This is a genomic window from Agaribacter flavus (assembly GCF_042646125.1).
Taxonomy (GTDB): domain Bacteria; phylum Pseudomonadota; class Gammaproteobacteria; order Enterobacterales; family Alteromonadaceae; genus Glaciecola; species Glaciecola flavus.
In genome coordinates, this window is record NZ_JBHRSW010000049.1 from 1 (window position 1) to 57,671 (window position 57,671).

The 57,671-nt window shown below is 42.9% G+C and carries 51 protein-coding genes, 1 tRNA gene and 1 CRISPR repeat array; of the genes, 20 read left to right on the forward strand and 32 right to left on the reverse strand.

Going from position 1 to position 57,671, the window contains the following annotated elements; translation table 11 throughout:
- The first annotated feature begins 219 nt into the window (after window positions 1-219).
- Window positions 220-4,088: a CRISPR direct-repeat array (repeat unit 28 nt; unit sequence TTTCTAAGCTGCGTGTGTAGCAGCGAAC).
- Window positions 4,089-4,246: 158 nt separating this feature from the next.
- The 10 genes from cas6f to putA all read right to left on the reverse strand — a co-directional run bounded on the left by cas6f (window position 4,247) and on the right by putA (window position 18,161).
- Complete coding sequence (cas6f, locus tag ACFOHL_RS16800) at window positions 4,247-4,885, reverse strand: type I-F CRISPR-associated endoribonuclease Cas6/Csy4 (RefSeq protein ID WP_376921403.1); 639 nt, start codon at window positions 4,883-4,885, stop codon at window positions 4,247-4,249.
- An 8-nt stretch (window positions 4,886-4,893) separates the two neighbouring features.
- A complete protein-coding gene (csy3, locus tag ACFOHL_RS16805) occupies window positions 4,894-5,940 on the reverse strand; it encodes a type I-F CRISPR-associated protein Csy3 (RefSeq protein ID WP_376921404.1) in 1,047 nt (348 codons plus the stop codon).
- A gap of 32 nt (window positions 5,941-5,972) precedes the next feature.
- Window positions 5,973-6,920, reverse strand: coding sequence for a type I-F CRISPR-associated protein Csy2 (gene csy2 / locus ACFOHL_RS16810; RefSeq protein ID WP_376921405.1), 948 nt, complete (start codon window positions 6,918-6,920; stop codon window positions 5,973-5,975).
- Window positions 6,920-8,212 (reverse strand): type I-F CRISPR-associated protein Csy1, encoded by a 1,293-nt coding sequence (gene csy1 / locus ACFOHL_RS16815; RefSeq protein ID WP_376921406.1) that lies wholly within the window; start codon window positions 8,210-8,212, stop codon window positions 6,920-6,922. Before csy1 ends, csy2 begins: the two co-directional genes overlap by 1 nt.
- Window positions 8,184-8,399: a hypothetical protein gene (locus ACFOHL_RS16820; RefSeq protein ID WP_376921407.1), complete on the reverse strand. Its 216-nt coding sequence runs from the start codon at window positions 8,397-8,399 to the stop codon at window positions 8,184-8,186. Before ACFOHL_RS16820 ends, csy1 begins: the two co-directional genes overlap by 29 nt.
- Window positions 8,400-8,619: 220 nt before the next feature.
- Complete coding sequence (gene cas3f / locus ACFOHL_RS16825; protein ID WP_376921408.1) at window positions 8,620-12,066, reverse strand: type I-F CRISPR-associated helicase Cas3f; 3,447 nt, start codon at window positions 12,064-12,066, stop codon at window positions 8,620-8,622.
- The gene (gene cas1f, locus ACFOHL_RS16830) at window positions 12,063-13,043 is read right to left on the reverse strand and encodes a type I-F CRISPR-associated endonuclease Cas1f (RefSeq protein ID WP_376921409.1); all 981 of its coding nucleotides are present in this window, start codon (window positions 13,041-13,043) and stop codon (window positions 12,063-12,065) included. The genes cas3f and cas1f overlap by 4 nt, the downstream gene beginning before the upstream one ends.
- 613 nt (window positions 13,044-13,656) lie before the next feature.
- Complete coding sequence (locus ACFOHL_RS16835; RefSeq protein ID WP_376921410.1) at window positions 13,657-13,863, reverse strand: hypothetical protein; 207 nt, start codon at window positions 13,861-13,863, stop codon at window positions 13,657-13,659.
- A gap of 4 nt (window positions 13,864-13,867) precedes the next feature.
- Window positions 13,868-14,047, reverse strand: coding sequence for a hypothetical protein (locus tag ACFOHL_RS16840; protein WP_376921411.1), 180 nt, complete (start codon window positions 14,045-14,047; stop codon window positions 13,868-13,870).
- A 313-nt stretch (window positions 14,048-14,360) separates the two neighbouring features.
- The gene (putA, locus tag ACFOHL_RS16845; protein ID WP_376921478.1) at window positions 14,361-18,161 is read right to left on the reverse strand and encodes a bifunctional proline dehydrogenase/L-glutamate gamma-semialdehyde dehydrogenase PutA; all 3,801 of its coding nucleotides are present in this window, start codon (window positions 18,159-18,161) and stop codon (window positions 14,361-14,363) included.
- A 194-nt stretch (window positions 18,162-18,355) separates the two neighbouring features.
- On the opposite strand from putA, the gene ACFOHL_RS16850 reads away from it, so the two are divergent.
- From ACFOHL_RS16850 to ACFOHL_RS16900, 11 genes are all read left to right on the forward strand, one after another.
- Window positions 18,356-20,083, forward strand: a complete 1,728-nt coding sequence (locus ACFOHL_RS16850) for a TIGR03545 family protein (RefSeq protein ID WP_376921412.1) — start codon at window positions 18,356-18,358, stop codon at window positions 20,081-20,083.
- Window positions 20,084-20,381: 298 nt separating this feature from the next.
- On the forward strand, window positions 20,382-20,666 hold the full coding sequence (ftsB, locus tag ACFOHL_RS16855; protein WP_376921413.1) for a cell division protein FtsB: 285 nt from the start codon (window positions 20,382-20,384) through the stop codon (window positions 20,664-20,666).
- A 2-nt stretch (window positions 20,667-20,668) separates the two neighbouring features.
- Entirely contained in the window at window positions 20,669-21,388 is a 720-nt protein-coding gene (gene ispD, locus ACFOHL_RS16860) for a 2-C-methyl-D-erythritol 4-phosphate cytidylyltransferase (RefSeq protein ID WP_376921414.1), read from the forward strand.
- 26 nt (window positions 21,389-21,414) lie between these two features.
- A complete protein-coding gene (gene ispF, locus ACFOHL_RS16865) occupies window positions 21,415-21,891 on the forward strand; it encodes a 2-C-methyl-D-erythritol 2,4-cyclodiphosphate synthase (protein WP_376921415.1) in 477 nt (158 codons plus the stop codon).
- Complete coding sequence (gene truD, locus ACFOHL_RS16870; protein ID WP_376921416.1) at window positions 21,888-22,958, forward strand: tRNA pseudouridine(13) synthase TruD; 1,071 nt, start codon at window positions 21,888-21,890, stop codon at window positions 22,956-22,958. Before ispF ends, truD begins: the two co-directional genes overlap by 4 nt.
- 36 nt (window positions 22,959-22,994) lie before the next feature.
- The gene (gene surE / locus ACFOHL_RS16875) at window positions 22,995-23,738 is read left to right on the forward strand and encodes a 5'/3'-nucleotidase SurE (RefSeq protein WP_376921417.1); all 744 of its coding nucleotides are present in this window, start codon (window positions 22,995-22,997) and stop codon (window positions 23,736-23,738) included.
- Window positions 23,739-23,764: 26 nt separating this feature from the next.
- Complete coding sequence (locus ACFOHL_RS16880) at window positions 23,765-24,406, forward strand: protein-L-isoaspartate(D-aspartate) O-methyltransferase (RefSeq protein ID WP_376921418.1); 642 nt, start codon at window positions 23,765-23,767, stop codon at window positions 24,404-24,406.
- A complete protein-coding gene (locus ACFOHL_RS16885; RefSeq protein WP_376921419.1) occupies window positions 24,403-24,981 on the forward strand; it encodes a YqaA family protein in 579 nt (192 codons plus the stop codon). The genes ACFOHL_RS16880 and ACFOHL_RS16885 overlap by 4 nt, the downstream gene beginning before the upstream one ends.
- Window positions 24,982-25,134: 153 nt before the next feature.
- Complete coding sequence (locus ACFOHL_RS16890) at window positions 25,135-25,797, forward strand: peptidoglycan DD-metalloendopeptidase family protein (RefSeq protein ID WP_376921420.1); 663 nt, start codon at window positions 25,135-25,137, stop codon at window positions 25,795-25,797.
- Between the two features lie 40 nt (window positions 25,798-25,837).
- Window positions 25,838-26,815, forward strand: a complete 978-nt coding sequence (gene rpoS, locus ACFOHL_RS16895; protein ID WP_376921421.1) for an RNA polymerase sigma factor RpoS — start codon at window positions 25,838-25,840, stop codon at window positions 26,813-26,815.
- A gap of 11 nt (window positions 26,816-26,826) precedes the next feature.
- On the forward strand, window positions 26,827-27,348 hold the full coding sequence (locus ACFOHL_RS16900) for a hypothetical protein (protein ID WP_376921422.1): 522 nt from the start codon (window positions 26,827-26,829) through the stop codon (window positions 27,346-27,348).
- Here the strand turns inward: ACFOHL_RS16900 and folA are convergent.
- The 5 genes from folA to rplU all read right to left on the reverse strand — a co-directional run bounded on the left by folA (window position 27,315) and on the right by rplU (window position 30,418).
- Window positions 27,315-27,812 carry a type 3 dihydrofolate reductase gene (folA, locus tag ACFOHL_RS16905; protein WP_376921423.1) on the reverse strand — a complete coding sequence of 166 codons (498 nt, stop codon included), beginning with the start codon at window positions 27,810-27,812 and terminating at the stop codon, window positions 27,315-27,317. The genes ACFOHL_RS16900 and folA overlap by 34 nt on opposite strands.
- A 115-nt stretch (window positions 27,813-27,927) precedes the next feature.
- The gene (locus ACFOHL_RS16910) at window positions 27,928-28,380 is read right to left on the reverse strand and encodes a GNAT family N-acetyltransferase (protein WP_376921424.1); all 453 of its coding nucleotides are present in this window, start codon (window positions 28,378-28,380) and stop codon (window positions 27,928-27,930) included.
- Window positions 28,377-29,537: an Obg family GTPase CgtA gene (cgtA, locus tag ACFOHL_RS16915; protein WP_376921425.1), complete on the reverse strand. Its 1,161-nt coding sequence runs from the start codon at window positions 29,535-29,537 to the stop codon at window positions 28,377-28,379. The genes ACFOHL_RS16910 and cgtA overlap by 4 nt, the downstream gene beginning before the upstream one ends.
- 292 nt (window positions 29,538-29,829) lie before the next feature.
- The gene (gene rpmA / locus ACFOHL_RS16920; RefSeq protein WP_376921426.1) at window positions 29,830-30,087 is read right to left on the reverse strand and encodes a 50S ribosomal protein L27; all 258 of its coding nucleotides are present in this window, start codon (window positions 30,085-30,087) and stop codon (window positions 29,830-29,832) included.
- Window positions 30,088-30,106: 19 nt separating this feature from the next.
- The gene (gene rplU / locus ACFOHL_RS16925; RefSeq protein WP_376921427.1) at window positions 30,107-30,418 is read right to left on the reverse strand and encodes a 50S ribosomal protein L21; all 312 of its coding nucleotides are present in this window, start codon (window positions 30,416-30,418) and stop codon (window positions 30,107-30,109) included.
- Window positions 30,419-30,618: 200 nt separating this feature from the next.
- Here rplU and ispB point away from each other — a divergent pair, with 200 nt between their 5' ends.
- Both ispB and ACFOHL_RS16935 read left to right on the forward strand, forming a co-directional pair.
- Window positions 30,619-31,590: an octaprenyl diphosphate synthase gene (gene ispB / locus ACFOHL_RS16930; protein ID WP_376921428.1), complete on the forward strand. Its 972-nt coding sequence runs from the start codon at window positions 30,619-30,621 to the stop codon at window positions 31,588-31,590.
- 21 nt (window positions 31,591-31,611) lie between these two features.
- A complete protein-coding gene (locus ACFOHL_RS16935) occupies window positions 31,612-32,133 on the forward strand; it encodes a retropepsin-like aspartic protease family protein (protein ID WP_376921429.1) in 522 nt (173 codons plus the stop codon).
- A gap of 27 nt (window positions 32,134-32,160) precedes the next feature.
- On the opposite strand, the gene ACFOHL_RS16940 is transcribed toward ACFOHL_RS16935, so the two are convergent.
- From ACFOHL_RS16940 to ACFOHL_RS16950, 3 genes are read right to left on the reverse strand one after another with little or no spacing between them, the layout of a single operon-like run.
- On the reverse strand, window positions 32,161-33,186 hold the full coding sequence (locus ACFOHL_RS16940; RefSeq protein WP_376921430.1) for an isoaspartyl peptidase/L-asparaginase family protein: 1,026 nt from the start codon (window positions 33,184-33,186) through the stop codon (window positions 32,161-32,163).
- Window positions 33,187-33,211: 25 nt separating this feature from the next.
- The gene (gene pepQ / locus ACFOHL_RS16945; protein ID WP_376921431.1) at window positions 33,212-34,546 is read right to left on the reverse strand and encodes a Xaa-Pro dipeptidase; all 1,335 of its coding nucleotides are present in this window, start codon (window positions 34,544-34,546) and stop codon (window positions 33,212-33,214) included.
- Window positions 34,547-34,569: 23 nt separating this feature from the next.
- On the reverse strand, window positions 34,570-36,570 hold the full coding sequence (locus ACFOHL_RS16950) for a lytic transglycosylase domain-containing protein (protein WP_376921432.1): 2,001 nt from the start codon (window positions 36,568-36,570) through the stop codon (window positions 34,570-34,572).
- Between the two features lie 315 nt (window positions 36,571-36,885).
- On the opposite strand from ACFOHL_RS16950, the gene fadB reads away from it, so the two are divergent.
- A complete protein-coding gene (gene fadB / locus ACFOHL_RS16955) occupies window positions 36,886-39,036 on the forward strand; it encodes a fatty acid oxidation complex subunit alpha FadB (protein WP_376921433.1) in 2,151 nt (716 codons plus the stop codon).
- Window positions 39,037-39,053: 17 nt separating this feature from the next.
- Complete coding sequence (gene fadA / locus ACFOHL_RS16960) at window positions 39,054-40,217, forward strand: acetyl-CoA C-acyltransferase FadA (RefSeq protein WP_376921434.1); 1,164 nt, start codon at window positions 39,054-39,056, stop codon at window positions 40,215-40,217.
- A 60-nt stretch (window positions 40,218-40,277) separates the two neighbouring features.
- Here the strand turns inward: fadA and cspE are convergent, their stop codons facing one another.
- The 7 genes from cspE to ACFOHL_RS16995 all read right to left on the reverse strand — a co-directional run bounded on the left by cspE (window position 40,278) and on the right by ACFOHL_RS16995 (window position 46,243).
- Window positions 40,278-40,487 (reverse strand): transcription antiterminator/RNA stability regulator CspE, encoded by a 210-nt coding sequence (gene cspE, locus ACFOHL_RS16965; RefSeq protein WP_376921435.1) that lies wholly within the window; start codon window positions 40,485-40,487, stop codon window positions 40,278-40,280.
- A gap of 294 nt (window positions 40,488-40,781) precedes the next feature.
- Window positions 40,782-41,279, reverse strand: coding sequence for an acetolactate synthase small subunit (ilvN, locus tag ACFOHL_RS16970; protein WP_376921436.1), 498 nt, complete (start codon window positions 41,277-41,279; stop codon window positions 40,782-40,784).
- Window positions 41,279-42,997 carry an acetolactate synthase 3 large subunit gene (locus ACFOHL_RS16975; RefSeq protein ID WP_376921437.1) on the reverse strand — a complete coding sequence of 573 codons (1,719 nt, stop codon included), beginning with the start codon at window positions 42,995-42,997 and terminating at the stop codon, window positions 41,279-41,281. The genes ilvN and ACFOHL_RS16975 overlap by 1 nt, the downstream gene beginning before the upstream one ends.
- Window positions 42,998-43,281: 284 nt before the next feature.
- Window positions 43,282-43,653 carry a DUF413 domain-containing protein gene (maoP, locus tag ACFOHL_RS16980; protein ID WP_376921438.1) on the reverse strand — a complete coding sequence of 124 codons (372 nt, stop codon included), beginning with the start codon at window positions 43,651-43,653 and terminating at the stop codon, window positions 43,282-43,284.
- A 295-nt stretch (window positions 43,654-43,948) separates the two neighbouring features.
- A complete protein-coding gene (locus tag ACFOHL_RS16985) occupies window positions 43,949-45,079 on the reverse strand; it encodes a trypsin-like serine protease (RefSeq protein WP_376921439.1) in 1,131 nt (376 codons plus the stop codon).
- Window positions 45,080-45,598: 519 nt separating this feature from the next.
- Complete coding sequence (locus ACFOHL_RS16990) at window positions 45,599-46,096, reverse strand: DUF4442 domain-containing protein (protein WP_376921440.1); 498 nt, start codon at window positions 46,094-46,096, stop codon at window positions 45,599-45,601.
- 71 nt (window positions 46,097-46,167) lie between these two features.
- Window positions 46,168-46,243: transfer RNA gene (locus ACFOHL_RS16995), tRNA-Gly, on the reverse strand.
- A gap of 423 nt (window positions 46,244-46,666) precedes the next feature.
- On the opposite strand from ACFOHL_RS16995, the gene ACFOHL_RS17000 reads away from it, so the two are divergent.
- Window positions 46,667-47,914, forward strand: a complete 1,248-nt coding sequence (locus ACFOHL_RS17000) for a GGDEF domain-containing response regulator (RefSeq protein WP_376921441.1) — start codon at window positions 46,667-46,669, stop codon at window positions 47,912-47,914.
- Window positions 47,915-47,994: 80 nt separating this feature from the next.
- Here ACFOHL_RS17000 and ACFOHL_RS17005 read toward each other — a convergent pair whose 3' ends face one another.
- From ACFOHL_RS17005 to orn, 4 genes are all read right to left on the reverse strand, one after another.
- Window positions 47,995-49,098, reverse strand: a complete 1,104-nt coding sequence (locus ACFOHL_RS17005; RefSeq protein WP_376921442.1) for a hypothetical protein — start codon at window positions 49,096-49,098, stop codon at window positions 47,995-47,997.
- Complete coding sequence (locus ACFOHL_RS17010; protein ID WP_376921443.1) at window positions 49,082-49,924, reverse strand: hypothetical protein; 843 nt, start codon at window positions 49,922-49,924, stop codon at window positions 49,082-49,084. Before ACFOHL_RS17010 ends, ACFOHL_RS17005 begins: the two co-directional genes overlap by 17 nt.
- Before the next feature lie 138 nt (window positions 49,925-50,062).
- Window positions 50,063-50,551: a hypothetical protein gene (locus tag ACFOHL_RS17015; RefSeq protein ID WP_376921444.1), complete on the reverse strand. Its 489-nt coding sequence runs from the start codon at window positions 50,549-50,551 to the stop codon at window positions 50,063-50,065.
- A 104-nt stretch (window positions 50,552-50,655) separates the two neighbouring features.
- The gene (gene orn / locus ACFOHL_RS17020; RefSeq protein WP_376921445.1) at window positions 50,656-51,201 is read right to left on the reverse strand and encodes an oligoribonuclease; all 546 of its coding nucleotides are present in this window, start codon (window positions 51,199-51,201) and stop codon (window positions 50,656-50,658) included.
- 86 nt (window positions 51,202-51,287) lie between these two features.
- Here orn and rsgA point away from each other — a divergent pair, with 86 nt between their 5' ends.
- From rsgA to ACFOHL_RS17040, 4 genes are all read left to right on the forward strand, one after another.
- Entirely contained in the window at window positions 51,288-52,319 is a 1,032-nt protein-coding gene (gene rsgA, locus ACFOHL_RS17025) for a small ribosomal subunit biogenesis GTPase RsgA (protein ID WP_376921446.1), read from the forward strand.
- 78 nt (window positions 52,320-52,397) lie between these two features.
- Window positions 52,398-53,270 carry an archaetidylserine decarboxylase gene (asd, locus tag ACFOHL_RS17030; protein WP_376921447.1) on the forward strand — a complete coding sequence of 291 codons (873 nt, stop codon included), beginning with the start codon at window positions 52,398-52,400 and terminating at the stop codon, window positions 53,268-53,270.
- A gap of 42 nt (window positions 53,271-53,312) precedes the next feature.
- Window positions 53,313-54,182, forward strand: coding sequence for a DMT family transporter (locus ACFOHL_RS17035; RefSeq protein ID WP_376921448.1), 870 nt, complete (start codon window positions 53,313-53,315; stop codon window positions 54,180-54,182).
- A gap of 2 nt (window positions 54,183-54,184) precedes the next feature.
- Window positions 54,185-54,889, forward strand: a complete 705-nt coding sequence (locus tag ACFOHL_RS17040; protein WP_376921449.1) for a glycerophosphodiester phosphodiesterase — start codon at window positions 54,185-54,187, stop codon at window positions 54,887-54,889.
- A gap of 13 nt (window positions 54,890-54,902) precedes the next feature.
- Here ACFOHL_RS17040 and ACFOHL_RS17045 read toward each other — a convergent pair whose 3' ends face one another.
- The 3 genes from ACFOHL_RS17045 to ACFOHL_RS17055 all read right to left on the reverse strand — a co-directional run bounded on the left by ACFOHL_RS17045 (window position 54,903) and on the right by ACFOHL_RS17055 (window position 57,590).
- Window positions 54,903-55,313, reverse strand: a complete 411-nt coding sequence (locus tag ACFOHL_RS17045; RefSeq protein ID WP_376921479.1) for a MerC domain-containing protein — start codon at window positions 55,311-55,313, stop codon at window positions 54,903-54,905.
- 240 nt (window positions 55,314-55,553) lie between these two features.
- Window positions 55,554-56,291: a divergent polysaccharide deacetylase family protein gene (locus ACFOHL_RS17050; RefSeq protein ID WP_376921450.1), complete on the reverse strand. Its 738-nt coding sequence runs from the start codon at window positions 56,289-56,291 to the stop codon at window positions 55,554-55,556.
- Window positions 56,292-56,462: 171 nt separating this feature from the next.
- Window positions 56,463-57,590: a MalY/PatB family protein gene (locus ACFOHL_RS17055; protein WP_376921451.1), complete on the reverse strand. Its 1,128-nt coding sequence runs from the start codon at window positions 57,588-57,590 to the stop codon at window positions 56,463-56,465.
- Between the last annotated feature and the right edge of the window lie 81 nt (window positions 57,591-57,671).

The following is a 57,671-nucleotide window of genomic DNA, read 5'->3' on the forward strand; positions in this document are numbered from 1 at the left end:
TATGCGCGTGACAAAACTGGGCGATGGTCATATCGCTAGCTTCTTGTGCGTCGATGAGTTGCTGCTATTCTTGAGGGTTACGTCTAGTCATTGATATTTTCTCCTATCTTAATCAATGACCTCATTTTAGGGGCTCAACTTAGTAAAAGAAGAACGGTCTATTTTGATCGCTTACGTAGCAGCGAACTCGTAAGGAAGTTAAGTGCAAGAAACGATAACTTTCTAAGCTGCGTGTGTAGCAGCGAACAGCCTTTTAGCTTTATTTGTGTCGTCCCTGCTTTTCTAAGCTGCGTGTGTAGCAGCGAACGCGGGAAACTTGTGGTCCATTGTTAAAATGCTTTTCTAAGCTGCGTGTGTAGCAGCGAACGTTACCGGTTCAATTACATGTATTTCAATCGATTTCTAAGCTGCGTGTGTAGCAGCGAACTAACACCATGGACTCGCAAAGTTTCAGTGATTTTTCTAAGCTGCGTGTGTAGCAGCGAACAAAATTACTTACGAAGAAGTGCTCGAAGAACCTTTCTAAGCTGCGTGTGTAGCAGCGAACCTTAATTGAAGACTACCCACTTCGAGCGAGCATTTCTAAGCTGCGTGTGTAGCAGCGAACACAAAGAACGCTGCTTAGTGTTTCCAGTCGCATTTCTAAGCTGCGTGTGTAGCAGCGAACAACGGGTCGAACAAGTTATCCACGATTCCATTTTTCTAAGCTGCGTGTGTAGCAGCGAACCGTGACGCTGATAAGACCGCCACGCCCTATAGTTTCTAAGCTGCGTGTGTAGCAGCGAACCTAACATTCAAGAGCTGGCCTGGCCGCGTGTTTTTCTAAGCTGCGTGTGTAGCAGCGAACGAGCATGTAATTACCGTCTACGAGAGGTACTATTTCTAAGCTGCGTGTGTAGCAGCGAACGCAATTTCCCGCGCTCGATATTGCCAATGCCCTTTCTAAGCTGCGTGTGTAGCAGCGAACGTCTGTGAAGAAAACCCAGAAGTCACTGTCTCTTTCTAAGCTGCGTGTGTAGCAGCGAACCTACAAAGGAACGAAAAAATGACAAGAAACGGTTTCTAAGCTGCGTGTGTAGCAGCGAACCGGCGCTACTCGCAGGTAGGCGCACACGACAATTTCTAAGCTGCGTGTGTAGCAGCGAACTGGGGCATGAGAGTCTAACAACGACTCAATTGTTTCTAAGCTGCGTGTGTAGCAGCGAACTCGATACGTCTTGACCAAGACATCGATAACTCTTTCTAAGCTGCGTGTGTAGCAGCGAACGTATTAAAGTTATTAATAAACAAAGGGTTATCTTTCTAAGCTGCGTGTGTAGCAGCGAACGTCAATCTGGTTGCGGCACTTACTCATTTGACTTTCTAAGCTGCGTGTGTAGCAGCGAACAGTGCACTTAGTGAAACGCGGCAAGCCAAGTTTTTCTAAGCTGCGTGTGTAGCAGCGAACTTATGTTTTTTTGCATAGCCATAGGCCTGTCTTTTCTAAGCTGCGTGTGTAGCAGCGAACAAATGCTTTAGTGCAACCGGCGTTAATTGCTGTTTCTAAGCTGCGTGTGTAGCAGCGAACGGGAATGGCTCGGTATTGCGTCATTTAAAGCCTTTCTAAGCTGCGTGTGTAGCAGCGAACGTGTTGCCCTGACCAAGGACTGTCGGCGCTAATTTCTAAGCTGCGTGTGTAGCAGCGAACTGCACTACTGAAATTGCAGTCGGATAAATGGTTTTCTAAGCTGCGTGTGTAGCAGCGAACTCGCTTCATACAGCCGCGCCTCACGCGCGTCTTTTCTAAGCTGCGTGTGTAGCAGCGAACGGTCAGTCCGTTGGCAATAAACGACATGTTCGTTTCTAAGCTGCGTGTGTAGCAGCGAACATGTTAACGATAGACGATACCCGTTCTTTATTTTTCTAAGCTGCGTGTGTAGCAGCGAACCTCAAGGGCACATGCTGCATTGCCCTGTAGCCTTTCTAAGCTGCGTGTGTAGCAGCGAACCGTCGAAAGCTGCCGACTGATATTTGCCTCAATTTCTAAGCTGCGTGTGTAGCAGCGAACGCACAAGGAATAATTAAGCGCTTAACCTAATATTTCTAAGCTGCGTGTGTAGCAGCGAACTCATTAATGAGATAAGGCACGACAAGGCACAATTTCTAAGCTGCGTGTGTAGCAGCGAACGCCATCTAAGACCGTGACATCGCCGCGCACCCTTTCTAAGCTGCGTGTGTAGCAGCGAACTTTTGCTAAATTTGCAATGTGCTTATCAGTGGTTTCTAAGCTGCGTGTGTAGCAGCGAACACTCACCATCACGCCAAATGGCAGCACCATAATTTCTAAGCTGCGTGTGTAGCAGCGAACTATGGGTTTGCTAACTTATTCACTTCGCCAGTTTTCTAAGCTGCGTGTGTAGCAGCGAACTCCCGCGTCATGGATCATGTCGAATTTCACACTTTCTAAGCTGCGTGTGTAGCAGCGAACGGGTGGCGCTTGCCGTTAAACGTGCTTTTCTATTTCTAAGCTGCGTGTGTAGCAGCGAACGCTTCGAATATTACGTGCGCGACCAATGGACATTTCTAAGCTGCGTGTGTAGCAGCGAACTGCACGTAGTGCAAATAATTTACACATAGCACTTTCTAAGCTGCGTGTGTAGCAGCGAACACGGTCTCGCCTATTACTTCCCTGCCTATACATTTCTAAGCTGCGTGTGTAGCAGCGAACAATTGCACTCAAACACGCTTGAGTATTCGAAGTTTCTAAGCTGCGTGTGTAGCAGCGAACCATAACACTGACTACATTATGCGAAGTATTGTTTTCTAAGCTGCGTGTGTAGCAGCGAACGTGCCATTATCCATTGAGCCAGTTGCACGTGATTTCTAAGCTGCGTGTGTAGCAGCGAACGGTGATAACGCCATCTTCGGTATACTTATCAATTTCTAAGCTGCGTGTGTAGCAGCGAACATGTATTGAGTTCTAGCGATATTTCCCATCTTTTTCTAAGCTGCGTGTGTAGCAGCGAACAGTAGCGCATGGCAATACATACACTACAAGCCTTTCTAAGCTGCGTGTGTAGCAGCGAACTCAAGCACAATTTTGTTGTGCTGTAAGTCCATTTTCTAAGCTGCGTGTGTAGCAGCGAACAATGCTAGGTTTAGTGATTTATTACGACTGTCTTTCTAAGCTGCGTGTGTAGCAGCGAACTTGAAGGCGTCACTTACTCGCCGCCTGAAAAGTTTCTAAGCTGCGTGTGTAGCAGCGAACCGTATGCAAACGAGGAATGGAATTTCGGTAACTTTCTAAGCTGCGTGTGTAGCAGCGAACGCGCTCATCAGCCAGAGCAGAGGTTTTTTTTATTTCTAAGCTGCGTGTGTAGCAGCGAACGTAAACCACCAAGTAAGAGAAAGCTAACACCTTTTCTAAGCTGCGTGTGTAGCAGCGAACTTTATATAATCCACATTGTTTAAGCTACGGCATTTCTAAGCTGCGTGTGTAGCAGCGAACCTTACCCCATACACCTGGTAACCAGCCTTGTCTTTCTAAGCTGCGTGTGTAGCAGCGAACAGAATGTTCAGAGGCAGCAGCTAGGGTTTGGTTTTCTAAGCTGCGTGTGTAGCAGCGAACCAGTATTTACTAAAACTCTCCGAAGATCCCCATTTTCTAAGCTGCGTGTGTAGCAGCGAACTATTCGTTGGCCTTGGTGTTATTTCTACTGATTTTCTAAGCTGCGTGTGTAGCAGCGAACCTTACGCAACACGAAGCTGCGGTTTTACTAGTTTTCTAAGCTGCGTGTGTAGCAGCGAACATTGCAAAGCTTTTGCTGGTGTAACAATTCATTTTCTAAGCTGCGTGTGTAGCAGCGAACTTGCAACCTTCGCCAGTGATCTGAAAATAAACTTTCTAAGCTGCGTGTGTAGCAGCGAACCCAGATTTCTCCTCGCTATACTCACCCTCATATTTCTAAGCTGCGTGTGTAGCAGCGAACGTGCTGTTTTGGGAGCTGCGTTTAGTAACGATTTTCTAAGCTGCGTGTGTAGCAGCGAACCCAAGGCTCAGACCCCGCAAACGCAAGTGATTTTTCTAAGCTGCGTGTGTAGCAGCGAACCAATAAAATAATAGCAAAAAAATAAGTTACAACAACTAATTAGGAAAATATTTTCATTTTTACCTATATTTTTTAGCGGATTATAACTTATTGTTTATTAATCAAATTTTTAAAGAACTAAAATTTAGGTATTTTTAACGCCAATCTTCGACCCGCTATTACTCGAACCATGGCACAGTTGTTTCACGTTCTACGCCTTTTGGACAAAAGCCGTAACAGTTAAACAATCCAAGTTGAGGTTTAGCTACCAACTTCATTTCAATAAATAATGGGAAAGTACTGTTTGAGCTCCCACCTGACACACTTTTGGTATTGATATAAGGTAATGTTAAATCCATTGAGGGTGCCAATTTTGTGTACTCCTCAAACCATTTATCAAACGATTCTCCCGTTTCTTTTGATTTAAATTCAGCCATTTGCCTAGTTTTAGCTTCAATTCTCTTTTTTCCCTGAAAATGCTTGCGCTTAAACACGGCATATTGGCTGCATTTGGGAACCGGCTTAATTGTTTTTATTTGAGCATAATCCTCTAGACGACTAAGCCACTTGATTAGATCTAACTGTTTTAGTGCATCCTCAGAATTTGCGAAGACTCTGAGTTTGTCACCCAGTGGAAACTGTCTTTTGTTAGGCGTAGGTAAAACGTATCCTGGGATAGAAATCCCAACTTCAGATTGATTATCGCCCATTTTATTCTCTACTAGTGCTATGTGTACTTGCTGAAAAACCTTATGCCAGAGAAAACCTAGGTTTGCTTCTGCGTCTGGTAAAAGTCTTATTTCTTGGTAGTAGTCCATGTCAAAACCTATTTATCGCTCTCGCCAAATACACCACCTCTTATCAGCACAGCCATAACGAAATGCTCGTCTTCAATACAGTCAAGCTGTTCACCTCTAGCCCATTTATCAAAAAAACTGTAAAAGTCTTTTTTAGCTTTTGGTGTGCGATAAGCCTTACCCAAATTAGTAACCGCTCCATACGGCTCAACAGCTATTGGGCCAGCACTTGTCTCTGGATCACTAAATTCAGGATACCAAGTATCTATACTACGCAATGCATTCCCCAGCTTTTGAGAATGCATGGCGGCGATACCATTCACGTCGTACAAAACCTTACTCTTATCTCCCTTACCTTTATCCAGTACTAATTCTTCACTAGGGTATACGTCTTGAGCTTTGCCAATCTGAACAAAACACTGGATGTCCAAGGTTAAAAAGCCATCTTCACTTGATAAAGCGGCCGCAGTTTTTGCCGCAAGCTCATTTATTTGAGGGTCTTCATAGTCAAAATGGCGTGTGCTGAACTGAGTCGCATCGAAACACCACACCGATTGCTCGCTTTTTTCTTCTTGATTTCCACTTAGCGCTGTAACCTTAACCTCTATGTTTTCAGCGCCTACCCTGTTACGCCATAAAAAACGAGCATTGGCAAGGTTACTAGCATAACGACGGGCTAATTCTTTGAACCCTTCTTTAGCGACATATTCGTTTACCGCTTTTGCATAACTCTGTTTAAACACTGAATTATTACACGCTGACGGTTGTTGAACACCACCGAGTATTTTCAAGGTAAACTCGAGTTTTAAAGTATCTTGCTCAGGCAACAATGAGCACGCATCAACTTTTTGCAAATTCGCTTTCTCAACTTCAGCGTTAAGTTTAGCTGGGTCATTCTGAACTGCTTTTTTCAATCGATTTGATATTGTTCCTCTCACAGATTTAGGCTTAAGCTTCAATGGAGCTGCTTTACTATCCTCTCTATGCAGCCAGCTTGTGCCGTACATGTAACCATCTGAAGGTACTAACTTTTTTTCAAAAGCAAGTACTGAAACCGCGTTTTCATTCTTAGCCATAATAAATATCCCTTTAGTTGTATAATTTGTTGTTAGTTAAATTCGGAGTCAATAGATTCATCTTCTGCTTCTGACATCAGTGGCATCTGATGAATCCGTTGTCTACAGAGATAGAGGTCACCTTCAATCGCATAGCGCCACAACATGGCGTCAATGCTCTGCAAGCGATGAGGCATTTTAAATTCACCTAAGGTCACGACACTCTCTGCAAAACGGTGCGGTGTATTTGGATCACGCTGGTTTTTTGCTTGTCCTAGCTCCGAAATTCCTTGAAAACCGGTTGCAATTGGCACTATCCAACCATTTGTTTTGCCCTTGTGTTCTTTTCTGCCACGACTCCAATTAGCATTTCCGTCGTCATCACTCTCACAACTATAGTGAATCGACAAATGATCAATTAATGCTGCTAATGCATCATTGCCATCATTCATTGAATCAATCATTAAATCGCTGCGCTCTATAAGCACGTAACCTGGCATTAGTAGACGACTTATTTGACGACGGTCTTCATCGTTTGTATCGTCACAGGTTTTACGAAATGGCGTTTGAAAACTAAGAATATCTCCACCCGCAATCTTCATATTGGCATGAAGCGCCTGTGCAGTTTTCACGCTCAACTCATCTTTGTCATCAAGTGTTAAACCATAATATTCAATTACCAAGCTGACATCTACATGACATCTTGCCTCTTCAATAAACGGAGAACGAGCACCAGCTTTGTCTAGTGGGTTACCAGTACCAACAATAGAATGAACAAAATCATTTTCGCCTTTATACGTTTGCAGATCCATATCGTGACTTACAACACCGACTGCTATGAAATTAACTGGTAATTGCTGTTGATTGAGTTTTCGTTGTAGTGCGTGCACCGCACCAAGCCATGCTGTCATTGCAGGAAAGCCAATCGTAAATGGGCTAGAAAGCGCATTGGCGTTTTGCACTTTTAAATGAGGAATAATCAGTAATTTTTTTATCGACATTAGCGCAGTAACTCCGCATTTTGTGATACAACGGAAGCCATATGAGAATACTCGGCATTTCCTAATTTTATTGCTCTTCGTGCAAGTATTTTTTCATAGCCATAGAATATAAAAGAGGTAATTGAGTTCTCGAGTTCATCAAGCCACCAGCTTTCTAGTACTCGTGCTTCTTTGTATTCATCACATAACCAGAACTTTTGTGCGCGAGGCAATTCATTCGAATTTTCAAAATATTGTTCAAACGCTACCGCTCTCACTTGCCACATTTTTTCAACAATATAATCGACAATATCCTGATACAACTCGTCACGCGCCTGCCTAACATGCATATTATTGGCATTCTGGTTATACAAAATATGAAGTTTCTGAAATTGCGTTCGACAATGCGAATAGCGCACGGTTTGTTTAAAAAAATCGACACGTGGAAACAAGGTTTCACTTTCTTTGATTTTTGGTGGAATGCTCATAAACAGATGAGCTTTACCACCGTTTTGACTATTTAACACACTGATATTTTGGGGCTTCGTCCCTCCGTACGCAATGGTAGCCAAGCCTGCGATTTCTTTGTGGTTGTCATATGCTTTCTTCTCTCTTCGATGTTCACGAGCTTGTTTTATTTCATCTCCAAAACGCATATTGTCGATACGTTTACGTAAATCAAACAGAATGCCCGAAGCGGTAAGTACTGATAACTGGTGATACGCCATGTCATCAGCATCAGTAATGTCTGACACTGGAAAATAAACTTGCTTGATCTTAGCACTGGATATATTTTCTGTACCGCCTGACTTCATTGCTAAGAAGCCTTGTTTCAAGGATTCATAATCAGGAATATCATTGCCAGATAGGGTTAACAGATTGATGGCTAACTCTGTATCTCGCTCAATGTGCCCCAGTAAAGATTGACCATCAGATAAGGTTAACGTCAGAAATTTATAGACATCGAGCGCAGCCGCATTACCTAGTGCATCAGGTGAAACATCAACATTACCACTACGCAAAAAACCGTCGTTTGCTTGTTTATTTTCTGCAATAATTGAGGTGGCATATCCATTTTTATTTTTACGTGCACTGGGGTGACTAAAAGTGCATGGGTGGGTAGATATAGATATTTGTCCTGCCCGCTTCGCCGCATTGGGTAGCCAGTTTTTCAAAGAGAACAGCTCCTCGCACTCTATGTTTTTTTCCTTAACTTCAACCTCTGATAAAGCAGCGGTTACATTCTTCTTTAACCAATTTGCTTTTCTTTCTTCAAAAAAGTCTTCAATTGCCTTGTCCATCATCTTTATCATCTTTCCCTTGTTTCAAAAAATATTTGCTAGCCCAGCTAAACAACATACTCTTAATTTGCTGCCATACTGTCTTATCAAATACTAGGCCGCGTTCTGTCCTAAAGTCTCTTTCATCAACAACACTGTATTCCTGCCGTTTCGAGACGGTCGTTGTGACAACTTCGATTTTTATATATTTTTTGCCCATTCTTATGCGCTCATATTTTAATCAACGAGTACATATTAACGACACACCTCATAAACATCAACCATACATCACTAGTTATTGAAATTAATAGAATTATAGGTGATAATTTGAAAACTGTCTCAGAGACAGCTTAGAAAATACATCACTATTTATTAGTGTAAATTATGTTTGCTGTCATACAGACAGCCTAAAGTCGAGAAAGCTGAGCTTTCTCGACTTTTCATATTTTTACTAGACCTAATTGGTCATTATATCGATACTGTTCTGTTTCATTATGGATGAAATTAAGCTCACCATATCTAAGAGAAACATCTAATGCCGAGCGTTTTTCATCATTTTGTGCGTACGATAAACAAGCGCTGACAAAATCACGTGTTAACCAAAGTTTGTTCAATTGCAGATCGCTCATTTCAATTCGTCTAATATTGAGCACTTGCTCTCGGTCAATCGGAACTCCCTGCTGGTCTTTTTCATAAAAGCGACAGTCATTACTCTCCTGATCAAATAGCAAAAATACGTGTAAACTTTTTTGGCTGTTTCTAAACGGTGTCAATTGTTGAGCGAGTGCAGTTAAATGCCAATGAAAATTTAGCCAGCCTTGTAAAGTTTCAGGCCCCACTTGATCACCTTCTGCTTTGCTTTTGTAATTTGCTAGGGTGCGCCAAGTCTCAAAATGTTCTAGTTCTGCCAACCCTTCTGAAACTAACAAATGACGTAGATAGTTAGCCGATAAGTGTTCTGGCATTTGAATTCTTGGCGTCGCATCAAGTCTTTTAGTCAAGGCTTTTTCATCCACCAATTTTCTTAAATCATGGCTATGCAATGGTATTGCAGTTTCAAACCCAGGACGACAAAACGCTTTATGGTTCTCCTTATGCTGGTTTTGGATGGCTTTCCAATTGTACTGTAGCAAACTGACATTGGGTTTTGTTACTTCGACGCTACGATGACGTTGCACACGACCCGCCATTTGTACAATTGACCGATATGATGACGGCTCAATCACCGCCCAATCAAAATCATGGTCTCGCCCGACTTCTTCCACAGGCGTAGCCACTACAATGAATAAAACGTTCTTAACATCAGGTGAATCTTTTGAAATTCTCTCAAGGTGGTCACGGACTACGACATTATTAAATGATTTTGGGCTTTCTCCCGGTTTTTCTTTGCGCTTTAACACTTCATCTAAGTGTCGCTCCTGCTCTGAGCGCAATAACATTACTTGTTGGCTGTGGTACGCCATTATTCTGGCATCAAAATTAACTGGCCAATTATAATTTAAAAGGTATTCGGTTAACGCCACACATGGGGGAATGTTAGCCACTCGAACCACCCCAAATGACACTTTCAACCTACTTTTAGGATCTTTAGTGTTATGTTGCTTATGGCTATTCATTGCACTTTGTGCAACAAGGTTGAAATAAGCATCTTGCTTGCCATCTGTACACTCAAAAGATAAGGGTGTTTTTGAATCAACAGTATCAATTAGGTGCTCGCTACTTATTATCGTTGCTCGGCGCTTAACTACTTGCTTTTTAAGCTTTTCAATTCTATTGCTTACGTATACGCTATGAGACTGGCGATACTGTAGAATCGCGTCACATAGTAGATCGCTATTATTAGTGTTAACTTGCGTTTTAAAATCATCAATCCAAGCACAACCGATGGCATTACTGGCACCTCGAGTTTTGCAGTATAAACGCCAGCCATCTCGATAGGCCTTGAAATAACCCTCTGCCATAAATGGGGGAATAGTGGCAGATGAAATCATCACTTTTCTGCCCAACATACCGGCTAAATGAATTAGTCGGCCAATCGCAATCAGATCATCCCCCGTAAAGTCGTCAATTTCATCAATGACTAAATCGGAAGACATCAGCCTCAGTGTAGGCAGAATAAAACGTCCACCGCGTTTCGTTTCGGTTGCGGACATCAAGTGATCGATAGTACAAGTTAACACGGGCGCATACAGAAATTTCCGAGACTTTTCGTCTGGCAAAACGGTTGCCAAATGATCATCAGGTATATCGCAATTAGATTCAAAATCGTCCTTTAACAACGGCTCTTGCGATTCAGAACCCGAGTGCTCGAAACTATTCGAGTTGCTAAGTTGCACGCGATCTTGATGAAGCTCCATAACAGCTTTTGAACCAATCATTACAGCCAGTTGACTCTCATTTAGTCCAATTCTCTCTCTATATTCGTCCCCAGTTTGTAAGGTCAATGTTCTTAAACCTAAGGCTAAAACAAATCGTAAACTTTGTGCATCGCCTGACAACGCTCGCATTATTTTCGCATTAGCAAAGGTCTTACCGCTGCCAGTACTAGCCATATTAACTGCAAAAAAACCATATTTTCGCTTATCAGAGCGTTCATATGCTTCTCGCCAGTCAGAAATACTTATCACCGCCTTGTCTTGCCATTTAAAACGCTTGTCAGTAATAGGTCTTCTCAAACTCTCCACATCGTCAGCGGTACTAGGTTCCGTTTCAAATGCTGGCAATAGATACGCTGAACGCAACGCATAACGAGCTACCCCCATTAAATGCTCGTCGAGGGTTTGTTTTAGTGCTCGTGTTTTTTTGTCAGTGTTCGCGAATAGCGTCGATGACCCTTTCCATTTAGCGTCACTAGTCAGTCGACGTTTGTCGTCAACGTCCAAAGACGAATAAAAATGGTCACCGAGCATCAAACTCAAGCGGGCATGATGTAAAATCAGTCGGTAACTGCCATCATTAATGGTCTGCAGTGCATTATTTGTTTCATGACTTAATTTGTTTGCCCATTTTTGGGTTTCTCTCAACCACCGCGTAGACTGACTCAATATACCTTTAGGAAAAGTAAAACACAGGTTTAGTCTTTGTTTATATAAATTTTCTTTTTCTGTTTCTCGACGAGTATTTTGATACCCCCAATGCATAGTGATTTGGCTCAAGACCTTAGAAATACTGTCGAGCAACTCTCCTTTATATTCTGCACATAATTCTTTTTCAGGGAGTGGGAGACGATGATGAGAAACAATTAACCAAGCAACTAATTGTGCCAACGGGGGTAGCTTTTTGAATGGCTTAATGTCACTTTCTAGTACAATTTTCTTAAGGTGATTCTCGTCAATATCACCTGCACTTAGCTTTTGTAACCAAGGCTCATCATTCTCCATTGATACACTATTAGCACTCTGTACAAAGGCCTGAAAAAGTAGTAAAGAAATCCACTCATGTCGAACCGGGTCGCCAAGCATTTTTTGTTTTGACGATGCTAACTTTTGTTGAAACAAAGCCGTAGCCTTTCCCCAATCGTGCAACAGCGCAGCTAAACCAGCTAGCGCTTGGATTAACGGTAAGTAATTCCAGTCATGCTGTTCGTCTGCTGTTAACAAATTGCGTTTGGTACGGTTAACAGCCACAACCCCTTCACTATTAAACTTACTTTTATTCCCCACAACCCATAAAAACTGACTACGAGAGCGCGAGCGTATCCAATGGCAACTCACCGCTGTACTTTTACTTGCCGTCTGGCGAAGCATCTTCTTAACTGTGCTCAAACCATCTTCCGTAATCACGGTTTGCCAAGTGTTATCACCAATACGATTCGCAAAAGCATCTAGTACGCGCCGTGTTTTTTTGAGGGCGTTTTTCTCGCATTGGCTTATGAATGTCACCATCATAATGAAGCACCTTTGACTGCAATCGCTTTCACCTGCTCAAACATAAAATCAAGGGCTTTGTGGTCTGTAAACGCTTGTAATATTTGCTGCCTAAACTCTTGTTCGGTGGCATTTTCCTTGGCGCAAATAAATGCCCAAGGAAGTACGAGTGCATCCTTAATTAAATCTGCCACGTCGAATACTAGGGCGCCACGCCTTGTTTTCCCATGCATTACCGCAAAACCATGAGGTATGCCTAACACCCATAGCGTACACGCAGCTAACCCATAAGCCAGATAATTGCCATGATTCAAAAAGTCGTTTGCTTTATCTGTAACTTGGTTTGTAGAGCCTTCGTGATTGCGTTTAAAACCTTCGAGTTTGGTGTTGTTTGCCGCAAACTTATAGAGCACTTTTGTTAATTGCGCTTCGGTAAGTAATAAATCTGAAGACTTCGTTGCAGCATTTGTCCTTTCATGAAAACGTGCAAGCGCCTCTTGAACCGCACTATCTTGGACAACAAAGCCATCTGCTTTCAAATCGCTGTCTTTGTTCCAAACCATGGTGAGATATTCGATACGCGCTTGTTGAAAACACTTTGCTGCCGCCAATCGCTTGGCGTCGTCAAACCAAAACTGCATCCAACTATGAAAATACTCTGTTGGGCGATATTCACTTTGAGGGGAAAACCATTCTATTTTATGCTCAACGTCATTTGCCATGTAGAGAGGCGTGCCACCGCCACCACAAAATCCAACCAGTACACCAGCTTGACTGAGCATCCGCATTGCAGCTTGCGTAATTGATGTGCCATTGCCTAACAATATTACAGTGGTATTGGCAATGGGTATGTTGTAGTAAAGGTTTTCTTTGTTTGCTTCAGACAGGTAAAGCACCCTGCCATCTTTTTGCATCACACGGCAGTATTCAAGATAAAATATGTTCGCTCGTTTAGAATGTAGTATGGCTTTTAAATCTGACGACGAAAAGTCTTTCATAAACTCCCTCTAGTGGTATTAGCAAATTCCTTGATGCTTAAAATCTACCATGCCAAACAACCTGAGTTTATGCAAGCTTTAGGGGTTCGACAAAAATAGTACTAATAGGAGTATTTGAATTTGTTTTTTTAATACTGGCATAAACACGAGTTTTGCCTCGTAAAAACTAATTCTGGGCGAGATCGTTCGTCTGTGAATTTACCGCTAAATTGTGATGATATCTCTTTGTCTAGTTAGATAGTAAACTCTTCTCCAACTAAAGCTTTTAATAGGTGCAGTGCTCTTCATTCTCCATTTATACAAATTTTTGTGTATGTTTACTGCGGGAGAGGGGTGTTTGCTAGTGGAATGAAACGAAATGTTATTTGTCTTTGTTGAGTATAAAATTTTTTTTCCTTACAACACTAAATATTGATAAAAATATAAGGAAAGGAACGATATCGCCATTGAAGATAAACTCGAGTTTATGCTCAAAAACCATGTTTTCAACATTAATATACAGGATGTAAATTCCGAGTATTAGTAACGTTTCTTCAAGGATGGCTTTTATTAATTTTAACATCTTGCATGTCTCTATAATGCGCGACAAAAGTCGCGCTAGCTATGTATTAGATCAAAGAAGTGGATCGTTTTGAGAGCTCAAAAATTGATTTAAAGTTATCTCACTATTGCCGCTGCCAATATCATGCAATCGTTTCGATTCTTTGCTGTACGCTGCACCTGCGACCCATGAACCAATAGTGTCTCCGACGCTTTCCCAAAAACTATCCCAACCAGCTCCAGAAACTTGTTTTAATTCAGAACTTGATATCCTTTTCATTTTATTACCATCCATTCTTTTGTTTTAGTTCTTGTTTAGTTTTTTTGAAGCCCTTTTCGAAGCCTTCTCCAACTTCCATCGATGCATCGTATGCCGCTATTGTAGCACCCACGACTCGGATTGCTAAATTAATTAGAATCCCCCCAGAAACACACTCAAGCCTATCAAACCTAAGCTCCTTCATAGTATCACTTCTCCTTGAAAATTAATATTAGAGCAGATAAATCCAGCTCAATAACCACTTGCAACTAAACAACAGAGAGCAAATGAATTACAAAACAGAAAAAAGCTACTGCTCTGTGTTTGTGTGAATGATTTGATAAAAAATCGACAAGCAGAAATTACATGCTGTTGTCATTTCACGCTCAACATTGTGCGCTTCAGTGTATTACTTGAGAAGCTGTACCTCCGAACGGAATCAGCAATAGCATGCTTGAAGTACAGATCATGCGATAGCAAAAAGCCCCTCTACAAGCTATTGAATTTAAAAAATCAAGTCAATCATCCTCAGCCAAAGTCATAAGTGAGGTGTTCCCACCTGCTGCTGTCGTATCGATACTGATGGTCTTTTCAGTGACTAGGCGCTCTATCAGGTTGTTATTGTACTCTGCCGTGATCATAGGTAATATCGCGCCCTCTCGAGAAGCTAACTTTTTCGCGATAATCGCGCTCCTTAACGCACTGCTGTCAACCACTACGCCCGATAGGTCTGGATTCATCAAAAGTGCTTCTAGTTTACTTAATGTCGCCACTTGAAATACATTGTCGGGCGCGCTTGTTGTTTCAAATTTTTGTTTAAAAGCCATGGCTTCTTCGAAGAAAAGCTCAGAAACAACAGCAATGACCACATTACCTGTCCCGAGTGCGGTAATAATCGACAACATCCAATATTCAAATGCCACATCTTTATCAGCAAAACCGACAATGATCCCGCGCGGCTCCAAATACAGTTTGTTATCTTCACCCGTAGGCCCCGGTAGCGGCATGGGCAGTTTCAAACGCTTTTCAATACTCGTCAATTGTGCGCGGGCGGTAGCTAAGGTCTTGTTCAAGTCGTCCGCCAGCTCATCAACAATGTCGACGGTCGCGATTTTCGCGAGCAACTGCCTGAGTATAGATATCCTCTCCAGCAAAGGTGTTAAACGCCATTTTAGCCTGACACTCTTGGCTCGCCTCATCATAATTTTTGCATCAGCATGATCGTCGCGCGTGCTGACTAGCTCTTTATCATCTTCAAAATTGTCTTCGACTGGGTATTGCTTGGGTGTGGCCTTTTCTTCCATAAGTCGTTTTAAATAGTTGGGTCCACCGGCTTTGGGGCCTGTACCCGATAAACCTCTGCCGCCAAATGGCTGTACACCCACAACTGCCCCAACCATGTTTCTATTAACGTAAATATTACCTGCACCAGAGCGAATAGCCAGATCGTTTGCACGCGCTTCAATCCGAGTGTGGATCCCCATTGTTAGGCCATAGCCGGTCTCATTGATATCTTCCATCACCTTATCCAGATCCTTTGCTTTAAACCTGATTACATGCACGCATGGGCCAAAGATTTCTCTCTCTAGGGCGCTGATATGATCAATTTCAAATAGATGTGGAGGAAAATAATGACCTCGCAGAGTGGGATCGAGATGACATTTGTAAAGCAATCGTTGTGTACTGAGCATCGAGTCTGCATGTTGTGTCAGTGAATCTAATGCTCGAGTATCGATCACTGGTCCTATATCGGTGCTCAAATAGCTTGGGTCACCAATACTCAAGCATTTCATCGCGCCAATCAGCATCGCAATAATCGAGTCAGCAACGTCTTCTTGCAAATATAACACCCGTAAGGCCGAGCATCGTTGCCCCGCACTCTGAAACCCCGAGTTAATCACATCATCTACCACTTGCTCAGGTAAGGCGGTTGAATCGACAATCATGCAATTTTGTCCGCCCGTTTCGGCGATGAGTGGTACTTGGCCTGTGCCACGTTGCGCCAGCTCTCTTGATATCAGCGAGCCAGTAGTCGTTGAACCAGTGAACATCACAGCCTGCACATCGTTATCTGGAAGTAAGGTACTACCTACTTCCGCCCCTCGCGCTACAATGATTTGAACAACGTTTTGTGGCATACCCACCGCGTTCATAAGTGCTAGTGTGCAAACAGCAATTAAACTTGTCTGTTCAGCAGGTTTAGCAAGCACTGTATTACCCGTCACCAATGCCGCTGCAACTTGCCCTAAAAAAATTGCCAATGGAAAATTCCAAGGGCTGATGCACAATACTACGCCTCTTGACTGCAAGTTATCTTGCCGACACAAGACTTGTGCTTGGCTCGCATAATATCGGCAAAAGTCAACGGCTTCTCGTACTTCATCTATCGCGTCTTGCACGACTTTACCGGCTTCCTTAATGCATAAGCCAATGAGTTCTTCTTTGTGTCTTTCGATTATATCAGCGACTTGCAAAAGCAACGCTGCGCGCCGTGTTACATCCGTTGTTGACCATGCACCATATGCTTGTTTAGCCAAGTTAAGCTTGTTCCGCATGTCTTCAGGTTGGTCAAAGCAATGTGCACCCAAGTGCTCTTCTAAATTAGCGGGGTTTACCACGACTAAGTCTTTGTTTGAATACGTGTGAGCAGGTAGGTTTTTTATGTAGTCTGTAAACCAATGATCGAGCCGATATTGCAAGTCTACGAGACTATTGATGTCGTATAGGTCAATCCCATTGGAGTTAGTACGCTCATCGCCAAACAAGTCCTTGGCTTTTGAAATACGGGTATTTGCCCGTTGAGCTAAACTTTGCGTTCGCTCTACTGGATCCTCAAGCAGCTCCTCTACCGCTTTTGAATCATCGACCAAGGCATTGACAAAAGATGAATTAGCACCATTTTCTAACAGGCGTCTGACTAGATAGGCGAGTAAGTCTTCATGCAAACCAACGGGTGCATAAACACGGCATTGAATTTTATCTTGAGTAACGATCTGTTCGTAAAGTGTGTCGCCCATCCCGTGTAAACACTGAAACTCAAAACCTTTTTTATCATCCCCCGCCAATTCAAGAATGACGGATGCAGTATAAGCATTATGAGTGGCAAATTGAGGGTAAATGGTATCCCGATAAGCCAGTAATTTGTTTGCACATGCGTGATAAGAAACGTCGGTAGAGGATTTTCGGGTAAAGACCGTAAACTCATTGTGACCGCCTTGTTGAGCGTGTTTTATTTCGCTATCCCAATACGCGCCTTTTACCAACCTCACCATCATTTGCTTGTTGTTTTTTAGACTGCATTCCCTTATCCAGTCAATAACAAAAATGGCGCGCTTTTGATAAGCTTGCACCGCCATACCAAAGCCAGACCATTGCGCAAGCGCTTTGTCTTCAAACACATTTTCAATGATGTCTAGGGATATTTCTAGACGCTCAGACTCTTCGGCATCAACCGTTAAGCCAATGTTGTATGATTTAGCTAACACGCACAGTGATTTTAATTTGGCGCTTATCTCCTCGACTACGGCGGCACCCTTTTTAAAATCATAACGAGGGTGAATTGCAGATAATTTAACAGAAATACCCGAACGGCTCTTTGGATCCTTGCCATTGGCAGTGGCACCAATAACGTGAATGGCATGTTCATAGGCGTCATAGTAGCGCTGGGCATCCTCTACCGTGCGTGCGCCCTCGCCTAGCATGTCATAGGAATACACATAGCCTTTTTTTTCTTTTTCTTCAGCCCGTTTACAAGCCTCTTCTATGCTTTCGCTCATGACGAATTGGCGCCCCATGACCTTTAGTGCAATATTCATAGCTCGGCGAATAACAGGTTCGCCCAAGCGCCCTAGCGTTTTTTTTAACAAGCCTAACTGCGTTTGTTGCGCTGCGTCATTGTATGTGACCATCGTGCCGGTAAACATCAGCCCCCAAGCACTTGCATTCACGAACAATGAGTCACTGTTTCCCAAATGGGGCGCCCAATGACCTTGCGATAATTTATCCCGAATAAGTGTATCTTGCGTGTTTTTGTCCGGCACTCTTAACAAAGCTTCGGCTAAACACATCAATACGACGCCCTCTGCGGTTGATAGCGAAAATTCGTTCAGCAGCGCATCAATACCTCCATGCGAAGCATTCTCTGCGCGAATACGCAAAACCATGTTGCGTGCTCTCTCCCACGCTCGACTACGCGTACTCATGCTGACTTCTGCATAAGGTAAAATATAATCCAATGCTTTGTTTTCATCGATGCGGTGAAAATCTCGAATTTTTTGTCGAACAATAGAAGTGCTCGTTAGTTTTTCTCGCAGTAACATAGGAAGTCCAATCGACGCCATAACAGGCTTTAACGTAATTCAAGCCAAGTTCAATTTCAAATAACTTGCGGTGATAAATGCTTAGAACGTTGCAAGGGGCTGTTGTTTCATTCTGTACAAATTTTTACAACTATGTTTTGATGGGGGCAATATTTGCATTCTGATTCAAGCGTAAATAAAGGACTTAGAAAAACATGCATATCGGACACAAACAACACGGTAAAATTTCTCTTTTCATTGCCGTTCCTATTGCCTTAATAGGCCTTCTAGTCATTCTGTATTTGCTATTTGCCAACAGCATTTTAAAGGGCTTGGCTGAAAGTTCACTTGGCAATAGTTTGGGTGCCGAAGTCAATATCGCTGACCTCGACCATTCACTATTCCCCTTTGGCGTAGAGCTTAAAAAACTTGAAGCGACTGACCCCAGTCAACCCAATCGAAATAAATTTGAAATTGGTGTATTGTCGGCAGACGTAGATTTATTCGCACTTTTAAGCAGCAAAGTGATCATTGAAGAATTACTCGTCGATAATCTGCAATTTGGTACAACAAGAACAAATGAAGGCGAGGTTTATCGCGAAGTCGAATCACCCAGTAGTTTTGCGTTTCCAACACTGGCGGATTTACCCAGCGTAGACGAAGTGCTGGCGAATACGCCTTTAAAAACGACCGCAGCAATTGCTGACGCAAAAGCGGTTTATAAGAAGTATGAAGCACCTTTGCAAGAAAAGTATGCAGCCTTACCAGATAAGGACAAAGTCGAATCCTATAAATATAGAATAAAAGCCTTACAAGATACCGACCTAAAAAATCCTGTAGAGCTTGCCAAAGCCGTGGAAGAATTAAAACAATTAAAAGAAGAGATAAAAAAAGATAAGACGCAAGTCAGTGAATTCGTCAATCTCGCGAAACAGGCAAAAAATGAGAGTGCTGCGTCAGTTACATCACTAAAGAATGCTCCTCAACAGGATTATGATTTGTTGAAAGTTATCGTCGGAGGCGACGAAGCGGCCATCGGCCAAGTTAGTCAGCATTTATTTGGTGATAAGGCCGAACTGTATCTTAAAGCTTTACTCGCAGTAGGTGAACTAGCAATATCAAATACTGATACAGAAGCGGAACAAGTAGAAACAAAGACGGTCACCGACGATAGTGGCCTACCTTCTTTATGGGTTAAAGCGGCTAAAGTCAGTGTTAATTGGCTGGATGAAAGCCTTGTATCAGAATGGAAAAACATTACCGGCGAGCATCACTTAGTTGGATCCCCGACTACTTTTTTAGTCAATTCTACCAAGGCGAACAACTGGGAAAGCATTGATATAAGTGGTCAATTTGAAAATATAAACGGCGCATTGGAGGCAAGCCAATCATGGCACTTGTCAGAACTAGTACTCAATGAAATCCAACTCGTCCCAGAAAGCGCAAAACAGAAACTCACAGCCATACTCAATAGCGGTTTACTCAATAGTCAGGGCGAGCTAAGTGTAGTCGGTACCAAACTTACCGGGCAGTCATCATTTAAACTCAAGGAACTAGCTTTACTCGCCGAGGGCAGCAATGCACTCACTGATGCAGTAGCCGACCTGCTTTCCAAGCAACAATCGATTGATTTAGAGAGTAAAATTCAAGGCAGTATAACCAGCCCCAGTGTCGTGATAAGTTCAAACCTTGATAAGCAACTCGTAAGTGCTCTTGGCGACAGCATTCAAGACAACCCGAAACTGAATGAGCTAAAACAGAAGTTAAGTGCCAAGGTCAATGACCAACTGGGGACATCTACCGATCAGTTTGAAAACATCGAACAACTTTTATCTGCTGCAGAGGGCGACAGTCAGGCATTAAGCAGTTTGCTGTCTGCACAGCTTGCCGATCCCAAACAAAAAGCCCTCGATAAGCTAAAAAATAAGTTGTTTAATCGATAAATCCGCAAGTTGAACATGAGCGGGTAAAGCTAGAGTAGGGGGAGCGCACAAACAAAAATTTATTTTTCATGGAAGAAAAATATAAGCGCACATGGATGTGCTCGCAGCGTTTTTTGTTTGCGCGCCCCCCCTACTTTAGCTTTTACCCGCTCTTGCATCAACATTGTGTGCATACACCCCAAAGGTTTTTGCACCTTTGAAAAAAGCGCAGTAGAATGAACACGTGTTAGCAGAACGAAACACTCTGTATTGGACAACTTTTCAACAGCACACATATCAATCATAGGCTTTGCGAACCGTGAAAAACAAGTGGATAGCATTAATACTAATTGTCCTTTTAGGTCTGCTGCAATACCGCCTATGGTTTGGAAAAAATAGCCTAGCTGAATACAAAGCTATGCAAAGTCAAATACAAACGATGTCAGAACAGAATGTTCGACTAAAACAGCGAAACCAACTACTCAGAGCTGATATTGACGACTTAAAATCGGGTCTTGAGTCAATGGAAGAGCGCGCAAGAAACGAACTGGGTTTGATAAAAGAAGGGGAAACCTTTTATCGAATATTACCCAAAGAGTCATAAAATTGAAGTACAAAAGTAGTTACACTGCCGTGATACCCGCAGCCGGAATTGGCGCTAGAATGCAGGCATACAAACCAAAACAGTATCTAAAGATTCAAAAAAAAACATTACTTGAACACAGCGTAAACGCATTTACCAACCACCCTTTAATAGAGCACATCATCGTGGTAGTGCATCCAGATGATGAAACGGCACGAACAATCTTGACTAAGGATGTCCACATTGTTGTTGGCGGCGAAGAACGCTGTGATTCAGTACTAGCAGGCGTGAACTACGCACACGAGCAACTGCAATCAGAATGGGTCTTGGTGCACGATGCGGCTCGCCCTGGAATTAATAGTGGACTAATAAGCAAACTGATTGACAATGTTAAATGTTCGACCGGTGGTATTCTTGCGCTACCGCTTGTCGATACGGTGAAGCAAATCTCGCCAACTGCTTCAGCCGAGCATTCAAACACGCCAAGGGTAGACAAAACCCTTGATCGCGAAAAGATATGGTCTGCGCAAACGCCCCAGATGTTTAAAACAGCCGCGCTACAACAAGCACTGCAGTTTGCTATTCAACATTCGCTGTCGATCACAGATGAAGCCTCAGCAATGGAGGCAATGGGAACAGAAGTTTTATTGGTTGAAGGGCACCCTATGAATTTTAAGGTAACCAAGCCCGAAGATTTACAACTTGCTGAGTACTACTTAGCGCAATCGCAATTAACTCAGTGAGATCAGCAATAGGAGCAAAAAAGTAAGTGCGAATTGGACACGGATACGATGTGCACAAGTTTGGTGGCGAAGGACCCATAATACTTTGTGGAGAAAAAATTCCTTTTTCAATGGGGCTTCTCGCCCACTCTGACGGCGACGTTGCCCTGCACGCCTTAGCGGACGCCTTGTTGGGAGCCTTGGCTTTAGGTGATATCGGGCAGCATTTCCCTGATACTGATGCGGCATATGCAGGCGCTGATTCGATGGTGCTTCTCAAAAAGGTATACGAACTAGTTAAGGCTTCCGGGTATTGTTTGGGTAATGCTGATATCACTATAGCCGCACAAGCCCCTAAACTCGCCCCGCATATTGAAAAAATGCGTTCAAATATTGCACAGGCACTGCTAATTAACAGCAATCAGGTAAGTGTTAAAGCGACCACAACCGAAAAACTAGGCTTTGTAGGCCGAAAAGAAGGCATAGCCGTAGACGCTGTGGTGCTGCTTCAAACTTCACAATGACAAGAGATATTCAGTCACATTTATCAACCGAGCAATGGGCTTATTTGCATGGTAAGCCGGCACTAACCGGCACGCTCAAACAAACGCCACAAGACTTTGTTGTAAAAGAAGTGCTAGGCTTTACACCTACAAACAGCGGCGAACATAGCTTTCTTTGGATAAAGAAAACTAACCTTAATACAGCTTACGTAGCCGAGCTATTAGCTAAGTTTTGCCAAGTGCCACTTAGAAATATTGGATACGCTGGTAGAAAAGACAAACGAGCAGAAACCTATCAATGGTTCAGCGTATATCACGCAAGTCGTCCAAAGCCAGATTGGAATAAATTTAAGCAAGAAGATATGGAAATCGTGAACAGAACCTTTCACGACAAAAAATTGAAAACAGGTTCACTTAGAGGCAATACCTTTTCAATTAATATACAACTGCATCAAGCACCCTGTGAAACTTGGCTAGACGAGCGAATGAAGGCCATTAGCGAACAAGGTGTACCTAATTACTTTGGTCAGCAACGCTTTGGTGAGATGCAAACTCGTGAAGGTAATATGGTGCTCAACGGAAACCTTCGATTAGGAGAGAGACTGCTCGCTGGTGAGGCCATCAAAAATAGAAATAAACGCAGTATGGTTATTTCTGCCTTACGCAGTTGGCTATTTAACCAAATGCTCAGTGAGCGAATAGAACGAGGGCTATTCGATTGTTTACTGGTTGGTGACGTGCTGCAACTCAGCGGTAGCAAGAGTTATTTTGTTTGCACCAAGGATGAATTTTCTCGCAACAACCAACGGCGAGTCGATCGAGACGTACAGCTCACCGCAAGCCTTTGGGGACAAGGTAAGCCATTGAGTCGCGACGATGCATTAGTTTTTGAAAGCAGTGTCGTCAATGAGTATAGAATACTTGGTGACAAGCTCACTGAATTAGGCTTAAAGCAAGAGAGGCGAGCAACAGTTTTGTACGTAAAAGACTTAGATTATCAAGTCGATAGTGATATATTAAAACTAAAGTTCGAGCTTCCATCGGGTGCATTTGCAACGAGCGTAATACGCGAGATAGTATCAACTTAGGTAGTAAACGTAAGTATCAATGTTGGAACAGAAACAATGAGAATTTTATTGAGCAATGATGATGGTGTAATGGCACCGGGCATTGAATGTCTGTACGAACACTTATCCGAACACTATGAAGTTACCGTCATTGCACCAGACAGAAATTGTAGCGGTATGAGTAACGCCCTCTCTCTTCACCACCCGTTACGAATCAGCAAAACAGAGAAAGGCTTTTATGCAGTAAATGGCACGCCCTCTGATTGCGTGCAGTTAGGGGTGAACAGCGGCTTTTTTGAAGAGCCAGATATCGTCGTTTCTGGTATCAATGATGGTCCTAATTTAGGTGATGATACAATATATTCAGGCACCGTTGCGGCTGCGCTAGAAGGAAGGCATCTAGGTCTTCCGGCATTAGCTGTATCGCTTTGCGGAAAGCAAGATCTTCACTTTGAAACGGCAGCCTTGCTCACGGTGGATATACTGAAAAGCCTCGAAAATCACCCACTCGATACCAAGCAAATTCTCAATATAAATGTGCCTAACTTACCAATTGAGGAAATAAAGGGGATCATCGCTACCCGTTGCGGAAAACGTCACCGTGCAGAAACCATGGTAGAGGATACGGATCCATTTGGAAATCAAATCTTTTGGTACGGAAAATTAGGTGACGGCTTTGATGCTGGCGAAGGTACCGACTTTCATGCTGTTGCCAGCGGCTATTGCTCGGTTAGTCCTTTGTCCACTGATATGACAGTTCACCAGCAAATCAGCTCTATGAATGAATGGCTATCAAAATAACAAGATAAAAGGCAGTAAAGCGGACAATGAAATTGCAAGCCACTCGCAAAGGTTTACAACTCGCGGAACTCATTAGACAAGAGGGCGTAAGCCACCCCGATGTAATAAGGGTCATTGCAGCAACACCACGGGATATGTTTGTGCCAGAGGGGTTAAAACACAAAGCATATGAAAACAATGCGCTACCAATTGGTTTGGGGCAAACAATTTCACAGCCCTTCACCGTAGCCCAAATGACAGAGCAATTGCTCAACGCCCCCTTTACAATTAATAAAGTCTTAGAAATAGGCACCGGCTCAGGTTACCAAACCGCGATATTGGCGCAGTTGTTCCCTGAGGTCTACAGTGTCGAGAGAATAAAATCCTTGCAATTCCATGCCAAACGCCGAATGAATCAACTCGATCTTCATAATGTAAAAATGAAACATGGTGATGGCTGGCAAGGCTGGTCAAGTAAAGCGCCCTTTGACGCAATAATTGTCACGGCTGCCGCATCCTCATTGCCTGAAGCCTTGATTAAACAATTGAGTGAAACGGGGCGTTTGGTCATTCCAGTAGGTGAAAACCAACAAAAATTAGTACTCATAAATAAGGACAGCACAGCTTTGAAAACAGATGAGATTGGCGATGTCCGTTTTGTACCCTTAGTAGCAGGAGCACTCGCTTGAAAATATTTACTAGCCTTTATGATGCGTGTTTAAAGTGGGCTAAGCACAAACATGCAGAAAAGTATCTTGCGGGTTTAAGTTGTGCAGAAAGCACATTTTTCCCTATTCCACCCGATGTCATGCTAGCCCCCATGGTGTTGAGTCAAACTGAAAAAGCTTGGCGCTTTGCTGCTGTCACGACCATCGCTTCTGTTATCGGAGGTGTCTTAGGCTATATACTTGGCTACTTCGCTTTTGAATCATGGTTGTCTCCACTGATTAACGATTGGGGATACGGCGACAAATTGGCACTCGCTGAGCGATGGTTTGCTGACTATGGCGTTTGGGTGGTATTTTTAGCGGGCTTCTCCCCTATTCCATACAAGGTATTTACGATTAGCGCCGGTGCGCTAGCGATGCCCTTTTTGCCGTTTTTAATTGCTTCAGCTATCGGTAGAGGTCTACGCTTTTATTTGGTTGCGGCCATCATGAAATGGGGTGGTCCGCCGATGGAAGCAAAGTTAAAAGGGTATATTGAAATCATAGGCTGGTCTGTTGTAGTCATTGCGATAGTCGCATATTTTATCTTGCGATAGCGCAAAGTGTTCAGGCTTAACTACTGCTTTTACGTATTACTTGCCTTTTGCTGCTTATTAAGTGGGTGTAGCACAAGACTATCACCTGCGCCGGTTACCGAGCTTTCAACCAAATTAGCGAACACAAACAACCTAACTGAAATACGGGGTGAGGTGTATACCGTTAAACCAGGTGACACCCTGTTTTCCATCGCGTTTTACAGCGGTAATGCATACCGAGATTTAGCCAAATGGAACAATATCGCCCCACCCTATTCGATCTACCCCAATCAACTTATTCGTCTTCGTTCTTCAAATAAAAAGGTAAAAATTAAAGAAAAACTGCACTCCATAAGCGCTGATAACCAAGAATTAGTTGACGTTCCTGCACCGCAAGCGTATCGTGGCAGGGAAGAAAAGCATCGAAAAATTCAATTTGATAGATCTGGTTCCTCGACAAAATCTTATAAAGATGAAAAATGGACTTGGCCTGCAATCGGCACCAACAAAGTAGCAACGGTGGGTATTGAAGGCAGTAATCGAGGAATAGATATAAAGGGCAAAGCTGGCAGTAGTATACTCGCAGCCGCGAGTGGTAAAGTTGTTTATGCGGGCAATGCCCTAAAAGGGTATGGGAATTTAATCGTCATTAAACATGACGATGAATACTTAAGTGCATACGCACACAACGATAAAATACTAGTAACAGAACAAAGCTTTGTCAAACAGGGAGAAAAAATCGCAACAATGGGCAGTACTGGTTCCAGTGAGACCATGTTGCATTTTGAAATTAGGAAAATGGGGCGCTCGATAGACCCATTGAACTACTTACCCTAAGGAAGGTTTTGACGCAGTTAGCTTTGTGAGAGGACACACTATGGATCCACAAAGCAGTACTATTAATGAAGATGATAATACTTTCTTACTTAGCGATAACGTAGAAAGTGACATAGACTTGGCTGTGCTCGAAGAGAGTGTCGAGGATATCCCACCAAAAACTGACAAGCTCGCCCACAAGCACATTGATGCAACACAAATTTATTTAAATGAAATTGGCTATTCGCCACTGCTAACGGCTGAACAAGAAGTAAGTTATGCAAGAGCAGCACTAAAAGGCGATAAAGCCGCTAGAGAACGCATGATTGTCAGTAACCTGCGTTTGGTGGTTAAAATTGCTCGCCGATATAACAATCGAGGCCTAGCCCTCTTAGATCTAGTTGAAGAGGGTAATCTTGGGCTGATCCGAGCCGTCGAAAAGTTCGATCCCGAACGTGGTTTTCGTTTTTCAACGTACGCGACTTGGTGGATTAGGCAAACGATTGAACGCGCGCTAATGAACCAAACCCGCACTATTCGGCTACCGATTCATATAGTAAAAGAGCTCAATTTGTATCTACGCACGGCGCGTAAATTGGCGCAAACCTTAGATCATGAACCGACCGCTGAAGAAATCGCAGACGCGACTGGTGAGCCAGTGGTCAGTGTTAGTAGAATGCTAAAACTAAACGAACGAATCAGCTCAGTCGATGTACCTGTGGGTGATGATGGCGATAAAGCACTCCTCGATCTCATTGCTGACTGTAACGAAAGAGGACCAGAGACCTGTTTACAAACATCAAATATGCACAACAACATTGTGGACTGGATGGCCTTGCTCAGCCCTAAGCATAAAGAGGTATTGGCAAGACGCTATGGTTTGTTGGGTTACGAACCCTCTACTCTTGAAGAAGTAGGGTTAGAAATAGGACTTACCCGAGAACGTGTGCGACAAATTCAAGTCGAAGCCCTAAGAAAACTGAAAGATTTACTCAAACAACAAGGTCTAAGCTTAGACACGATTTTTGGAGAAGAGTAAATCTATCATCTATGCTCGCGATACGTTTAGTTGTTTCTGGCCTAGTGGCTTTTATTTCATACGCAGCGTGGGCTTGGTACGCAAATAGCCTTGTCACGAGCGATAGCATTGTTCTATTGAAAGCTGCGCTCGTTCAAGGCAGCTACAGTGCCGGTATTACACTTGGCTTTACGTACTTATTGGAGTTTTTTTACAAAAAGTTTGGGGTGAGCAATTATTGCTTGCCACTTATACTACCGCGCTGGTCTCAAGATACGCAACAAAACCCTTGTACGACTAAACTCACTTTTGAACATGCCCTACAAACGTCAAGAAAACTCTGCAAAGGCACATGCATGCCAGGGGCAATTGTATCCCCCATACCCGCACTGGTTTTGCAAAGCATTTTAGTTATTGCGGTAAATCTCGTTTTCCGCACACCCAATTTATGGTTAACCGTGCTGCCTTCGATTGTATTTAGTGCATGCTATGGATATGTATATAGTTTTGGGCTATCTCGTCAAGTAACACGGGCTAAGCTGACAAATTCGTAGTTATAGGGGTTTTTGTCATCAGCGAGATGTTTTTCCTCGCTCAACACCTCCCACTCAGCAATAGTATTGTAGTCTGGAAACGCAGTGTCTCCATCAAGCTCTGCATCAATCAAGGTGAGATGTAAGTGTGTTGCCTTCGGTAAAACAGCATCATAGACCGTGCCACCGCCAATGATCATGATTTCATCGACATCATCTGAGCTAGCCAAACTAAGTGCACTTTCTATAGTCTGTGCAGTACTGGCATCGTCAAGTTGATAACTGGGATCTCGTGATATAACTATATTGTGTCGTCCGGGCAGTGCTTTGCCGATTGACTCATAAGTCAAACGTCCCATCACAACCGGCTTTCCTAAAGTTAGCATTTTAAAATGTCGTAGATCTGCAGGTAAATGCCATGGCATTTGATTGTTTTTACCAATGATGCGATTTTTTGCCATCGCAGCAATCATAGAAATTTTCATAAAAGTTGCCTTATTTTGTTTACAGCAAGGTTCAACTGTCTGAGATACTTGGATTTTGCTTAGGGCGAACAAAAGCCAAATGAGCGAAAAAACAGCTCACAAAAAGGTAGAGAAACTATTTTTGTGCGCTGAGCAACATATCAAGATGTGGAATACCGTCTTCCAGATAATCCTCACTCACCCGCAAAAAACCAAAGCTATTGTAAAAATTTTCCAAATAGCATTGTGCGCCAATTTTAATATCTTGATTCGCCCATAAACGCTCGCACGTTTTTACGCAAAATGTGACCAGTTGTTTTCCTAAATTATTTCCTCGAGCTTGCGGAGCAACAATAATACGTCCAATACTGGGCGTCGAATACGTGAGGTCTGCGGGTAATAACCTAGCGTACGCGAGCAATACGCCATTGTTGTCAACGAACAATACATGCATGGCGTCGAGGTCACGGTTGTCAATGTCTTGATATACACAGTTTTGTTCAACGACAAACACTTCACTACGCAAACGCAGCACAGCATACAACTGATTAATAGATAGCTCTGAAAAGCTTAATACAAGGGTTTTCATTCGTTAGTATAAACAACATTTGGGTGATCATCCCAATCATCATCATCGTCGTCATCGGAGTCTGAGGTATGTTCTGAGACTACATCGTTGTGATAGTCATCCCATTTAAACCCTGTTTCCTCTGCAGAGCTTGCCATCTCTTCATCTGGCGGTAAAGAGTCCAAATATTCCATTAATTCTTGGCAAATTTCTTGGCTTCCCATTTTATGAAAAGCAGACATTTGATAATAGTCGCCTTCCCAACCCAGTTTTTCTGCAATACCGGCGCACAATGCATCGGCTTCTTCTTCCAGCAACAAGTCGACTTTGTTAAATACTAACCAACGCGGCTTGGCAGCTAGTTTAGGGCTGTACTGATCAAGTTCATTTATAATGGTTAGGGCATTTTCGACGGGATCACTGCCGTCAACAGGCATGACATCGACTAAGTGGAGCAAAACACGACAACGTTCCAAGTGCTTGAGAAATTGAATACCTAAGCCGGCGCCATCTGAAGCCCCTTCAATTAAACCCGGAATGTCAGCAATTACGAAACTCGCCTGAGCATCCAGCCTGACAACCCCTAGGTTTGGCACTAATGTAGTGAAAGGGTAATCCGCTACCTTTGGTTTAGCCGCAGATACGGAGCGAATAAAAGTAGATTTACCTGCATTGGGCAACCCAAGCAAACCAACATCAGCTAAAAGCATGAGTTCCAGTTGTAATGTTCTGATTTCTCCGGGTGTACCATCTGTTTTCTGTCTGGGTGCGCGATTGGTCGAACTTTTAAAACGCGCATTGCCTAAACCATGGAATCCACCTTGAGCAACTTTGACCTTTTGCCCATGTTTAGTTAAGTCTCCCAAGACCTCATGCGTGTCTTTATCGGTCGCGCGCGTGCCTACTGGCACCTTCAAAGTTAGGTCTTCTCCCTTGCGGCCTGTGCAATTTGTGCGTTGACCGTTTTGTCCACGCTCTGCACGATGGAAGCGCTCAAATCTGTAGTCGATCAGGGTATTTAAATTTTCATCAGCTTCTAAGTAAACACTGCCGCCATCGCCGCCGTCACCGCCATCAGGACCACCTTTAGGGATATATTTTTCCCGCCGAAAACTGATCGTGCCATTGCCGCCGTCTCCAGCTTCTACCCTGATTTCAGCTTCATCTACAAATTTCATAATGATTTATCTCGTTTTTCGTACTCAAAGACTACTAAAAAATAGTCAAAACCGCAAAATTGCCGTGGCTAACCTATTTTTGGTATAAACTGATTGTAGAGAGAGTCCTTAGTTAATTCGAAAGTCGCTTTACGCCATCCTTGGCCGCTCAACAAAAGGCATCCATGCCTTTTGATGCTTTCGAATTAACTACGGACTCTCTCTATAACCAGCTTACTTTTTAACACTGGATAGCAGGCAAATAAAAAGCCGCTGATGAAAGCGGCTTTTTCAAACTTCGTTAAGTTAAGACTTATTCAGCAACGATACTTACGTACTTGCGATTTTTTGGGCCTTTAACTTCAAATTGTACTTTGCCATCTGATAATGCGAACAAAGTGTGATCTTTGCCAATGCCTACATTGTCACCTGCGTGGAATTTAGTACCACGTTGACGTACCAGAATATTACCCGCTAGTACGTCTTGACCACCAAAACGCTTAACACCTAGGCGTTTACTAATCGAATCGCGACCGTTTTTAGTACTACCACCAGCCTTTTTATGTGCCATGTGTTCGTCTCCTACCTAATTAAGCTGAAATACCAGTGATCTTCACTTCAGTGAACCACTGGCGGTGTCCGGCCTGCTTGCGTGAATGCTTGCGGCGACGGAACTTTACTATTTTAACTTTATCACCACGACCATGAGTAACCACTTCTGCCGTTACTTTGCCGCCATCTACATAAGGTGTGCCTATTTTTACGTCATCACCAGTGCTAACCATCAAGACATTATCGAAATCTACGGTTTCACCCGGAGCAACTTCGATTTTTTCTAGACGAACGGTTTGGCCTTCAGCCACACGGTGTTGTTTACCACCACTTTGGAAAACCGCGTACATATTAATCTCCGCTCTGCGCTCATATCATAGCGCTCAATTCAAAAAACAGGGCGCGAATTGTACGTAAACTTTGCCAAGCTAGCAAGCCCTAATTAGCCTTATTTTGTGGTTTTTTTACTCAAAAATTCAAAACTGGTTCAAACCAACGATTAATGTACAATAGCCCCACATAAAAAGAATGGCATTACGTAACTCCTGGAATGGACTTAGAAAATATTCGCAAACTTTCTGAAGCTGATATGACGGCGGTCAATCAGCTGATTCAACAACAAGTAAATTCAGACGTCGCACTTATCAACCAGTTAGGCTTTTACATCGTCAATAGTGGCGGTAAGCGCCTGCGCCCTTTACTCACTGTCCTAGCTGCGCGGGCACTCAATATTCAAAGCAGTGAACATTACACGCTTGCCGCAATAATCGAGTTTATACACACTGCAACACTATTGCACGATGACGTCGTTGACGAATCGATGATGCGCCGTGGTCGCGAAACGGCCAACGCCGTATTTGGCAATCAAGCCAGTGTGCTAGTTGGCGATTTTTTGTATTCCCGCGCGTTTCAAATGATGGTTGAATTAAAGCGTATGCGTGTGATGGAAGTGTTGTCTGATGCAACCAATCGCATCGCCCAAGGCGAAGTAATGCAATTGATGAATTGTAACGACCCGAATACCACGGAACAAAGTTACCTCGAAGTCATTTACAGTAAAACCGCCAGACTCTTTGAAGCGGCGACGCAACTAGCGGCGGTGCTTACCGACCAACGAAGCGAAGTCGAAATAGCCATGCAAAGTTATGGGAAACACCTAGGCACTGCATTTCAACTTATTGACGACGTATTAGATTACACCGCTAGTGCCTCAGAGATGGGAAAAGAAGCGGGTGATGATCTCGCTGAAGGCAAGCCTACACTGCCTTTACTGCATGCTATGTGGAATGCAAAAGAGCAGGATGCGGCACTTATTCGAAGCGCCATAGAAAATGCAGACGGTATGGCTAGTTTTGATAAGATTTTGCAAATGATGAAAGACACAGGCTCACTTGAATACACCAAAAATTTAGCCGTTCAGGAAGCCAACAAAGCAAAAGCCTCGCTCGCTCTGCTACCTGAGTCTAATTATAAACTCGCACTCATTGGATTAGCCGATTTGTCGGTTAATCGCGATAGTTAAGCATGTAAGGATTACATAAAAATGCACGCCCCAGAGCAAGACGACACTAGTAAATTTGGCCGTTGGATGCTGTGGGCGGCGTGGGCGTTAATTTTTGCCCTATTGGTTTATTTTTTCTCAGGCTTTATTGAGCGTAAATACAATCCAAACCAAAACCCTTCATCGACAGTCTCAGGTGGGACAGTAGAAGTTCATCTAAAACAAAACAGTATTGGGCATTATGTGACCACCGGCTTTATCAACGGTGAGCCAGTTACCTTTTTACTCGATACAGGCGCAACAACAGTAACCATAGGTGCTCATTTGGCAAATAAATTGGGTCTGAAAGCTGGCCAGCGGTTTCAAGCACAAACGGCAAATGGCGTTGTTACTGTCGCACGAACACAAGTGCGCGAACTTCGCGTTGGTGAGATTCGTTTATACAACGTTGAAGCCAATCTGAACCCAGGTATGAATCAAGACGAAATTCTCCTTGGTATGAGTGCTTTGCGTCAGCTAGAGCTGGTGCAGCGAGGCGATACCCTATTGCTCAGATCTTTTTAGTATTTATAGGCCTGCGATTCACACACTCTATTCTGAACGGTATATAGCGACACTTACCTTCCCATTGACATCAACGGCAGCACGGTACATTCCTTCGGTATTAAAAGGCATGGCGATATTTCCCTTAGCATCAATGATAATAACACCACCAGTGCCACCCATCGGAAGTAAAACGTCATTTATTACAGTTTCTCCCGCGTCTTTAATCGATACACCTTGGTATTTGACACGAGAGCAAATATCAGCAGCGACATGATTTCGAATGAAAAACTCGCCATGCCCAGTGGCAGACACAGCACAACTGCTATTGTCCGCCCAAGTCCCCGCACCAATGATGGGAGAGTCACCGATTCTTCCCCAACGTTTGCCCGTCATGCCGCCTGTAGAGGTGCCAGCGGCAATATTACCCTTCGAATCCAATGCAACAGCCCCGACAGTCCCGAACTTGTAATCACTGGTCAAAGGATCAAGGTGTAGTGAAGCATGATCATTCTCTAAAAGACGCGCTTTAACCTTTTCAAGTGCACGTAGTCTGTGCGGAGTGTCAAAGTGATGATTATCGACCAAGGTTAAGCCCTGTGATTTAGCAAACGCTTGCGCTCCCTCTCCGCTTAACATCACGTGCACCGAATGCTCCATTACTTCTCTAGCCGCCGCGATCGGGCTAACTACCGTTTTAACACCGGCCACGGCACCTGCGTTTAAAGACTCTCCTTCCATAATAGACGCATCCAATTCATGCTCGGCCTCCCAAGTATAAACTGCTCCTACACCTGCATTGAACAAGGGCGACGCTTCCATTATTTGAATCGCTGAAATTATTGCGTCGGTGCTAGAACCGCCGTTCTGTAACACCTCATAACCTGACATCACAGCTTCACGCAACTTAGCTCGATAAGCTTGATCTTGCTTTTCAGTTAAGTTGGCTTTTGAAATCGTACCTGCACCACCATGAATGGCAATTGCAACGGGCACTTTTTCTTTGGTTGAGGCTGCTAGGCTCGAAAAGACTAAGATACTGCTAATTAAAACGCTAAATAATGATCGTCTCATTGCCATCCCTTTTTTCGGTAAATACTCAAGAGAGGCTTTCTTCCCAAAGCTCTCTTGTCATGTTTTCGGTATGTTCGCTGTGAACAATAACATTGTCTTCTATCCTGATACCACCGAAAGGTTTAAAAGCATCTACTGTGTTCCAGTTAATATACTTTGAATTTTCACTACCCTTCAACTCAGTGAGTAAGGAATCGATAAAATAAATACCCGGTTCAACAGTGAATACTTGGCGAGCTTCAATCGTTCGCATACACCTGAGGAAGGGATGAGCACTTGGTGCAGGCTTGGCTGTACCCGTATCATCAGCAACATGACCCGCTACGTCATGCACTTGAAGCCCCAGCATATGACCGATACCATGAGGAAAAAACGTACTCACAATGCCCTGCTCAACAATATCATCAGGTAGCAGATTAACAACGCCAAATTCGCTTAAAATTTTTGCAATACCGCCACAAGCCGCCTCATGTAAAGACAGATATTCTTTACCTGGCGTTACCTGACTAACCAGATATTCAGTCAAACTATCGACAGCGACGATGAGCTCTTGAAAACGATTATCCTCCATTGAGTAAGTACGCGTAATATCTGCTGCATACCCATGGTAGGACGCGCCTGCATCTATCAAAAAAGAGCGGTGTGTTGAGGGAGGAGCCTTATTGAGTAGCATGTAATGCAGTATTGACGCATTCTCGTTTAACGCAACAATATTACCATAAGGCATGTCATTTTCTGATTGCTTAGCTACCCCTAAGTATTCTTGGTTAATTTCATATTCAGATAAACCACTAAAAAAGCTTTGCTTGGCGACTTTGTGTGCTTTTACCGCAATACTATTAGCCTTGCGCATACAGTATAATTCGTAATCGGTTTTATAGGCACGATGATAGTGCAAGTAATGCAGAACTCGGTCTGGATTGAGCAAGTGCATACCTAAGGCTTTAGCGACCTCAAGGTGCTCTCCAAGATACGCATATTTGCTTAAATCATAGGGTAAGCATTGCTCCACTTTGTTTGCTTTTTTTAAGTAGTGAATATCAAAAAATGGTACCCAAAAGGCATCAGGCACTTCTGGTACCTTGTGCCAAAAATCGACAGGCAGGTAAAACACTAGTTTAGGTTTATTCTCACCGTCAATAATTAACCACGAATTAGGGTTGTCTACCACCGGAAGCCAAGATTTAAAGTGTGGATTAACCTTAAAGGGATATGGATTATCATCTAAAAACTGATAGTGAAGTTGACCAGAATGAATAATTAGCCCTTCAATTCCTTCTCTTTCAATGGCCTCTTTTGCTCTAGCTTGCATAATATCGATATGCTTTGCGTATAGCGTCTTTATACTGTCGTTATCCATTTAGTTCTCTTATTTTTATTTTGCTAAATGCGTGGACTCACTTGCGCACGCACAAATTCATCAAATACTGTGTTCTCGACCTGTTTACTCGCCAATTTGTCCTGATAGATTTGTTGGTAGGCCATCACGGCCTTGACATAATTTCGGGTTTCTTTGTAGGGAATAAGCTCGACCCAAACATCTGCATCAAGCGCTTCTTTCTTAGGCAACCATTTTTTCACTTTGTGCCATCCAGCGTTATAGGAAGCAGTCGCTAGCAAAGTATTGTCATCCAGTTTATCCATCAAATAGCGCAAATACTTGTTGCCAATTTTTGCATTTAATTCTGGTTTTAATAAGTCTCTTGAGCTTACTCGCCGCTTTTCTAGGTATTTTGCCGTACTGGGCAGTATTTGCATCAATCCCCTAGCATTTGCAGACGATACCGCATCACTCATGAAGCTACTCTCTCTTCTTGCAATTGCAAATGCCCATTCTGGTTGAATCTTGTTCTTTTTGGCCTCAGGTACGAGTAAATCATTATACGCGAGCGGAAAGCGTCGCTCTACGTCGTTCAACTCACCCATTTTTCCGAGAGTAAAAATGGTTTGGTCATGCCAGCCCCACTCAGAGCTCACTACAGCAGCGGCAAGTTTTTGTTCTTCAGTAAAGCCGCGTTGCATACTAAGCCATTCTAAACGCGCTCTGTAGTCTCGGGATAAACGCCTAAGCTCGTATGCTCTCTTAGCCGCATCCGTATTCAAAACCTGAGTTATTATGTCGTCATCTACGTCAATGGGATTGTGCTCTAAGCTGTGAGGCACACCCAGTCTAGCACTCGCCAAAAAACCGTAATAATCACGACTTCCCGCCAGTTGCTGATACAAGGCATTGGCTTCATTCGCTTTATTCATTTTTTCGTATGCACGCGCAAGCCAGTACTGAAATTGTTTTTCGTTAGTTAACTGGGGCAAACTTTTTTCTATCAATAGAGCAATCTTGTACCAATCTTGCTGTTGTAGTAGATAGGCTAAATGCCAGCGCATGGTGTCATCGTCTGGTGCTACTTCACTTGCCCTAATGAGCCAATCTTCAGCATGCTCATCACGATCAATAGCAAGACTTACCGCAAACTTATTGCTAATGATCCCCAATTGCTCCGCGCTAAAGGTTAATTTGTTTTTAGCTTTTCCAAAGGTGCGCAAAGCCAACTTGGGATCTCGCCATATGAGCCTAGAAAGTCCATAGGTCATCACTTGCGCTTCGATCAAAGGATACCGCCCCTTAAATGCACTTAGCTGTTTTACATAAGCTGGATCACGTCTTGTTTTATGCCATAAATCGGCGAGGTATTGCTTGTCCTCATTCAACAAACTCTTCAAATAAGGAATTAATGTATGTTGGCCTCCCTCTGCCGACTTTTTAATGCGATGCAAGATAAGGTCTTCACTCAGTTGCCCCGCTTTCATCCAAGATCTAAACAAAGGATCACAAGCTTTAGGCTGCGATTTCCCTACATTCCATAGTTCGGGAATTTGCTCATAAACTAAGGTTTTATCCTTAAGATCTTGATACTGAAATCGCAAAAAATGACAGCGCATTTCAGTATTTGAGCTTGCACGATAGAACTCTTGATAAAGAGATGAGCGGTTGCGTTTGAGCAAATATTTCAACCAAGGCTCGCGGACGCGCTTTGCGATGGGTGTGTCTTCGTTTTTTACAAGAAAATGCCGGATTTGCTCTGTTTTACTCAAATTCAAGCGATGAGTCAGTCGATTTGCTTCAAGATATGGGACTAGGGGATAATCGCCCAACTTAGCCAATTCATTGGCAAATTCGGTATCAGAAAGCTTCCACAACCGCCTCTCTAGCGACAAGAATGCTTCTCTTTGTTCTTCTCGCAAAGTTGAATTCATAGCAAAGTCTGCGTCTGGCTTTAATGTCCATGCTTGCACAGGGGTAGGTTCTTGCGCGGAGACCTCCCAATACATGAGCAAAAACACAATAAAAATAGCTGACCAGTACGGATATTTGCGAGTAAACAAGTAATTTCCCTTGGGCTTTTTCGTCCGGCGTTTTTAGGATCTGTTGACCCTAGACATTTTGCATGACTATAGGCCTTACACTACTACAACTATATATTTCAATGAATACATATTTATAGAAATAATAAATACATGCGTAATTTCATCGTGACATAATAATATCATCGATATTCGCTCGATATAGTTATTGCGTATCAACACATAAAGTAAATCACACCAACAGACATAAAACTATTAGCATCATTTCACTATCGGTAATCTTAGGCTAATCTTAATCAAAATAATGTCTGATTGGCTTTGTCATAGGAGAATTGCATGATTTATGAAGGCACTAATCTTTCAGTTGACCTTTTAGAAGGCAGCATTGCTGAACTTGTCTTTGATTCCTCAGGCTCTGTGAATAAATTTGACCAACAAACTATTTCAGAGTTAGCAAGCGCAATTGAAAGTATTCGCCAAACCAAGGGTGTAAAAGGTGTGTTGGTGCGATCCAACAAACCAGCCTTTGTGGTTGGTGCGGACATCACAGAATTTATGCCGCTATTTTCTCAATCAGAAGAAGCTATCCTCAGTTGGATAAGCAAGACTTCGCAAGTATTCAATGAATTTGAAGATCTGCCTTTCCCGACAATTTCAGCCATTAATGGTTTTGCGCTTGGTGGCGGATGTGAAATGGCGTTGTCAACGGATTTACGCGTCGCAGATACGAGTGCCACACTTGGCCTACCAGAAGTCAAACTGGGTATCATGCCTGGGTTTGGCGGTACGGTAAGACTTCCTCGTTTAATAGGTGCTGACAATGCCCTAGAGTGGATGGCCACTGGTCGCAATCGCAGTGCTAATCAAGCCTTAAGTGAAGGGGCGGTAGATGCTGTCGTCAAACCAGAACACTTGCTGCAAGCTGCACGTAGTATGTTAACCGACGCTATTGCAAAAAAACTTGATTGGCAAAGCCGACGTGCGTTGAAACAAAGGCCGCTTAAACTCAATAATAACGAAGCAATGATGAGTTTTTCTACAGCCGCAGCATTTGTCGCCGCACAGGCAGGCCAACACTACCCAGCCCCCCATCAAATGGTCGCAACAGTCAGAGAATCAGCAAGTTTAGCTCGGGATGAGGCCTTAAAGCTAGAGAATAAAGGCTTTGTAAAACTGGCCAAATCAGATGCCTGCAAAGCGCAAGTAGGTATATTTTTAGCCGACCAACAAGTCAAAAGCAAGGCCAAGAAGCTTGCCAAAACTGCACTTCATTCTATTGACAAACATGCCGTGATAGGGGCTGGGATCATGGGTGGGGGTATTGCCTATCAGGGTGCAGTAAAAGGCATTACCACGGTGATGAAGGATATCAGTCAAACGGCACTTGAGCTTGGGCTATCGGAGGCGGCGACAATATTGAAAAAAGGCATGTCAAAGGGCAAAGTGGACGCCGACAAAATGGCTTCCACCTTGAACAATATTGTGCCGACTTTGGATATGCAAGCTATCAGTGATGTCGACTTAGTGATTGAAGCGGTGGTAGAAAGCCCAGAGGTCAAATCTTCTGTGCTTGCCGAACTAGAAGAAAGTGTATCTAGTGAAACCATTATTACTTCGAATACTTCGACGATTTCCATAAACCATTTGGCCAAGGCCCTCAAATCCCCTCAACGGTTTTGCGGCATGCACTTTTTTAATCCCGTCCATCGAATGCCCCTCGTAGAGATAATTCGAGGTAAAGAAACCAATGAGTCAACCGTTGCCGCGGTAGTGGCAGCCACACTAAAAATGGGAAAAACACCTATTGTCGTCAAAGACTGCCCCGGTTTCTTGGTTAACCGTGTGTTGTTCCCCTATTTTGCAGGTTTCAGCAGATTAGTCCTTGATGGTGCAGATTTCGTGTCAGTAGACAAAGTGATGGAAAAAAACTTTGGTTGGCCAATGGGACCGGCTTACTTGTTAGACGTAGTAGGCTTGGACACGGCTGATCACGCTGCAGGGGTTATGTCAGCGGGCATACCGGAACGAATGCAAAAAATTGAACACGATCCGGTTAAACTATTATTTGAGGCTAATCGTTTGGGGCAAAAAAATGCTAAAGGCTTTTATAACTATAGTAAAGACAAAAGAGGCAAGCCGACCAAGCTTGCTGCGGACGAAGCTTATGCTTTGCTATTGCCTCATTCAAAAGAACAACAGGCTTATGCCGACGAAGAAATCATTGCTCGTTTGATGATCCCGATGGCAAACGAAGCTATTCGCTGCCTAGAAGAAGGCATTGTAGCAAGTGCTACTGAAGCGGATATGGCATTGATATACGGATTAGGTTTTCCACCATTTCGGGGTGGAATATTCAGATACATCGAAACAATGGGTCTGAAAAACTTTGTCGCACTTGCCGATCAATATGCACACCTTGGTGCTATTTATCAAATTTCCGACGGTGTGCGAGAAATGGCAGCAAATAACCGATCTTACTTCGCTTAAGAAAAGGGAGAAATTATATGAAAGACGTTGTAATAATTGATTGTATTCGCACGCCTATGGGACGCTCAAAAGGCGGCGTATTCAGACATGTTCGCGCTGAAGATTTATCTGCCCACTTAATGACAAGCCTACTTATGCGAAACCCCGCACTGGATCCTGCGGACATCGAAGATATTATTTGGGGCTGCGTACAACAAACTAAAGAACAGGGTTTTAACCTCGCGAGAAATGCTCAACTGTTAACTGAAATCCCACGTAGCACAGGCGCGGTCACGGTAAACCGCCTGTGCGGCTCGTCAATGCAAGCCTTGCATGACGCTTGCTCGGGCATCATGACAGGACGCGGAGATGTATACATGATAGGTGGAGTAGAGCACATGGGGCATGTCCCGATGAACTACAATATTGATTTTCACCCCGGATTGGCAAAATTTACCGCAAAAGCCTCTGGAAACATGGGTATGACAGCTGAATTATTAGGCCGCCAGAACAGTATCACTAGAGAAATGCAAGACGAATTCGGTGCGCGTTCCCATCAAAAAGCCCATGCCGCGACACTCAATGGTGGATGGCAAAACGAAATTATGCCGCTCGAAGGCCATGATGTAAATGGCGTTCTTAAGCTGATAGATACTGACGAAGTAATTCGCCCAGATACCTCAACCGAAACACTAGCAGGATTGCGTCCCGTGTTCGATCCAGTAAATGGCTCCGTTACAGCGGGTACGTCATCAGCGATCTCAGATGGTGCCGCTGCAATGCTAGTGATGTCTGCTGATAAGGCTTCAGCTTTGGGTTTAATACCTAGAGTAAAAATCCGTGCAATGGCAGTCGCTGGCTGCGATGCTGCAATCATGGGATTTGGCCCTGTTCCTGCTACTCAGAAGGCGCTTAAACGGGCAGGTTTAAGCATGCAAGATATTGAGTATGCAGAATTTAACGAAGCGTTTGCTGCACAGGCTTTATCGTGTATCAAACAACTAGGCTGGTTAGATCATTATGATGATAAGGTAAATTTAAAAGGAGGCGCGATCGCATTGGGGCACCCTTTAGGTTGTTCGGGTGCCAGAATATCCACAACCTTAATCAATATAATGGAGGATAAGGACGCAAGTCTTGGACTAGCGACAATGTGTATTGGTTTAGGACAAGGCATCGCTACTGTGTTCGAGCGAGTGTAAATATAATAAAAAAAAGCGCCAATTTGGCGCTTTCTTGAAAAAAGTGGTATCACCTATTGATTAGATAGGCTCTACATTCGCGGCTTGAAGACCTTTTTGACCTTCTTCCACTTCGAATGACACACGTTGTCCTTCTGGTAACGTTTTATAACCCTCAGCAACGATTGCACGGTAATGAACAAATACGTCCTTCCCACCATCGTCTTGTGTTAAAAAACCATAGCCCTTTTCAGGGTTAAACCACTTAACTGTGCCTGTAACTTTAGACATAAAAACCTCAAAATATAAAAATACAATGTATGCGCATCGCCTGCGCAGGCATTTTTGACAAATTCGTTGCTGAGATTTTTACTTCTGAAGTACTGCGTGCAAGTGATAAATGTTTAATACCTTCAATAACTTACACTTAAGATGTAGCAAACTTACAAACGCGCTTTACCAAAAACAAATTTAGTTTAGCACATATACATAAAAAATCATGCCTGACCAAAAAATTTAATATTTCATCAATCAGGCATAAGTTACTATTTCGTATGCACTTTTATTATGTTTGAGGGCAATCGTTTACGCGCGTAAGGCTCTGTCACCTCTGGCTAGACCGCAAACCCCGGTTCTCGCAGACTCTGTAATGTCAGCACAATCAGCCATTACATCGGCAAAAGCGGTCAATTTGTCACTGGTTCCGGTAACTTCCATCGTATAATGCTGAGACGTAACATCCAATACACGAGCTCTAAAAATATCTACATTGCGCTTCACTTCCGCTCTAGCGACTTCAGTACGTGTAGCCACTTTTATCAACATTAGTTCGCGCTCGACATGGGGTGCTTCTGTCAACTCGCTTACGCGTAGTACGTCGATCAATTTGTTGACTTGCTTAAGTATTTGCTCGGCAACTTTATCATCTGCTTCTGTAATAATGGTCAGACGAGAAAGGCTCGAGTCACTGGTTGGCGCCACACACAAGGAGTCCACATTATATCCGCGTTGAGAAAATACACCCATGATGCGTGACAATGATCCAGGGGCATTTTCCATTAGTATCGAAAAAATCCTTCTCATTATGTACGCTCCGTTTTGCTTAATCTCATATCGTCCATCGCACCAAACTTAATTTGCATAGGGTATACGTGTTCATTTTGATCAACGGCAATATCCATGAATACCAAGCGGTTTTTCTCGGCAAAGCATCGCGCCATCGCATCATCTAGTTCGTCTAATGTGTCAACCTTAATCCCGACATGTCCATATGCCTCGGCGAGCTTGACAAAATCAGGCATAGAATCCATGTACGAATGGCTATGACGCCCCTTGTAGATCATATCTTGCCATTGCCTAACCATACCCAAAGCACGGTTATTTAGTGAGATAATTTTGATGGGAAGGTTGTACTGTAAACAAGTAGATAGCTCTTGGATATTCATTTGAATACTGCCATCACCCGTAACCACTACAGAGCAAGCCTCGGGATGAGCAAATTGTACCCCCATCGCAGCAGGTAAACCAAAGCCCATCGTGCCCAGCCCACCAGAATTTATCCAACGTCTTGGTTTTGCAAAGGGATAATAAAGCGCGGCAAACATCTGATGCTGACCAACATCGGAACTAACGTAAGCATCACCGTTAGTATGTTTGTACAATGACTCGATGACTTTCTGAGGCTTTATCGTTGTCTCACCCTGTTCAAACTTAAGACACTGACGCGCGCGCCATTCGTTAATTTGTTCCCACCAATCCGTCAATTTAGACTCTTGGTTTGAAAAATCATGAGCAGTCATTTCTGCTAAAATTTGTCGACAAACCTCATCCACTGAGCCGACAACGGGCACATGTGCATTGATAGTTTTGGATATGGATGCTGGATCAATATCTACGTGAATAATGTCTGCATAAGGACAAAATTTATCCACATTATTTGTTACGCGGTCATCAAAACGCGCGCCCAATGCAAGAATACAATCGGAATTGTGCATGGTTTTATTTGCTTCATATGTGCCATGCATGCCTAACATGCCCAAGAATTGCTCATGTAAGGAAGAAAACGCCCCCAAGCCCATTAAGGTAGATACCACCGGTGCGTTTAATTTCTCGGCTAACTCGGTAACCAATGTGGATGCCTCGGCCGCAATCGCTCCGCCACCAACATAAATAACCGGCCTTTTTGCCTTTTCTAAACAAGCGACTGTTTTCTTAATCTGTTTGTTGTGCCCTTTTATCGTAGGATTGTATGAGCGCATGCTCACATCATCAGGGAACACATAGGGATGCTCTTCTTGAACATTCACGATATCTTTTGGTAAATCGACTACCACAGGTCCAGGCCGGCCTGAGTTAGCAATGTAATACGCCTGAGCAATTGCCTTGGGGATATCCACGGCTTTCTTAACCAGAAAACTGTGTTTTACAACGGGGCGTGAACAACCCACCATATCTGTTTCTTGAAACGCATCTTCACCAATATGCTGGGTAGGCACTTGACCAGACAACACCACCATCGGTATAGAATCCATATAGGCAGTAGCAATGCCGGTAAGTGTATTCGTTGCGCCTGGGCCAGACGTAACTAGGACGGTGCCCGTTTTACCCGTCGCTCTAGCGTAACCATCAGCCATATGCGCTGCACCCTGTTCATGACGAACCAGTACGTGCTTTACATGCTCTTGGGCAAAAAGCGCATCATATATGTCTAGTACTGCACCACCTGGATAGCCAAATAGATGCGTAACACCTACATCTTTTAGCGCTTCTACAACCATAGCCGCGCCTGACATCATCTTCACCTGAGTAACTCCTCTGAAATGAACGTTTCATTTTTATCGGACTATATAGAAAATCATGCAATGAAAAAACAAATCCATACAAAAAAGTGAAATACTATTTCACAAATAGCACATTTTTAGGATAAATATTTCGCGATAAATTTCTCGTCATGCACTTCTTCCTTGATGTACATGTATGTCCCATAAAATCGGGCGGCAAGGGTACTCTGGAATAAGCCATTATTCAAGGGGAAACCTTGTGCAAATTATGCATAAATAATAGCCAGTCGCTAACTGTAAAAAATCTATGATTCTAGGTCTAAATCGAGAGTATCATCAGAATCTGCTTCGATTTCTTCGTCATCAGCGATACTTTTTGCTTTACCATAAATGCTTGCACATTTGGGTCGATTGATCCGCTTCTGGTACTTGAGCCAAGCCTTTTCTTGCACGGTCTTCGCTTCCGCATGACCCAAGGCAGAGGCAATATACTGCTTATCCTCGTCATCCACAGGTTCATACTTACCGTCCATTAAGGCGGCAAACAAGCTACCGTACTGCGCAAGTGCCCTACTCTCGGCAATTGAAAAATCGCCCGAGCGAGAAAAACCATAAGGATAATTTTTGGGATCGCTAAACAAGCGTGTTTGAAGAGTTTGTTTTGTTAAACCAGACACAATAAGATCGCTCCACTATTAAATTCAAACCAAATAACGATATGCCTTGCTTATGAAGCACGTTTTACGCCCGTTCATCAGTACTGTCAATACTATTCTTTATGGTTTTATTCAATAATCCGAAACTTAATAAAAATGTAATGGAAATGGAGTCATACAGCCAAGCATGTGCTGCTGGATTAACGTTTGAAGACTTATAAGCACCAACTAAAAAAAAGATTGTCCAAAGTGGTAAACAGCAAAAAACCGGCCTTATAAGGCCGGTTGGTATTAACTATTTGGTATTAATGAGCTATTAACTGCGGCGTTGTCGACGAGTGGCACTTACAACAGCAAGTAAACCTAAACCTAGTAAGGCAAAAGCACTCGGAGCTGGAACAAGTGCGGCACGGATAAAATCCGCATGAATGTATGTAGGAACAAACCCACTCAATTCACCAAATGTATTATTTAGTTCATCATCAATGTCGCCTAAGCCAGTGCCGAAAGTTAAGCCGTAACTATTCACACCTGAAATTAAACCATTAATAAAGTTAGGGCCACCTGAGTCACCACCTGCGACACCTACCTCAGACTCACCTAGACCAACATCAAAGGCATCAAGACCAAAAATATCTGCAATGATACCAGCTTGGTCATTAAAAATACTGCCATTGTCGAAATCAGAAATATAAGAAAACTCTACGTCAGCGGAACCGAAAAAGCCATTTGTAAAAAAGCCACCAAAAGCAGCATCGCCGAATGCATAGTCGTAACGATTGTTACCCTGACGCAAGCGACCAGTAGCCGGAATTGATCCTGCGCCGTCACCCAATCGACCATACCCAGCAACGTTGAAGTTTTGCCCCGCTATGTCATTGTTTTCATATATACCGTATGAAACTGCCCAATCTGGTGCTTCTTCTGATAAACGTAACACCGCTATATCATTTTGGTCGATGACCTCACCAGTGTAATCCTCGTGAACAAAATAGTCAGTGACTTCTACTGCAACCACTTCTGGTGGAGCTGTGTATATGCTGACCTCTGGGCCAAGTCCATCTTCTGGTTGGAAAAACACGGTTGTGCTAATTGGGTTTGGCGTGCCAGCACCATCAGAAACACAGTGGGCAGCAGTCAAAATTGAACGGCGGTCTTCCATCAATGTTCCTGAACAGACAAAGTTACCCTGAGTCGTATTCATTAGCATACCAACGACACCACTGTATGTTGGGAAGGTTGGATGATAGATTGCGTTACCAAAAGGCTCAAAAGGAGGAAATGTCGCCGTACCTCCATCTGCAGCACCGACAAGTAAACTCTGTGCTTTCCAACTTAGACCGTGTGACTCCCCAGACACAATTAAACCAGCATGGGAGCTTGATACTGAACTCAACCCAACTACCATTGTAGCGAGTACTCCCGTTAAAGCTTTTTTATTCAACATTATTTTAATCCCTATTATTATTTATTTTTATTTGGAGCCTGTTGAATTTTGTCCATTTTCAATTTTTACCACTTGCAAAGACTCGTTACACGCGTATTCAGACTGAATTGAACATACACAGTGTATCTGTTTGTGGATAATATAAAGTAATTTAGCCTCCCCCCCTTAATCTAAAGACTTTTTGTCTTATCAATTTACCTCCACAAAAAGAACTAAGCGAAGGGCGCATATTCTTTTGATTGTTAGTTGTGGAGTCACAAAAAACAAAGGTCAACAGGCTCTACTTTTAGAGAAATATCTTATCCTTGTGCAAGTTTGATCTATTCGCGTCGAGAAAAAGAATTTCCTAACTGACCACAAGCAATTCCAATACCACCGTACAGTGTTTTATAATAACTATTAAAATCAATAATTTACTCTTTATTTATGCTTCCATAAGAATATAAGTGTAAAAAATATCGACATAGTCTATAAGAAAGAGCTAAAAATATGTTTAATATGTATACACCAATATAACTATTACTGAGATTTAGACTTCGTCAGCCACGCCCAATTCATTTCACAAATAATGGGGGCTTCGCCGCTTTCATCACTTACATTCACTGCGACTAGAATGTCGCCCTTTTCTTGGGTTTGCATTTGTTGAATTTGTTCGTCGGTCAGCCATGCCTCTGCACGCATGTCTCCTTGCGAGCGCTTTACGTATTTCAGGTGCATGGATTTAATAAGAGGTAACTTGTCGCCCGGTAAGTTTACGCCAACAACAAACCCCGTCGCAGATTCAGCAAGTAAAGCCATTGCAGCTGCATGCACACCGCCAATGTGGTTTTGTACCTTTTTACGATTTTTCTGGTAAAAAACAACGCGTTTTAAGTCGGTTTCAATAATTTTTAAACCTACTGTTCCAACGAGTTTTACCTTGAATCGAAACACCCAAGTAAGCAAACGCATATTTAAGAAACTGGGATAAGACAATGCTCTTTCGGCGAAGGATCGCAAAGGGTTGATTTTTTCCATGTGTCATCCGATTAATTCTGCCCACATACAAACATAGCACGTAGAAGAAAAAAAATGCGACCAAAAAGATTTGGAGCGGGAAACGAGACTCGAACTCGCGACCCCAACCTTGGCAAGGTTGTGCTCTACCAACTGAGCTATTCCCGCTTTATAGAGAGTTGAAATCAGTTTACTGAATTTAAGACCATTCCTGTAAACTGGACGAGCATTATAGAAAAATTATTTTTGGTTGCAAGTAGATTTTTACAAAAAATGATTATTTGAATAAATTTTCAACGGTGCATAGGGCAAACCCATTATCGACAATACGTCCCAAACACGATATCCAGCAAATTGGGATTATACTTGGAGGCTCGCCCTCTTGTGTCGCAAAACCGCTGCGAGTATATCCATATACGCTTTGATTTTGCATCCATGAAAAATAAATTTTGCGACACAAGAGGGCGAGCCTCCAAGTATAATCCCACCATGCGACCTCCAGTTAGTTTGAGTACCTACCCCTTAAATTATTATTGCGAATGCCGATAACTCAAATAGAGGTATATCCGTGCTGGATATTGAGGTGAGTGTGTGAAATACAAAATTCTATTGGTTGAAGACAATGCAGCCAGCCTGCGTGTGCTCAAGCGCATAATTGGCAAAATAAATTTAGATGTTGCGGTTGCCACATCACTAACAGAAGCAAAGTTGATATTCGAACAGTCGACGCCAGAATCCTTTTTGTGTGCAGTGGTCGACTATACTCTGCCCGATGCGCCGCATGGCGAAGCCATCGACTTTGCAATCCAATCATACATGCCTGTAATTGTGCTCACTAGTCAATCGGACGAAGATGTTAGAAACAGAATTCTATCGAAAGCAGTGGTCGATTATATACCTAAGCAAAATCGACAAGTTTTCGAGTATTTGAGTCGTCTATTAATAAGGCTACAAAAAAATAAGCAAGTCGGCGTACTCGTAGTAGGTAAGCGTCCCTCATCCAGAAACAAAGTATGTGAATTACTTAACAGGCATAACTTTGAGACCTATCAAGAAAACAACACGCTAAGTGCGGTCAATAGCTTGTACAACAACAAGCAAATTAAACTTGTGATCACCGAAAACGAGTTACAAGATGAATCGGGAATTGAACTCGTTGCGGCTATCAGAAAAGAGTTTTCTAAGGAAGAACTCAGTATCATTGGTACATCTAATTTAAGTAACCCTGCCTTGCTTGCAAAATTCATCAAAAGTGGCGCAAATGACTATCTTCGCGTTCCTTACTGCCATGAAGAGTTTTTTTGCCGCGTACTTCAAAATATTGAGCATATAGAGCAAATTGAGCTCATTCGAAAAACCGCAAACATGGACTACTTAACAGGTTTGCCCAATCGACGCCATTTCTTTGAAGAGGTAACAACACAAATGCATAGAGGTCTGGAGTCCATGTGTTTGGCCTTACTCGATCTCGACCACTTTAAGAAAATAAATGACACCTACGGCCATGATTGCGGGGATGCAATGCTCAAAGAAGTGGCTAAGTTGATGAAAAAGCACTTCTCTGAATTTTCTATGTCTCGATTTGGAGGTGAAGAATTCTGTGTGTTTTTTCCGAATACGACATTGGAACAAGCCAAACAAAAGTTGGACGTATTTAGAACTCAAGTAGAAAGTAAAAAAATTAGAAGAAAGCGTCAATCTATCGGATGTACTGTTAGTATCGGCGTAACATCAAAACTAGCTGAAAAAGTAGAAACTATGCTAAGTCATGCTGACGAATGTCTATATAAAGCTAAATCTTTAGGTAGAAACCAAATCGTTTGCTACATCAGTAAGTAACTTAAATTCGGGATAAATAAAAAATGACGAGAGTGACTTAGTTCCCTCGTCATTTTTAGTTATTTTGATACACTTATGCCTTAGAAATATACATGCGATTGCAAAAATAGAAGCTCATTTGTACGACTAGGCTGCTGTGGAATCCCTTCTGAAGATCGCACCCCCAAACGCACTTGCAACATTGAAAGAGGCGTGTATTCGACAACCAACGAGTAGCGTGTTTCTTGATTTTCATCTATACCTCGGTCTGGGTCATAGTACTCACCAGTGAGCTTAACATTAAGCCCTTTTTGCAACTGGTAGTTTGCTTCAATTAAGCCCACAAGTTCTTCAATGCTAGAACTTGTTATCCCTTCGGTTTCAATTAGGTTAGCTTCGCCGAGAAACACCCAATTTCCCCAAGTTAGCCCCCCGTAAACATTGTAGAAACGCTGCTCGTTCGCATCAGAGTCATTCACAACAACTGTTCCCCCTACACGCGCGTTACCAAACAAGTGTTCAGCCTTTGCACCAAATAAGAATTTGTCATCGTTATTGGACACCGCACTAGTGCCATTAGTAACAAAAAAATTTAACGTTGTGTCGTCATATTCGAGACCCAGCTCTACGCCATTGTCGCTACTATCAAAGTTAAACCCCGTAACCTGCCTAACAAAAGAAGTGTCATCCTCCAAACGCAATCCATAAGGCACATACATCTTGCCCGCTTTTATATAGTGATTACTAGCATAGTTATATTTTAAAAACGCCTCTCTATTTACTGCCGCACCCGGTGCTATTTGCTGATCCAAATAGAGACTGAATTTAGAGTTTTTAGGTTGTATTGCCACATAGACCTGTGCTGACTCTACTCTGAAGGTAGATGATGACTCATCCGCTTCGTTCCTACTTGCTTGTGCGTTATAACGAAAGTTTCCTCCGATCTTCAAGTAATCGGTTATTTCGCCAATATCCGCTCCGACGATATCGGAAATTTCTTTGGGCAATTGTGTGTGACCGTATAAGGTGCCAAATTTTGTGCGCATACCACCGCCAATTGGGTTTACGTGGCATGCGCTGCACTTCGCTTTAGTTTTAATTGCCAAATACGGCTCCGCGACGGCACTATTACTAAGACTAAGTAAACTGACAAGTATCGCCGAAATGAAAAGGAACTTCGTTGCAATATTATTTTGAAATTTCATAAACAAACTCTCCACCTTCAACGCCATTTCTATCTCCATCTAGCCAAGTGCCATTTCTCGCAAAAATACTTGACCGAGCATTTTCGTTTAACCTTAGTTGTAGGCTCGGATACCCAGTAATATCGCCTTCAAAAGCAAGATTTAGCTCATTGGCATTCTTCCATTTGATCACTATTAAATCAGGTGTGATTTCTCCAGCATTGTTATCAGAAAGGTGAATACCGTCAGTTGTTAACGTAGATTCATCCATCATCTGACTAAATACCAAATCGACAGATAAGTTTTTTCCGCTTTGTGAAACACTTTTTACAACTGCAACGACATCGGTACGATCAATTGGCGCGCCATTGTTAATCCATTGTTTTATAGTTTCTTGAGTTGTAGCATCTAAGGGTGCTTCACCCAAAGGCATTTGATTGCCCGCAATAGGTGCTCCTGATATTTTTAAGTATAAAAAACTATTTTCAGCATCACCGGGCAAAACACGCTTAAAAGTAGGGTTCGTTGCTGAATCTACATTGATTAAGTTAGTTCTGGTCGTGTCTAAATCATCCATTGCCAAACCAAGCGGCGCATTCGCACCCGCATGGCATTGAGTGCACCTTGGAACAAGTACTTTTTCGTGGATAGAGGCCAAGTTCGCTTGCACTGCATCGTCTTCGGGTTCAGGTTCAGGTTCAGGTTCAGGTTCAGTAGATGGTGGTTCTGTGGAGTTTAAGTCAATGGGTTGACCATTTGTATCTAGGCCTTGACCATCTCCAGCATTGCACGCTTGCAATAGGAATACTAAGGTAAATCCTATTGCCATAAATATGAAACGCTTCATAAGTATCTCCTTGTGTGTTCTTAGTTTGAAATGATCTAAGCCCGTTCATTTTTAAATCAGGGATCATTCAAACAGCACTACGCAACTGCAATTTTGAAAGTTGCAGAAGGAGATATTTTTTTAGAGACAGCCTTTTGCTTATTTACCCGGAAATACGAGTGCACCGCTTGTGTATTCTTGTCCAAACGTTGCTTTAGCAATAGCCACTTGTGAAATAGCTGAGGTGAATAAATCACTAGTTAAATCTTTCAGTGGATGGATAAACACAGACCACATCACGCCATCAGATACAGCATATCGCGCATCAAGTACCGAATGATAGTTTGCTTCTAGCGATTGCAGTAGCACATCATTGCTCAATTTGTTTAGTTCGATAATGGGAGAAACCAAGCGCATACGGTCGGCGTTTTTGTCGAAAATGACAGCCATGTGCATGCCTTTGAAGTTAAATTCAATCATGTTGCCACTTGACTTAATTGCGTCTCCACCCGCCGCTTTAATACCGCTTGTCATTTGTTCTGGGCTTATCGCGTTAGCTTGACTAAGACCAAGAATAAGCAACAATATAAATTGAGGTAACACCTTTACAAGCCGAATAATAACCTTGTTTGATTGCATAAAACGCATAAAAATTTAAATCCCTAAAAAACCCCGTTACCCTATTAGAACAAATACTGGCTTTGAATATTTCAAAGCTTAGTGGCTGTTGACCTTTGTTGTGCAGACCCTAACTAAATATTGAATACTTTATTGCGATAGTATTTAAGCTCTTCAATCGACTCAATAATGTCATCCAATGCTAAATGCACACCTTTTTTCTTAAATCCGTCCAGCAGCTCGGGCTGCCAGCGTTTTACCAGCTCTTTAATGCTACTCACGTCAATATTACGATAATGAAAGAAAGCTTCTAACTGAGGCATGTACTTGACTAAAAAACGTCGATCTTGACCGATGCTATTACCGCACAAAGGAGACTTGCCTGCTGGTACGAATTGTTCCAAAAAAGCAATCGTTATTGATGCCGCTTGGTTGACATCATATTCGCTACCCAAACAACGTTGAGTCAATCCAGAATTTCCATGGGTTGTTTTACACCAATCGTCCATTGCACTGAGCACCTTATCTGACTGGTGAATGGCGATAACGGGTCCCTGAGCTATAACATTGAGATCTTTGTCTGTTACGATACTGGCTATTTCCAGCACATAACAACTCTCCGGATCTAAACCCGTCATCTCCATGTCAATCCACACTAAATTTTGCTCATCTACTGCCATTTATCACCTAGTTACGTCAAATTGTGCTTCTTCAAACAAAAAATGTATCATGCATCATTAGAATCGCCAACTTAGAATAACTGGCTGTGGCTAAAAAACCCAAATTATCAAAAAATCAAAAACGTCGAGTTCAACAAAACCGGCACAAAACAATAAACAATCAAGACGAACAAACGCTTGATAACCTTGGAGAGCAATTAAACGGTCGCGTAATCAGTCGCTTTGGTAAGCATGCTATTGTGGAAAACGACGCTCATCCATCACAAACACACAAATGCTTTATTCGCCGAACCGTTGAGTCTGTCGTATGTGGTGACCAAGTATTATTTCGCCCCAGCCTCAGTGGAGAGCAAAGAGATCGTGGCGTCATTGAAGCGGTGTTCGATAGGAAGTCAGTGCTTACTCGTCCCGACTACTACGATGGTGTTAAACCCGTTGCAGCAAACATCGACCAAATTTTAGTAGTGAGCTCTATTTTACCCAGCTTTTCTAGTCATATTATCGATCGCTATTTAGTCGCTTGTGAACAAGCACAGATTCAAGCGATTGTCATCGTCAACAAAGTAGAGCTGCTCGATCCACAAGATATGGATGAGTTACATCAACAGTTAGAGGTGTACAAAACACTCGGATACAAAGTATTTTTGGTTAGCTGTAAAACAAAGATAGGCATAGACAGTCTAGCGCTTGAACTAAAAGACAAGGTAAATGTTTTTGTCGGCCAAAGCGGCGTCGGCAAGTCAAGCTTGGTCAACCAACTACTGCCAGAAGCCGATGAGCTGGTCGGAGAAGTGTCAGAAAATTCAGGGCTTGGTCAACATACTACCACTGCTGCCAAGCTCATGCACTTTAGCAATGGGGGAGAACTGATAGATTCACCTGGGGTCAGGGAATTTGGCTTGTGGCATCTATCAAAAGACGAAGTCACAACCGGTTTTATAGAGTTCAAAGACTATTTAGGAGGCTGTAAGTTTAGTGACTGCACCCACAAAAATGACCCTGGTTGTCTTATCAAAGCCGCAGTAGATGACGGAAAAATTTGCTCCACCCGCTATCAAAGTTACTTGAAAATCATAGAGTCGTTGGAAGCGCAACGTCCCTCTTATGCCAAATCATAAGTACTCATAATGCTTTTGTAGATACAAAACACCTAATGGTCAGCTACAATCAACTTGGATTAATTATGGAGCAAGTGCGTGATAGATTGGATAAAAATCCATACTCAATATATCTTACCTAAACACCTTATTTCTCGTTTATTAGGCTTCATCGCCGAAAAAGAACTTGGCATACTCACGCAGAGTTTAATTAAGCTTTTTATCAAAGCCTTCAACATAAACATGCAGGAAGCAGAATTTGAGTCACCTACTGAGTACAAAACCTTCAACGAATTTTTTACTCGACCTTTAAAAACAGGGCTTCGCACAATCGTTGCTGGAGAAAATACCTTGTGTCATCCAGTCGATGGCGCGGTGAGTCAATTTGGTGACATTAAAGGAGACAGAATTTTTCAAGCTAAAGGGCATGAATACAGCTTAACTGCGTTACTGGGCGGAAAGCCTGAGATTGCGAAAGCCTTCAAAAACGGAAAATTTGCCACGATCTATTTAGCGCCGCGCGATTATCATCGTATCCACATGCCAATAAGTGGTCAACTCACCGACACGCTCCATGTTCCAGGAGAGTTGTTCTCAGTCAATCCGCTTACAGCACAGAATGTCCCAGGACTCTTTGCCCGAAACGAGCGCGTTGTAGCACTTTTTGACACTCCAGCAGGTAAAGTAGCCATGGTTCTAGTAGGAGCCACAGTTGTCGCTAGCATAGAGACAGTCTGGCAAGGAACGGTTAGTCCGCCTGCCGGCAAGTACGTCCAGCATTGGCAGCACGAAGTCGACAACATTCTATTGAATAAAGGTGACGAGATGGGGCGTTTCAAGCTTGGCTCTACTGTCATCCTTTGCTTCGAAGAGAATAAAATTAACTTTACAGACGTATCCGCGGGTATGACAACGCGCCTCGGTCAACAACTCGCTCTGCTACAAGAGACTAAAAGCGAAAAAGCCGAATAGGACAAAATCTATCAAATATCATTCTTGTCTGGGCATGTTTGCATGAACCCAGTAAAACGCAGTCTTTTTAACTTGCATATCACTATGATACTACTTGGTGGTACTGCTTTGTTTTCAAAACTAATCGCACTGCCTGCCTTAGATATTACGTTTGGGCGCGCCATTCCTGCGTGTGTTTGTTTATTTTTGTTCGTAAAATTGTCAGGAGAAAAGTTCAGATTAAACAATACTAAGGATTATTTCATCGGCATAGGCTTAGGTGTTTTAATGGCGATACATTGGGTAACCTATTTTATGTCAATGCAGTACTCGAGTGTATCTGTCGGCATTATCGCTTTGTTTACCTTCCCTGTTATTACTGTTCTGTTAGAACCACTCTTTGAAAAGATAAAACTAAACTGGCAAGATATACTCAGTGCTTGTGCAGTACTGCTTGGCATATACCTTATTGTCCCCAGTGTTTCGTTAAGCAATGACATAACGCTAGGCGTCCTAATAGGCATCTTCTCGGCATTCTTATATGCATTGAGAAACTTGATCCATCGCCAATATTTTTCTCACTATAGCGGTGCTAGGGCAATGGGTTGGCAAACGTTAATAATATGCCCATGTTTAGTGTTCTTCTTGAATGATGACTTTTCACAAATGGACACCCGAACGGCCTTGTTACTGCTTTGTTTGGGTACCGTCTTTACCGCATTACCTCACGCCTTAATCGCGTCTTCATTAAAACATTTACGGGCAAAAACATTTTCTTTAGTGGCTTGCATGCAACCTTTTTACGGTGTAGTGCTCGCAATAATTATACTCAATGAATCGCCGACCATAAAAACTTTAATTGGTGGTATATTAGTCGTCTCTGCAGCAATATACGAAACGGTTCATACCCATCAGAACTTGAGGCGACAGTAAAGGTGCAAATAATTGCTCACCGCGGATACAGTGCAAGGTATCCAGAAAATACAATTTTGGCTTTCGAAATGGCATTGAGTGCTGGTGCAACAGCCATCGAATGTGATATTCAGGAAGTGGATGGGAAATTTTACGTTTTCCATGATTGGTACCTAGATCGCCTAACGAATGGCAAAGGCAGGTTGTCAAGTTTGAACAAAGATGAGGTAGAGCAACTGCAAGTAAAAGGTGCGCATGCAATACCTTGCATATCTGATCTGTTTTCATGCATTACAAATCAAGCCACATTGAATCTGGAGCTAAAAGCAATTAACAATGTCGAAGCGTTTGCCAATGCCTTGAATAGAGAACTCTACAAACACGATACAAGAGTCGTAATATCAAGTTTTGAACATGAATTGCTTAGCAAGATTAAAAGTGCATTGAGAGAATGCCGTCACCGAAACAATATTCGATATGCTGCACTCATTGCCCACCTGCCAAAATCTTATGCTCAGTACGCAATTGAGCTGGAAGTTGATATTGCAGCAATTGAAGCACACCTTGTGAATGACAGATTTATCAAGCATGCCCATACTTACAACTTGGAAGTGTGGTGCTATACAGTAAATGACGATTTACTTATCCAAAAACTGCGTGATATTAAGGCGGATGCGATATTTACCGACGACCCGAAATGGGCCTTAGCATGCGTAAAATCAGCTTAAAATAGCGCTATATTTACTTACAGCCTTTACACTGACGACACAAACGCAAATTGAGCACGTGTGCGCCGATAATTAACGCGGCGCCGACTGTAACCGTAAATGGCTCAAGCTCATGCCCTAAAGCATCTTTGTTCCAATATATTAATGCACCAGCTGCAAGAGAATATAAAGGGTAAAGTTGTCTATGGTATTGGTGAAAACCAATAAACATAGCGGCAAAACCGATAACGACCGACAGTGACAAAATCACGCGTTCAAACCAATGCTCGGCAAAAAAGCTTGACGCAATGACAGGCGCAATCGGTAACAACAGGGGTAAAGCAAGACAATGAACAGCACATAAACCAGAGATCCACACTCCCAGCTTGTCCAAACGGCCAGAATCGCCAGTGCCGACTGAGGTTTGAGAATTTTCCTCGGCCAGCTCCTCTACAGTAAGATCAGAAGATTTTAGTTGTCGCAATGTCGTTTACCTAAGCGCTAAATTAGTCAATGTCACATTTACTCGTGACGGATGTTATAGTGTAACATTATACCTGAGTAAGTAGAAATATTATTACGCCTAGTTTTTATAGATCGAGAAGCCGTTTATGCTTGCTGCTTTTTGATTGCGAAATCGGCAAAAATACACCCGCACTCTAGTTTAGCAGTACTTGTAGGGTGACTAATTCGGTAAACTGAGAGACTGTGGTGCTCCGCTATCAAAGTTACGTGATGCGGAGGCTAATCTTGGATTCAGTCTAAATTTGTTTTTTTCTCTTAAAAACTTACTGACAGTCACCAGCTCAATGTCTTCTGGCAGTTTAGCTAGATTTTCATTTAAAAAAGTGAGGGTTACGGGGTAAGGGTGCGCAATACCAATAGCTTTTCCGCGCTTCCTTGCTTCAAAGATAAGAGCTTGAAACTGTTTCTGTAAAAAGTGAGTAGTTTGGTAATGATCCAAAAAGATATGCCTTCTGGCTGCTTTTACTCCAAACTGTTCAGCTAAGAGACTTGCTTTCGTAAAGCGCGTTGTTCGACTATCAATAAAAAATAAGTTGGCTGCTTGCAATACTGTCATGACGCTTTTCATTTGCAGAGTCATTTGCGTTAACTTACTCCCCATGTGGTTGTTCATCCCAACAGCATGAGGAACAGTTTGCAATGCATCAACAATCGCGCCTTCTACTTCACTCGGATACATATTCGCCAATATCGCCCCCTCACCTAAATTTTCGCCGTTTAGCGATTCCATAGGCATGTGCAACATGACTTCGCGGTTTTGTTCGGCTGCGAAGTAAGAAAACCGAGTTGAAAACTCAGTATGAGGTAGTATTGAAAAGGTAACATCTTTGGGTAGAGAAAAAGCAACCGCATCGGACGCTTTCGCTCCAATGTCGTCAATAATAATGGCTATTTGCACCTTATTCTTAGCCGCTAAACTTGGGCTAAACAAAGTTATGGACAAAAATACAAATACCATTGATAAAAAAAGTTTGAGCTGAATAGGTTTTAGCACACTGTTATTTTTATGACGCTCGCGAATTTAGAATAACAGTGTTCTGCAATAATTGCACCTATTTGACTGAACGATCTACTTTGACAATCTTTCTACAATACTTTCAAGCATGCTTCTTGGGCAGCCATAGTTAATTCGGAAAAAATTTGCTTGTCCAAAATCTCTCCCCGGAGAGGGGCCAACGCCTCTGTCTTCACACCACTTTTGAGTATCACTCACTCCCAAACCACTGGCATCAACCCAAAGCAGAAACGTCGCTTCAGGCGCAACACAAGACAAGCCGTCAATATTATTTATTGCTTCAACCAAGTAATCTCTGTTTGCTCGTAAATAATCAAGCTGAGCGTTCAGCCAATCCTGACACTGAGTAAACGCAACTTCAGTCGCGACTAATCCCATAACCGTGACCCACGGTACAATACCAGCACCTGCATTGACAAACTGACGACGGATTTTTGCATTAGGGATAATGGCAAATGACGTGCCCAAGCCCGCGACATTAAAGGTTTTACTTGCCGCCATTAAAGTGATGGATTGATCTTCAAGGCTTGGAATTTTCCCTGCAGGAATATGACGAACATCGTCAAGGATCAAATCACAATGGATCTCATCACTACATACTGTCACGCCATTTGCGGTGCATATATTCGCAATTCTCGTCAACTCTTCTTTGTTTAAAACCGTACCAACCGGATTCATTGGGTTGCATAAGATAAACAAACTGGTATGCGGCTTGGCTGCATGCGCCTCTAGTGCATCGAAGTCTAGGGTCCAACGCCCGTCTACGAATACAGTAGATACCTCAAGCCGCGCTTTCCCATTGATTTGAGGGGCAGCCAACAATGGGGGGTAATTGGGAGTTTGCACAATAATACTGCTTTGATCACTTGCAAAACCTTTACATGCCATATTAAAAGCAGGCACAACACCCGGAGTCCAGACGATCCAATCCGCTTCAATATGCCAATCATATTGTTTTTTGCACCAATCGATGATGGCATCTGTAGCAGGTGTATATTCTTTGGGTAAGGTGTAACCAAACAGTCCATGCTGACTCCGTTTAACAAGGGCGTCGATGATCGGCTGTGGACTTGAAAACTCGGTGTCTGCAACCCAAGTTGGAATGATATCTTTACCTTTATATCGTTCCCACTTAAAAGCATGTGTTGGACTTCTATCAGTAAGTGTATCGAAATTGTACAAAAGATGACTCTAGTTGATTGATTTGCGCCAAATATAGCATTGGTAAAAGGTATACGGTAGTGTCATAAAGATATAAAAAAG

Coding starts and splice junctions, on each gene's coding strand:
- cas6f (WP_376921403.1), bottom strand. CDS start 4,885: ATGGACTACTACCAAGAAATAAGACTTTTACCAGACGCAGAAGCAAAC.
- csy3 (WP_376921404.1), bottom strand. CDS start 5,940: ATGGCTAAGAATGAAAACGCGGTTTCAGTACTTGCTTTTGAAAAAAAG.
- csy2 (WP_376921405.1), bottom strand. CDS start 6,920: ATGTCGATAAAAAAATTACTGATTATTCCTCATTTAAAAGTGCAAAAC.
- csy1 (WP_376921406.1), bottom strand. CDS start 8,212: ATGATAAAGATGATGGACAAGGCAATTGAAGACTTTTTTGAAGAAAGA.
- ACFOHL_RS16820 (WP_376921407.1), bottom strand. CDS start 8,399: ATGGGCAAAAAATATATAAAAATCGAAGTTGTCACAACGACCGTCTCG.
- cas3f (WP_376921408.1), bottom strand. CDS start 12,066: ATGATGGTGACATTCATAAGCCAATGCGAGAAAAACGCCCTCAAAAAA.
- cas1f (WP_376921409.1), bottom strand. CDS start 13,043: ATGAAAGACTTTTCGTCGTCAGATTTAAAAGCCATACTACATTCTAAA.
- ACFOHL_RS16835 (WP_376921410.1), bottom strand. CDS start 13,863: ATGAAAAGGATATCAAGTTCTGAATTAAAACAAGTTTCTGGAGCTGGT.
- ACFOHL_RS16840 (WP_376921411.1), bottom strand. CDS start 14,047: ATGAAGGAGCTTAGGTTTGATAGGCTTGAGTGTGTTTCTGGGGGGATT.
- putA (WP_376921478.1), bottom strand. CDS start 18,161: ATGTTACTGCGAGAAAAACTAACGAGCACTTCTATTGTTCGACAAAAA.
- ACFOHL_RS16850 (WP_376921412.1), top strand. CDS start 18,356: ATGCATATCGGACACAAACAACACGGTAAAATTTCTCTTTTCATTGCC.
- truD (WP_376921416.1), top strand. CDS start 21,888: ATGACAAGAGATATTCAGTCACATTTATCAACCGAGCAATGGGCTTAT.
- surE (WP_376921417.1), top strand. CDS start 22,995: ATGAGAATTTTATTGAGCAATGATGATGGTGTAATGGCACCGGGCATT.
- ACFOHL_RS16880 (WP_376921418.1), top strand. CDS start 23,765: ATGAAATTGCAAGCCACTCGCAAAGGTTTACAACTCGCGGAACTCATT.
- rpoS (WP_376921421.1), top strand. CDS start 25,838: ATGGATCCACAAAGCAGTACTATTAATGAAGATGATAATACTTTCTTA.
- ACFOHL_RS16900 (WP_376921422.1), top strand. CDS start 26,827: ATGCTCGCGATACGTTTAGTTGTTTCTGGCCTAGTGGCTTTTATTTCA.
- folA (WP_376921423.1), bottom strand. CDS start 27,812: ATGAAAATTTCTATGATTGCTGCGATGGCAAAAAATCGCATCATTGGT.
- ACFOHL_RS16910 (WP_376921424.1), bottom strand. CDS start 28,380: ATGAAAACCCTTGTATTAAGCTTTTCAGAGCTATCTATTAATCAGTTG.
- cgtA (WP_376921425.1), bottom strand. CDS start 29,537: ATGAAATTTGTAGATGAAGCTGAAATCAGGGTAGAAGCTGGAGACGGC.
- rpmA (WP_376921426.1), bottom strand. CDS start 30,087: ATGGCACATAAAAAGGCTGGTGGTAGTACTAAAAACGGTCGCGATTCG.
- rplU (WP_376921427.1), bottom strand. CDS start 30,418: ATGTACGCGGTTTTCCAAAGTGGTGGTAAACAACACCGTGTGGCTGAA.
- ispB (WP_376921428.1), top strand. CDS start 30,619: ATGGACTTAGAAAATATTCGCAAACTTTCTGAAGCTGATATGACGGCG.
- ACFOHL_RS16935 (WP_376921429.1), top strand. CDS start 31,612: ATGCACGCCCCAGAGCAAGACGACACTAGTAAATTTGGCCGTTGGATG.
- ACFOHL_RS16940 (WP_376921430.1), bottom strand. CDS start 33,186: ATGAGACGATCATTATTTAGCGTTTTAATTAGCAGTATCTTAGTCTTT.
- pepQ (WP_376921431.1), bottom strand. CDS start 34,546: ATGGATAACGACAGTATAAAGACGCTATACGCAAAGCATATCGATATT.
- fadB (WP_376921433.1), top strand. CDS start 36,886: ATGATTTATGAAGGCACTAATCTTTCAGTTGACCTTTTAGAAGGCAGC.
- fadA (WP_376921434.1), top strand. CDS start 39,054: ATGAAAGACGTTGTAATAATTGATTGTATTCGCACGCCTATGGGACGC.
- cspE (WP_376921435.1), bottom strand. CDS start 40,487: ATGTCTAAAGTTACAGGCACAGTTAAGTGGTTTAACCCTGAAAAGGGC.
- ilvN (WP_376921436.1), bottom strand. CDS start 41,279: ATGAGAAGGATTTTTTCGATACTAATGGAAAATGCCCCTGGATCATTG.
- ACFOHL_RS16985 (WP_376921439.1), bottom strand. CDS start 45,079: ATGTTGAATAAAAAAGCTTTAACGGGAGTACTCGCTACAATGGTAGTT.
- ACFOHL_RS16990 (WP_376921440.1), bottom strand. CDS start 46,096: ATGGAAAAAATCAACCCTTTGCGATCCTTCGCCGAAAGAGCATTGTCT.
- ACFOHL_RS17005 (WP_376921442.1), bottom strand. CDS start 49,098: ATGAAATTTCAAAATAATATTGCAACGAAGTTCCTTTTCATTTCGGCG.
- ACFOHL_RS17010 (WP_376921443.1), bottom strand. CDS start 49,924: ATGAAGCGTTTCATATTTATGGCAATAGGATTTACCTTAGTATTCCTA.
- ACFOHL_RS17015 (WP_376921444.1), bottom strand. CDS start 50,551: ATGCGTTTTATGCAATCAAACAAGGTTATTATTCGGCTTGTAAAGGTG.
- orn (WP_376921445.1), bottom strand. CDS start 51,201: ATGGCAGTAGATGAGCAAAATTTAGTGTGGATTGACATGGAGATGACG.
- ACFOHL_RS17035 (WP_376921448.1), top strand. CDS start 53,313: ATGAACCCAGTAAAACGCAGTCTTTTTAACTTGCATATCACTATGATA.